The 56,597-nt window shown below is 64.5% G+C and carries 56 protein-coding genes (2 of these 56 running past the window's edge); 36 read left to right on the forward strand and 20 right to left on the reverse strand.

Annotated elements, in window-relative coordinates:
* From BLR13_RS12215 to BLR13_RS12225, 3 genes are all read left to right on the forward strand, one after another.
* Nucleotides 1–267, forward strand: the end of a protein-coding gene (locus BLR13_RS12215; RefSeq protein ID WP_074823873.1) for a ribonuclease T2 family protein. Its footprint begins 429 nt before the window's first position; 267 of the gene's 696 nt are visible here — the last part of the coding sequence; its start codon lies beyond the left edge, outside the window; the stop codon is at nt 265–267.
* Between the two features lie 142 nt (nt 268–409).
* Nucleotides 410–1,270, forward strand: coding sequence for a 23S rRNA (adenine(2030)-N(6))-methyltransferase RlmJ (locus tag BLR13_RS12220; RefSeq protein WP_074823872.1), 861 nt, complete (start codon nt 410–412; stop codon nt 1,268–1,270).
* Between the two features lie 261 nt (nt 1,271–1,531).
* Nucleotides 1,532–1,747 (forward strand): cold-shock protein, encoded by a 216-nt coding sequence (locus BLR13_RS12225; protein WP_074823868.1) that lies wholly within the window; start codon nt 1,532–1,534, stop codon nt 1,745–1,747.
* A 67-nt stretch (nt 1,748–1,814) separates the two neighbouring features.
* Here BLR13_RS12225 and BLR13_RS12230 read toward each other — a convergent pair whose 3' ends face one another.
* Together BLR13_RS12230 and BLR13_RS12235 are read right to left on the reverse strand one after the other, a co-directional pair.
* Nucleotides 1,815–2,588, reverse strand: a complete 774-nt coding sequence (locus BLR13_RS12230) for a class I SAM-dependent methyltransferase (protein WP_197679547.1) — start codon at nt 2,586–2,588, stop codon at nt 1,815–1,817.
* Between the two features lie 169 nt (nt 2,589–2,757).
* Nucleotides 2,758–3,384, reverse strand: coding sequence for an outer membrane protein (locus BLR13_RS12235; protein WP_074823865.1), 627 nt, complete (start codon nt 3,382–3,384; stop codon nt 2,758–2,760).
* 297 nt (nt 3,385–3,681) lie between these two features.
* Between BLR13_RS12235 and uvrC the strand changes: the two genes are divergently transcribed.
* From uvrC to BLR13_RS12270, 7 genes are all read left to right on the forward strand, one after another.
* Entirely contained in the window at nt 3,682–5,760 is a 2,079-nt protein-coding gene (uvrC, locus tag BLR13_RS12240; protein ID WP_074823862.1) for an excinuclease ABC subunit UvrC, read from the forward strand.
* 98 nt (nt 5,761–5,858) lie between these two features.
* Entirely contained in the window at nt 5,859–6,485 is a 627-nt protein-coding gene (pgsA, locus tag BLR13_RS12245) for a CDP-diacylglycerol--glycerol-3-phosphate 3-phosphatidyltransferase (protein WP_074823858.1), read from the forward strand.
* Nucleotides 6,482–6,733 carry a molybdopterin converting factor subunit 1 gene (gene moaD, locus BLR13_RS12250; protein ID WP_027536992.1) on the forward strand — a complete coding sequence of 84 codons (252 nt, stop codon included), beginning with the start codon at nt 6,482–6,484 and terminating at the stop codon, nt 6,731–6,733. Before pgsA ends, moaD begins: the two co-directional genes overlap by 4 nt.
* Nucleotides 6,734–6,740: 7 nt before the next feature.
* Nucleotides 6,741–7,205 (forward strand): molybdenum cofactor biosynthesis protein MoaE, encoded by a 465-nt coding sequence (locus BLR13_RS12255; protein WP_091976460.1) that lies wholly within the window; start codon nt 6,741–6,743, stop codon nt 7,203–7,205.
* Nucleotides 7,205–8,170 (forward strand): 50S ribosomal protein L3 N(5)-glutamine methyltransferase, encoded by a 966-nt coding sequence (gene prmB, locus BLR13_RS12260; RefSeq protein WP_074823854.1) that lies wholly within the window; start codon nt 7,205–7,207, stop codon nt 8,168–8,170. Before BLR13_RS12255 ends, prmB begins: the two co-directional genes overlap by 1 nt.
* A 229-nt stretch (nt 8,171–8,399) precedes the next feature.
* Nucleotides 8,400–9,917, forward strand: a complete 1,518-nt coding sequence (locus tag BLR13_RS12265; protein ID WP_074823853.1) for an EAL domain-containing protein — start codon at nt 8,400–8,402, stop codon at nt 9,915–9,917.
* Nucleotides 9,918–9,932: 15 nt separating this feature from the next.
* Nucleotides 9,933–10,787, forward strand: coding sequence for a TIGR01459 family HAD-type hydrolase (locus tag BLR13_RS12270; protein WP_074823851.1), 855 nt, complete (start codon nt 9,933–9,935; stop codon nt 10,785–10,787).
* A gap of 79 nt (nt 10,788–10,866) precedes the next feature.
* Here BLR13_RS12270 and BLR13_RS12275 read toward each other — a convergent pair whose 3' ends face one another.
* On the reverse strand, nt 10,867–11,262 hold the full coding sequence (locus BLR13_RS12275) for a response regulator (protein ID WP_027536997.1): 396 nt from the start codon (nt 11,260–11,262) through the stop codon (nt 10,867–10,869).
* 239 nt (nt 11,263–11,501) lie between these two features.
* Between BLR13_RS12275 and BLR13_RS12280 the strand changes: the two genes are divergently transcribed.
* From BLR13_RS12280 to arfB, 8 genes are all read left to right on the forward strand, one after another.
* Entirely contained in the window at nt 11,502–12,473 is a 972-nt protein-coding gene (locus BLR13_RS12280) for a bifunctional riboflavin kinase/FAD synthetase (RefSeq protein WP_074823849.1), read from the forward strand.
* Nucleotides 12,470–13,021 carry a sugar O-acetyltransferase gene (locus tag BLR13_RS12285; RefSeq protein ID WP_074831606.1) on the forward strand — a complete coding sequence of 184 codons (552 nt, stop codon included), beginning with the start codon at nt 12,470–12,472 and terminating at the stop codon, nt 13,019–13,021. Before BLR13_RS12280 ends, BLR13_RS12285 begins: the two co-directional genes overlap by 4 nt.
* Before the next feature lie 190 nt (nt 13,022–13,211).
* Entirely contained in the window at nt 13,212–16,241 is a 3,030-nt protein-coding gene (gene ileS / locus BLR13_RS12290) for an isoleucine--tRNA ligase (protein WP_074823847.1), read from the forward strand.
* Nucleotides 16,238–16,735 carry a signal peptidase II gene (lspA, locus tag BLR13_RS12295; protein ID WP_074823844.1) on the forward strand — a complete coding sequence of 166 codons (498 nt, stop codon included), beginning with the start codon at nt 16,238–16,240 and terminating at the stop codon, nt 16,733–16,735. Before ileS ends, lspA begins: the two co-directional genes overlap by 4 nt.
* Before the next feature lie 101 nt (nt 16,736–16,836).
* Nucleotides 16,837–17,547, forward strand: a complete 711-nt coding sequence (locus tag BLR13_RS12300) for a hypothetical protein (protein WP_074823841.1) — start codon at nt 16,837–16,839, stop codon at nt 17,545–17,547.
* A gap of 165 nt (nt 17,548–17,712) precedes the next feature.
* The gene (locus BLR13_RS12305; protein ID WP_074823839.1) at nt 17,713–19,107 is read left to right on the forward strand and encodes a M16 family metallopeptidase; all 1,395 of its coding nucleotides are present in this window, start codon (nt 17,713–17,715) and stop codon (nt 19,105–19,107) included.
* Entirely contained in the window at nt 19,104–20,474 is a 1,371-nt protein-coding gene (locus tag BLR13_RS12310) for a M16 family metallopeptidase (protein WP_433994267.1), read from the forward strand. Before BLR13_RS12305 ends, BLR13_RS12310 begins: the two co-directional genes overlap by 4 nt.
* 150 nt (nt 20,475–20,624) lie before the next feature.
* The gene (gene arfB, locus BLR13_RS12315) at nt 20,625–21,044 is read left to right on the forward strand and encodes an alternative ribosome rescue aminoacyl-tRNA hydrolase ArfB (RefSeq protein WP_074831603.1); all 420 of its coding nucleotides are present in this window, start codon (nt 20,625–20,627) and stop codon (nt 21,042–21,044) included.
* Nucleotides 21,045–21,063: 19 nt separating this feature from the next.
* Here the strand turns inward: arfB and BLR13_RS12320 are convergent, their stop codons facing one another.
* Together BLR13_RS12320 and BLR13_RS12325 are read right to left on the reverse strand one after the other, a co-directional pair.
* Entirely contained in the window at nt 21,064–21,591 is a 528-nt protein-coding gene (locus BLR13_RS12320; protein ID WP_074823837.1) for an RNA polymerase sigma factor, read from the reverse strand.
* Complete coding sequence (locus BLR13_RS12325; protein ID WP_074823834.1) at nt 21,588–21,794, reverse strand: YgaP family membrane protein; 207 nt, start codon at nt 21,792–21,794, stop codon at nt 21,588–21,590. The genes BLR13_RS12320 and BLR13_RS12325 overlap by 4 nt, the downstream gene beginning before the upstream one ends.
* Nucleotides 21,795–21,959: 165 nt before the next feature.
* Here BLR13_RS12325 and mutL point away from each other — a divergent pair, with 165 nt between their 5' ends.
* A complete protein-coding gene (gene mutL, locus BLR13_RS12330) occupies nt 21,960–23,783 on the forward strand; it encodes a DNA mismatch repair endonuclease MutL (RefSeq protein WP_074823832.1) in 1,824 nt (607 codons plus the stop codon).
* Nucleotides 23,784–23,864: 81 nt separating this feature from the next.
* Here mutL and rsmD read toward each other — a convergent pair whose 3' ends face one another.
* Together rsmD and BLR13_RS12340 are read right to left on the reverse strand one after the other, a co-directional pair.
* Entirely contained in the window at nt 23,865–24,422 is a 558-nt protein-coding gene (rsmD, locus tag BLR13_RS12335) for a 16S rRNA (guanine(966)-N(2))-methyltransferase RsmD (RefSeq protein ID WP_074823830.1), read from the reverse strand.
* A 7-nt stretch (nt 24,423–24,429) separates the two neighbouring features.
* Nucleotides 24,430–26,646 (reverse strand): pseudouridine synthase, encoded by a 2,217-nt coding sequence (locus tag BLR13_RS12340; RefSeq protein WP_074823827.1) that lies wholly within the window; start codon nt 26,644–26,646, stop codon nt 24,430–24,432.
* A gap of 159 nt (nt 26,647–26,805) precedes the next feature.
* Between BLR13_RS12340 and BLR13_RS12345 the strand changes: the two genes are divergently transcribed.
* The gene (locus tag BLR13_RS12345) at nt 26,806–27,252 is read left to right on the forward strand and encodes a nucleoside deaminase (RefSeq protein WP_244525162.1); all 447 of its coding nucleotides are present in this window, start codon (nt 26,806–26,808) and stop codon (nt 27,250–27,252) included.
* Between the two features lie 140 nt (nt 27,253–27,392).
* Here BLR13_RS12345 and BLR13_RS12350 read toward each other — a convergent pair whose 3' ends face one another.
* A complete protein-coding gene (locus BLR13_RS12350) occupies nt 27,393–28,298 on the reverse strand; it encodes an alpha/beta fold hydrolase (RefSeq protein ID WP_074823821.1) in 906 nt (301 codons plus the stop codon).
* Between the two features lie 134 nt (nt 28,299–28,432).
* On the opposite strand from BLR13_RS12350, the gene BLR13_RS12355 reads away from it, so the two are divergent.
* The gene (locus BLR13_RS12355; protein ID WP_074823818.1) at nt 28,433–29,665 is read left to right on the forward strand and encodes an acyl-CoA dehydrogenase family protein; all 1,233 of its coding nucleotides are present in this window, start codon (nt 28,433–28,435) and stop codon (nt 29,663–29,665) included.
* A 156-nt stretch (nt 29,666–29,821) separates the two neighbouring features.
* On the opposite strand, the gene purD is transcribed toward BLR13_RS12355, so the two are convergent.
* Nucleotides 29,822–31,096, reverse strand: coding sequence for a phosphoribosylamine--glycine ligase (gene purD / locus BLR13_RS12360; RefSeq protein ID WP_074823815.1), 1,275 nt, complete (start codon nt 31,094–31,096; stop codon nt 29,822–29,824).
* Between the two features lie 169 nt (nt 31,097–31,265).
* On the opposite strand from purD, the gene xseA reads away from it, so the two are divergent.
* Nucleotides 31,266–32,888, forward strand: a complete 1,623-nt coding sequence (gene xseA / locus BLR13_RS12365) for an exodeoxyribonuclease VII large subunit (RefSeq protein WP_079587905.1) — start codon at nt 31,266–31,268, stop codon at nt 32,886–32,888.
* Nucleotides 32,889–32,909: 21 nt separating this feature from the next.
* Here the strand turns inward: xseA and BLR13_RS12370 are convergent, their stop codons facing one another.
* Nucleotides 32,910–33,749 (reverse strand): dienelactone hydrolase family protein, encoded by an 840-nt coding sequence (locus BLR13_RS12370; RefSeq protein WP_074823809.1) that lies wholly within the window; start codon nt 33,747–33,749, stop codon nt 32,910–32,912.
* 196 nt (nt 33,750–33,945) lie between these two features.
* On the opposite strand from BLR13_RS12370, the gene BLR13_RS12375 reads away from it, so the two are divergent.
* The gene (locus tag BLR13_RS12375) at nt 33,946–34,173 is read left to right on the forward strand and encodes a DUF2093 domain-containing protein (RefSeq protein ID WP_074831601.1); all 228 of its coding nucleotides are present in this window, start codon (nt 33,946–33,948) and stop codon (nt 34,171–34,173) included.
* Here BLR13_RS12375 and lpxK read toward each other — a convergent pair.
* The 6 genes from lpxK to BLR13_RS12405 form a co-directional block, all read right to left on the reverse strand.
* Complete coding sequence (gene lpxK, locus BLR13_RS12380; RefSeq protein ID WP_074823807.1) at nt 34,170–35,198, reverse strand: tetraacyldisaccharide 4'-kinase; 1,029 nt, start codon at nt 35,196–35,198, stop codon at nt 34,170–34,172. The two genes, BLR13_RS12375 and lpxK, sit on opposite strands and share 4 nt — an antisense overlap.
* Entirely contained in the window at nt 35,191–36,525 is a 1,335-nt protein-coding gene (locus BLR13_RS12385) for a 3-deoxy-D-manno-octulosonic acid transferase (RefSeq protein ID WP_074823805.1), read from the reverse strand. Before BLR13_RS12385 ends, lpxK begins: the two co-directional genes overlap by 8 nt.
* Complete coding sequence (locus BLR13_RS12390; RefSeq protein WP_074823802.1) at nt 36,488–37,201, reverse strand: lysophospholipid acyltransferase family protein; 714 nt, start codon at nt 37,199–37,201, stop codon at nt 36,488–36,490. Before BLR13_RS12390 ends, BLR13_RS12385 begins: the two co-directional genes overlap by 38 nt.
* On the reverse strand, nt 37,198–37,446 hold the full coding sequence (locus tag BLR13_RS12395; RefSeq protein WP_074823798.1) for a DUF4170 domain-containing protein: 249 nt from the start codon (nt 37,444–37,446) through the stop codon (nt 37,198–37,200). The genes BLR13_RS12390 and BLR13_RS12395 overlap by 4 nt, the downstream gene beginning before the upstream one ends.
* 100 nt (nt 37,447–37,546) lie before the next feature.
* Nucleotides 37,547–38,356 carry an inositol monophosphatase family protein gene (locus BLR13_RS12400; RefSeq protein ID WP_074823794.1) on the reverse strand — a complete coding sequence of 270 codons (810 nt, stop codon included), beginning with the start codon at nt 38,354–38,356 and terminating at the stop codon, nt 37,547–37,549.
* Nucleotides 38,343–39,743: a TldD/PmbA family protein gene (locus tag BLR13_RS12405; RefSeq protein WP_074831600.1), complete on the reverse strand. Its 1,401-nt coding sequence runs from the start codon at nt 39,741–39,743 to the stop codon at nt 38,343–38,345. Before BLR13_RS12405 ends, BLR13_RS12400 begins: the two co-directional genes overlap by 14 nt.
* Before the next feature lie 284 nt (nt 39,744–40,027).
* Between BLR13_RS12405 and BLR13_RS12410 the strand changes: the two genes are divergently transcribed.
* From BLR13_RS12410 to BLR13_RS12425, 4 genes are all read left to right on the forward strand, one after another.
* Nucleotides 40,028–40,552, forward strand: a complete 525-nt coding sequence (locus BLR13_RS12410) for a DUF6101 family protein (RefSeq protein WP_074823791.1) — start codon at nt 40,028–40,030, stop codon at nt 40,550–40,552.
* Nucleotides 40,553–41,231: 679 nt separating this feature from the next.
* The gene (locus tag BLR13_RS12415) at nt 41,232–42,194 is read left to right on the forward strand and encodes an IS110 family transposase (protein WP_091976312.1); all 963 of its coding nucleotides are present in this window, start codon (nt 41,232–41,234) and stop codon (nt 42,192–42,194) included.
* Nucleotides 42,195–42,887: 693 nt separating this feature from the next.
* Complete coding sequence (locus BLR13_RS12420; RefSeq protein ID WP_244525163.1) at nt 42,888–43,199, forward strand: hypothetical protein; 312 nt, start codon at nt 42,888–42,890, stop codon at nt 43,197–43,199.
* Between the two features lie 30 nt (nt 43,200–43,229).
* Nucleotides 43,230–44,330 (forward strand): tetratricopeptide repeat protein, encoded by a 1,101-nt coding sequence (locus BLR13_RS12425; protein WP_079586386.1) that lies wholly within the window; start codon nt 43,230–43,232, stop codon nt 44,328–44,330.
* Nucleotides 44,331–44,863: 533 nt separating this feature from the next.
* Here BLR13_RS12425 and ubiA read toward each other — a convergent pair.
* Together ubiA and BLR13_RS12435 are read right to left on the reverse strand one after the other, a co-directional pair.
* Nucleotides 44,864–45,793, reverse strand: coding sequence for a 4-hydroxybenzoate octaprenyltransferase (ubiA, locus tag BLR13_RS12430; protein ID WP_074823785.1), 930 nt, complete (start codon nt 45,791–45,793; stop codon nt 44,864–44,866).
* Between the two features lie 55 nt (nt 45,794–45,848).
* Complete coding sequence (locus BLR13_RS12435; RefSeq protein WP_074823782.1) at nt 45,849–46,478, reverse strand: hypothetical protein; 630 nt, start codon at nt 46,476–46,478, stop codon at nt 45,849–45,851.
* Nucleotides 46,479–46,686: 208 nt separating this feature from the next.
* On the opposite strand from BLR13_RS12435, the gene BLR13_RS12440 reads away from it, so the two are divergent.
* The 6 genes from BLR13_RS12440 (at nt 46,687) to BLR13_RS12465 (ending at nt 52,719) form a co-directional block, all read left to right on the forward strand.
* Complete coding sequence (locus tag BLR13_RS12440; RefSeq protein WP_074823779.1) at nt 46,687–47,472, forward strand: 16S rRNA (uracil(1498)-N(3))-methyltransferase; 786 nt, start codon at nt 46,687–46,689, stop codon at nt 47,470–47,472.
* Nucleotides 47,473–47,610: 138 nt separating this feature from the next.
* Nucleotides 47,611–48,777 (forward strand): ATP phosphoribosyltransferase regulatory subunit, encoded by a 1,167-nt coding sequence (locus BLR13_RS12445; RefSeq protein WP_074831597.1) that lies wholly within the window; start codon nt 47,611–47,613, stop codon nt 48,775–48,777.
* A complete protein-coding gene (gene hisG, locus BLR13_RS12450; RefSeq protein WP_074823775.1) occupies nt 48,774–49,751 on the forward strand; it encodes an ATP phosphoribosyltransferase in 978 nt (325 codons plus the stop codon). Before BLR13_RS12445 ends, hisG begins: the two co-directional genes overlap by 4 nt.
* 90 nt (nt 49,752–49,841) lie before the next feature.
* On the forward strand, nt 49,842–50,888 hold the full coding sequence (locus tag BLR13_RS12455; protein ID WP_074823771.1) for a glycosyltransferase family 2 protein: 1,047 nt from the start codon (nt 49,842–49,844) through the stop codon (nt 50,886–50,888).
* Nucleotides 50,885–51,730 (forward strand): ChbG/HpnK family deacetylase, encoded by an 846-nt coding sequence (locus tag BLR13_RS12460; RefSeq protein ID WP_074823768.1) that lies wholly within the window; start codon nt 50,885–50,887, stop codon nt 51,728–51,730. Before BLR13_RS12455 ends, BLR13_RS12460 begins: the two co-directional genes overlap by 4 nt.
* Before the next feature lie 146 nt (nt 51,731–51,876).
* Nucleotides 51,877–52,719: a DUF2076 domain-containing protein gene (locus BLR13_RS12465; RefSeq protein ID WP_074823767.1), complete on the forward strand. Its 843-nt coding sequence runs from the start codon at nt 51,877–51,879 to the stop codon at nt 52,717–52,719.
* Between the two features lie 128 nt (nt 52,720–52,847).
* Here the strand turns inward: BLR13_RS12465 and BLR13_RS12470 are convergent, their stop codons facing one another.
* Nucleotides 52,848–53,651: a L,D-transpeptidase gene (locus BLR13_RS12470; protein ID WP_074823764.1), complete on the reverse strand. Its 804-nt coding sequence runs from the start codon at nt 53,649–53,651 to the stop codon at nt 52,848–52,850.
* 303 nt (nt 53,652–53,954) lie between these two features.
* Here BLR13_RS12470 and BLR13_RS12475 point away from each other — a divergent pair, with 303 nt between their 5' ends.
* A complete protein-coding gene (locus BLR13_RS12475; RefSeq protein ID WP_074823763.1) occupies nt 53,955–54,737 on the forward strand; it encodes a protein phosphatase CheZ in 783 nt (260 codons plus the stop codon).
* 109 nt (nt 54,738–54,846) lie between these two features.
* Here BLR13_RS12475 and BLR13_RS12480 read toward each other — a convergent pair whose 3' ends face one another.
* Nucleotides 54,847–55,365: a hypothetical protein gene (locus BLR13_RS12480; RefSeq protein WP_074823761.1), complete on the reverse strand. Its 519-nt coding sequence runs from the start codon at nt 55,363–55,365 to the stop codon at nt 54,847–54,849.
* A gap of 376 nt (nt 55,366–55,741) precedes the next feature.
* On the opposite strand from BLR13_RS12480, the gene BLR13_RS12485 reads away from it, so the two are divergent.
* On the forward strand, nt 55,742–56,038 hold the full coding sequence (locus BLR13_RS12485) for a co-chaperone GroES (RefSeq protein ID WP_074823760.1): 297 nt from the start codon (nt 55,742–55,744) through the stop codon (nt 56,036–56,038).
* A gap of 159 nt (nt 56,039–56,197) precedes the next feature.
* On the forward strand, nt 56,198–56,597 hold the beginning of the coding sequence (gene groL / locus BLR13_RS12490; RefSeq protein WP_074823758.1) for a chaperonin GroEL. Its footprint extends 1,250 nt past the window's final position; 400 of the gene's 1,650 nt are visible here — the first part of the coding sequence; its start codon is at nt 56,198–56,200; the stop codon falls past the right edge of the window.

Raw genomic sequence — 56,597 nt, forward strand, 5'->3', positions numbered from 1 at the left:
AAAGCCCGCGCGGCGGTGAAAATCCCCGAGGAATTCCTGCAATTGTCGGAGCCGAAATCGATCGCCCCCGACGAACTCGAGGCGGCGTTCATCAAGGTCAACCCCGGCATGAGCAGTTCGGCGGTTTCGGTGACCTGCGACTCCAGACGCCTCAGCGAAGTGCGGATCTGCCTCAGCAAGGACCTGCAGTTCCGCTCCTGCGAGGAGATCGACCGCCGCGCCTGCCGGCGCGACCAGGTGCTGATGCCGCCGATACGGGGCGGCTGACCCCCCTTGGTCGTTCGAGGAGCGCAAGCGACGACTTGTCCGCCGTAGCTCCGCGAGCGAAGGCGGAAGCAATCCATTCTTCCTTTGTCGCCGCCGTGTGGATTGCTTCGCTCCGCTCGCAATGACGTGCTAACCCCTCCCCATGAACTACCGACACGCCTTTCACGCCGGCGGCTTTGCCGACGTCATCAAGCACATCGTGCTGGTGCGAATGCTGACCTATCTGCAGGAAAAGCCGGCCGCGTTTCGCGTCATCGACACCCATGCCGGCGCCGGACGCTACGACCTTGCCGGCGACGAGGCGCGGCGCAGCGGCGAATGGCTGACCGGAATCGCGCGGGTGATGCAGGCGCGGTTCTCGGAGGCAGCCCAGCCGCTGATCGGGCCCTATCTCGACATCATCCGGGCGTTCAACCCGCCGGGCGAACTGAAGGCCTATCCGGGATCGCCGTTGATCGCCCGCGCGCTGCTGCGGCCGCAGGATCGCCTGACGGCGTGCGAAATCGAACCGAATGCCCACCGGCACTTGATCGACGCGATGCGCCGCGACACCCAGGCACGGATCGTCGACCTCGACGGCTGGACCGCACTGCCGGCCTTCGTGCCGCCGAACGAGCGGCGCGGCCTGGTGCTGATCGATCCGTCCTTCGAACAGAAGGACGAGTTCGAAACCCTGGCCGACGGCTTCACCGAGGCCTATGCGAAATGGCCGACCGGCAGCTATCTGATCTGGTACCCGGTGAAGAGCCGGCGCATCACCGACGGCCTCGCGCGCCATGTCGCTGCCGTGACGGCCGAAAGCAGACCGCCGGGAAAATGCCTGCGGCTCGAATTCAGCGTCGCGCCGCAGCAGGCCGGCGGTCCCCTCACCTCGACCGGTCTTCTGATCGTCAATCCGCCGTGGACGCTGGCGGGTGAACTGAAGACCGTTCTACCCGAGCTGGAAAAACCGCTCGGCCAGGGCGGCGCCGCCCGTTTCAGGCTCGAAACGCCAAAGCCCTGAGGCCTGCGCTTTCGGCGAAAAGTGCGTTTGAGCCGTAGGCAATTTGCACGGAACCGTATTATGCTCGGCCTGTTGGGACTGGCTTTACGTTCCGCTTCCGCGAATGGTTGCGGCGGAGTGATCAAGGCCTAAGAAAAATCCAGGCCGATCGGTGGCGTGATCCGATCGGCTCAGGTGGCCAAGCTTCCGGCAGCGAATGTCCGGTCGGCCGCTACGCAGATTGTGCGTACCGGCAGAGCAGTGCGGGGGAGGAGTTTCCCGATGGCCATGACTGGTACGGTCAAGTTCTTCAATGGAGAGCGCGGCTACGGCTTCATCAAGCCCGATGACGGTGGCCGCGATGTGTTTGTTCATATTACCGCCGTCGAGCGGGCCGGATTGAAAGATCTGACAGAGGGACAGCGCATTACGTTCGAGGTCGAACCGGACAAGAAGGGCAAGGGCCCCAAGGCGGTCAACCTGGTGATTTCAGCGTGAGCTGACGCTTACGCCGGGAAGCGGACCGAGTTCTTGCCTGCGAAAGTTCGACTGGGCGCGACGGCGCTCAGAACGTGGAGGCGTGCATGATGTGGCCGCCCCGCGTCGGTGCCGCCCGTTCGGTTTCCGGAAAGAAGCGCGCCGCAAGTTCGGCCGGGCCGATATCATCAACATGACGAAAACCGGCCGCGCTCATTTTTGCGCATAGCGAAGCGGCGTCGAGATAACTCTGAAACCGCTCGCCGACGGCCGCCACCCGTCCAGCCAGCGCCTGGTGCGCGGCACGGCCGGCGGCCGGAATCGAAGTCGCAGGATTGACATAGTCGAACACCACCTCGGCTCCGCCCGGCAACTGCGCGATAAAGCCCAGCGTCGAAAAGATCGCGTCCTCGGTCAAATAAGGTACGACGCCAAGCCAACTGAAAAAACTGCGCTCGTCGGATTTGAAGCCCGCGGCATCCAGCCGTTCGGACAGTTTCTCGCGCTCGAAATCCACCGGAACGAAGCTCAGCGTTTCCGGCTCGGCGATGGCCGCAGCCGCCAGCATTTCGCGCTTGCGCGCCTGCGTCGCCGGATGATCGACCTCGAAGATCCCCAAGCGGCCTGCAAGCGGCGTCCGGTAGGCCAGCGTATCGAGCCCGGCGCCAAGCACCACGAGCTGTGTCGTGCCCGCATCGACCGCCATGTTGAGAGCGTCTTCGGCGATGCGCGATCGCGACGCGAATGAACCATCGCATTCGCGGCCCGGACGTGTGGGTCTGCGCGTGGTCGAGCGATACTTCGATGTCGTCGCCGAGAATCCGTACCGCGAGGGGATCGGCCAGGATCGACGCTTGATCAAGCACCTGGTGCGCCGCGCGCAAGCGGGCGGCTCCCAACGCGGTCCGACTGGGCTGTCCGGTCTGCATGGTAAGGTTCTATCGCATCTTCAAACAAGATACCGGCCGCCGGCCAAAAAAATCCCGGCAGCTTGCGGCCGCCGGGAGGTTGTCACGAAGATTTTCTTGTTCTCAGAAGTGATAGTTCACGCCGGCTCGTACCAATCCGAACCGGTAGCCATTTGACGCGCCTGTAATGACGAAGTTGCTGTTGTTCAGATCGACATAGAGATATTCGATCTTGGCGCTCCAGTTCGGCGCAAAGCCCATTTCGGCGCCGACGCCGAGCGTCCAGCCCAGATTGGTATTGGATTCCGACAGGCCAAAGGTGGTGGCGCGCAGTTCGCCGAAAGCCAGACCCCCGGTGCCGTAGAACAGCACGTTGTTGAGGGCATAGCCGGCCCGGCCGCGCAGCGTACCGAACCAGGGGTTGGAGAATTTCCACGGCGCAAAGGTCTGTTCGGCGCCACTCGCCTGAATGTCGCCTTCGACGCCGAACACCCAGGGACCGTTCTGCTGCCAGTTGTAGCCGGCCTGAACGCCGCCCGCGAAACCCGACGGCTTGGTCGGATTGTTGTCGACCGAGCCCCAGCCATAGCCGAGATTGCCGCCGAGATAGGGACCGGCCCAGCTATAGGCATTGAGCGGCTGATTGACGGTATAGGGCGCGCGCGATCCGTAGTTGAGATCGGCCGCCTGCGCCGACATGGTCCAGGCGGCTGCGATCAACACCAGTGCCCGCAAAACAGACTTGCTCATCACGCAACTCCACGCAACTGCCGCGACCGCCGGTTCGACACGCCGGCTTGGTTACGGAATTCCACTTTTTTCCTGTAAGATTTATCGAGAGTTTTAAGTTAAAGGGTTGTTAAGCGGGGTTACCGCCCGCTCATCATTCTTAACAATGCGTTACCGGCGCCGTTGCCACAGGCCCAGCCGCGCGAACATGCTTCGTTGCCATGTTCTTGTTCGGGCATGATCTTTCCGGAAAACCGGCTTTCGCTTTTACGGACCATGGCGCTGGCGATGCGAGCGTCCAGCGCTTAATTTAGGTCCATGGATCACGATTCTGCCGACCATCCGAAAGCCCCGCGCAAGCCGCGCCGGGGTTCGCAACCGGATTTGCCGCCCGAGGGCCTTAGCTCCGCCGACGTCGATCCCGCGACGCCGGTCGCCGAGGACGACGACGAGTCGCGCCTGCCGGAAGCCGTGGAGGAAACCGCCGAGGCCGTCGCCGAAGGCACGCTCGCGGTCGGCCATGCCGCGATCGAAAACGCAGTGCGGCTGGCACCGACCTCGCCCGGCGTCTACCGCATGCTCAATGCCGGAAACGACGTGCTGTACGTCGGCAAGGCCAAGAACGTCCGCAAGCGGCTGTCGTCCTACGCCCGCGTCAACGCCCCGCTGCCGGCCCGTATCCTGCGGATGATCGCAGCTACCGTCACCGTCGAGATCATCTCCACCACCACCGAGACCGAAGCGCTGCTGCTCGAGGCCAACCTGATCAAGCAGTTGCGGCCGCGCTTCAACGTGCAACTGCGCGACGACAAGTCGTTTCCCTATATCCTGATCACCGGCGACCATTGGGCGCCGCAGATCCTCAAGCATCGCGGCGCGCAGTCGCGGCCGGGACGTTATTTCGGGCCGTTCGCCAACGCCGGCGCCGTCAACCGCACCATCACGGCGCTGCAGCGCGCGTTTTTGATCCGCTCCTGCACCGACGGCTTCTTTGAAAGCCGCACCCGGCCCTGCCTGCTTTATCAAATCCGCCGCTGCTCGGGCCCCTGTACCGGCGAGATCGATTTTCCCGGCTATGCCGAACTGGTGCGCGAGGCCGGCGACTTCCTGTCCGGCCGCAGCCACGACGTCAAGAAGCAGCTCGCCGGCGAGATGGAGAAGGCCTCGGGCGAACTCGAATTCGAGACCGCGGCACTGTATCGTGACCGCCTCGCCGCACTGTCGGCGATCCAGTCGCAACAGGGCATCAATCCGCGCACCGTCGAAGAGGCGGATGTTTTCGCCATCCATCAGGAGGGCGGCTATTCCTGCGTCGAGGTGTTCTTCTTCCGCACCGGTCAGAACTGGGGCAACCGCGCCTATTTTCCGCGCGCGGAGAAGTCGTTCACCCCGGAGGAAGTGCTGGCCTCGTTCCTGGCGCAATTCTACGACGACAAGCCGCCGCCGAAACTCATCCTGCTGTCGCACGAGATCGAGGAGAGCGACCTGCTGGCCGACGCGCTTGCGGTCAAGGCCGGCAAGAAGGTCGAAGTCTCGACGCCCAAGCGCGGCGAAAAGAAAGAGCTGATCGCGCATGCCCTGACCAACGCGCGCGAGGCACTCGGCCGCAAGCTGAGCGATACCGCAACCCAAGGCCGGCTGCTGCAGGGGATGGCGACCACGCTAGGGTTGACGCAGCCGCCGAAGCGCATCGAGGTCTACGACAACAGCCACATCCAGGGCACCAACGCGGTCGGCGCCATGATCGTGGCGGGACCGGACGGTTTCATCAAAAACCAGTACCGCAAGTTCAACATCAAGTCCGAAGGCCTGACGCCGGGCGACGACTACGCGATGATGCGCGAGGTGCTGGAACGGCGCTTCAAGCGGCTGCTGAAGCCGCCGGAGGGCGATGCCGCCAAAACCAAGGAAACATCCAAGGCCGACGACGACTCGTTTCCGCAATGGCCCGACCTCGTCATCATCGACGGCGGCCGTGGCCAGCTCAATGCTGTCAGGGAGATTTTTGAGGGCCTGGGACTGACCCAGGTGTCGCTGATGGCGGTGGCAAAAGGCCCCGACCGCGACGCCGGCCGCGAGACCCTGTTCATGCCTGGCCGCGAGGCGATCAAGCTCGAGCCCCGTGACCCCGTGCTGTATTTCATCCAGCGGCTGCGCGACGAGGCCCATCGTTTCGTGATCGGATCGCACCGCAAACTGCGCAAAAAGGACATCCGGGAGGCCGGCCTGCAGGAAATCCCGGGCATCGGCCCGTCACGCAAACGTGCCTTGCTGCATCACTTTGGAACGCTGAAGGAAATCGAGCGGGCCTCGATTACCGACCTTGGCAAGGTTCCAGGGGTCAGCGCCGAAAGTGCCCGCAAGATTTTCGAGTTTTTCCATGCCCAACCGGGTTAAACCGGGGGGCGGAGTCACATATGGGTCACTTGGGCGTCGCCCGCCGCAGCTTAGGTCTGCCGGTTGACCTTCACGCTTGAGCGGTATTGGTAAGACGGATGAACATTGCGACCACCACCAAGGGGCAGGCCAAACAGCCAAAAAGCCTGTCCCTGCCGAATATCCTGACCTACGCCCGCATCGCCGCGATCCCGGTGGTGGTCGGCTGCGTTTATGGCCAATCGATCATGGACGGCCCGCTGTGGCTGCGCTGGGTCGCGCTGGCAGTCTTCATCGCCGCCGGCGTAACCGACTATCTGGATGGCTACTATGCGCGAATCTGGGACCAGCAATCCGCCTTCGGCCGGATGCTCGATCCGATCGCCGACAAGCTGCTGGTGGCTTCCTGCCTGCTGATGCTGGCGGCGGACAACAGCATTCACGGCTGGACACTGTGGGCCGGTATCGTGATCCTGTGCCGCGAGATCCTGGTCTCGGGCCTGCGCGAATATCTCGCAGCCTTGCGGGTCAGCGTCCCCGTGACCAAGCTGGCGAAATGGAAGACCACGGTGCAGCTGGTCGCGATCGGCTTCCTGATCGCCGGCGAAGCCGGCGAGCAGATCCTGCCCTCGACCACCCTGATCGGCATTGTTCTGCTGTGGATGTCGGCGATTTTCACGATCTACACCGGCTGGGATTATTTCCGCGCCGGCATCCATCACCTCATCAAGGAGGATGAGGAATGAAGGTCAAATATTTCGCCTGGGTCCGCGAGCGGATCGGCGTTGCCGAGGAAACGGTCGAGCCGCCGGCCAGCGTGCGCACGGTGGGCGATCTGATCGGCTGGCTGTCCGCGCGCGGCGATACGTACGCCTATGCCTTTGAGACGCCGCGGGTAATCCGCGCCGCGATCGACCACGCCCACGTCAAGCCGGATGCGGCGATAGCGGGCGCCCGCGAGATTGCATTCTTCCCGCCGATGACCGGCGGCTAACCCCATCATGAGCGCCGTCACCATCCGCATCCAGGAAGCCGATTTCGACATCGGCCACGAGATCGCGGCGCTGACCAAAAGCCGGACCGACGTCGGCGCGGTGGTCTCCTTCAGCGGCATCTGCCGCGGCAGCGAGAATGGCGAACCGATCGCGGCGCTGACGCTCGAACATTACCCCGGCATGGCGGAGGCCGAGATCCGGCGGCATGCCGATGAGGCGATGACGCGCTGGCCGCTGACCGGGCTCACCGTCGTTCATCGCGTCGGCCGCATCACCCCCGGCGAGAATATCGTCGTGGTGCTGGCGGCGTCCCAGCACCGGCAGGCGGCATTCCAGGCCGCGGAGTTCTTGATGGATTATCTGAAAGCCAGCGCGCCGTTCTGGAAACGCGAGGAAAGTCAGAAAGGCGCGAGCTGGATTGAAGCGCGCGGCCATGATGAGACCGCCGCGGCGCGTTGGACCAAATCCTGATGGCGAAGCGCGCAAAACCGGCGGCCAGGCGCAGCCCCGCCGCAGCAAAATTCCCAAAAGTCGGTCCGGGCGAATTGCTGACGCTGCTCGATTTCGTCCGCTTTGCCGTGAGCCGCTTCATCGAGGCCAGGCTGGTGTTCGCGCACGGCACCACCGATCCCACGGCCGAGGCCGCCTTCCTGATCTGCGAGGCGCTGCATCTTCACCCCGACCAGTTCGAGACGTTCGCGACCGCGCGCGTCACGGTGGCCGAAGGCAAAAAGATCCTCGGCCTGATCGAACGCCGCGTCAGCACCCGAAAACCCGCCGCCTATCTCGTCAACAAGATCTACATGCGCGGGCTGCCGTTCTATGTCGACGAGCGCACCATCGTGCCGCGTTCCTTCATCGGCGAATTGCTGGAGTCCCATTTCGGCGGTGACGGTAACGAGGAGGGCGGCTCGCTGATCCCGGATCCCGCGGCGGTCGAAAGCGTGCTCGACCTCTGCACCGGCTCGGGCTGTCTTGCCGTTCTGGCGGCGCACCATTTTCCCAACGCCGAAATCGACGCGGTGGATATTTCAAAGGATGCGCTCGGGGTCGCTGCGCGCAATGTCGGGGATTATGGCCTCGCCGATCGCCTCACGCTTCACCGCGGTGATCTGTTTGGGCCGCTCGGCGGCAAACGCTATAATCTCATCATCTCCAATCCGCCCTATGTCGACGCCGACGGCATGGCGGACCTGCCGCGCGAATGCCGCGCCGAGCCGAAACTCGCCTTTGACGGCGGCGCCGACGGGCTCGATATCGTCAGGCGGATCCTCGACCAAGCGCGCGCGCATCTGACGCCGCAAGGCGGGCTGCTGTGCGAGATCGGCCGCTGCCGCCCGCAACTGGAAGACGCCTACCCGGAACTGCCGCTGCTCTGGCTCGATACCGAGGATTCCGAGGCCGAGGTATTCTGGATCGCGGCGGCCGATCTTTAGCGCTGCCGAACGTTACGGCATAACCGCCCCCTCTTCTCGCCGGCCTGCCCCTCGCCCCGCAGCGTGAGAAAGCCGGCCAGTTCCGGGCGTGTCGAAAGAACACTAGCCCCGCGAATCAACATTGATGCTAAGCTCGCAGCGCTTGGGAGAGCGCAGACTGGACCATGCCTGAAGACTTCCGTGTTTTCCCGGGTGGGGGCAGTTCGGACTTGAGGGCGTAGCGCGCGACATGATTCGCATTTCGACGATTTTCATCGCCATCTGCATGGTGCTGGTCGCAGCGTCGCTTGGCCTGGTCCTGCATTCCGTGGCCGGCATCAGCGGATCGGAATCCGCGATCGTGGCGCTCACCGCGCTGACCTTCCTGATCCTCTACAACGCCGTATCGATGCGGCTGCGCGACCGCTCGGATGTCGGCAGCCAGATCGCGGACCTGTCGCGCGGCACCGCCGACCTCGCCCGCCAGGTCGCCGAATTCGGCCGGCGCCTCGCCGCCGTCGAAGGCCGGGTGGTGTCGGCGAATTCGACCGGCGCCGACCGCATCCAGGCCGTGGTCGGCGAGATCAACGAACTCGGCGTGCTGGTCAAGCAGCTCGCGGCCTCCGTCGCCGGCCATGACGACTTGCTGGCCGCGGTACCCGCCGCGGCAGACAAGCCTGATTCCGGAGAGCAGGACGAACTGCCGCTGGTCGAAGCCAAAACACCGGAGGCAGCACCTGCGATCGCCAGACCGGCGCCGGTTGCTACCCCTGCTCCGGCCGCCACCAGGCCGGCCATCGCCACGCCGGCGTCGGAACCCGTCGCCACCCAGCCCGCAACGCCTGCACGCAACCAGCCGCAGCTCCTCGCCGCGGTCAGGAACGCGGTCGAGGAAAACCGGCTCGATATCTACCTGCAGCCGATGGTGACGCTGCCGCAGCGCAAGGTGCGTTTCTACGAGGCGGTGACGCGGCTGCGCAACGAAAAGGACGAGGTGCTGGCCGCCGACGATTTCATCGCCATCGCCGAAGCCGGCGGACTGATCGGACGCATCGATCACATGGTGATGCTGCGCTGTGTGCAGGTGCTGCGCCGCCTGATGGTGCGCAACAAGGAGGTCGGCATATTCTGCAATGTCTCGGCGGCCACGCTCGGTAACCCTGCGAATTTCGCGCAGTGCCTCGATTTCCTCGAGGCCAACCGCGCGCTGGCGCCGTCCTTCGTGCTGGAATTCAAGCAGGCGACATTCCGCAATCTCGGCCCGACCGAGACCGAACATCTCGCCGCGCTGTCGCAGCGCGGCTACCGTTTCTCGATCGACCATGTCAGCGATCTCCGGCTCGAGCCCCGGGAACTGGCCGACCGCGGCGTGCGTTTCATCAAGGTGCCGGCGGCGCTGCTGCTCGATCCCAGGCAGAGCACGGCCTCGGACATCCACCCCTCCGACCTGTCCGATCTGCTCGGCCGCTTTGGAATTGACTTGATCGCCGAAAAGATCGAGGGCGAACGCGCCGTGGTGGACCTGCTCGATTACGACGTCCGCTTCGGGCAGGGCTTCCTGTTTGCGCCGCCCCGGCCGTTGCGGCCCGAGGGGGCATCTGCTACCGGCGGGGCCACCATGAACAAGGCAGAACTCAACGGTTCCAATGGCTCCAATGCTCCCGATGGCCCCAGCCACCCCGCTCCCGTCGCCGGCCCGGCCTCCGAGCCTCCGCCGCGGACGACCGGCAATGCCGCTCTGGCGCGCCGCGCCGCCGGACCGGGCTAACCGGCGCGCGATATCATGACCACATTGCGGTTCGTCGAACGGCTGCGCGACCTCGTGGATGGCGTCGAGGTCGTCCTGTCAGATATCTGGGGCGTGGTGCATAACGGGCTGGAGGCCTTTCCGGAGGCCTGCGAGGCGCTGCATACCTATCGCCAGCGCGGCGGCACCGTCATCCTCATCACCAACGCGCCGCGGCCGGCCGATTCCGTGCAGCGGCAGTTGCGCAAGCTCGGCGTCGCCGACGAAACCTATGACGCGATCGTCTCTTCCGGTGACTTGGCCCGGCATTTCGTCGCCGACCACCCGGGCAAGAAGATGTTCTGGCTCGGTCCGGAGCGCGACAATTCGATCTATCGCGGGCTCGATCCCGTCATCGGGCCGCTGGAGCAGGCCGACTACATCGTCTGCACCGGACCGTTCGACGACGAAACCGAAACGCCGGAAGACTATCGTGCGATGCTGCTGCAGGCGCTCGAACGCAAGCTGCCGTTCGTCTGCGCCAATCCCGACATCGTGGTCGAACGCGGCGACCGCCTGATCTATTGCGCCGGCGCGATCGCCGAACTCTACCGCGAACTCGGCGGCGAGGTGATCTTCTACGGCAAGCCGCACCGGCCGATCTATGAGCGTGCGATGCAGCTTGCCGCCGAACGCCGCGGCCATCCGGCGCCGCTCGACCGCGTGCTGGCGATCGGGGATTCCGTGCGCACCGATCTCACCGGCGCGCTCGGCTTCGGGATCGATTGCCTGTTCGTGACCCGCGGCATTCATTCCGAGGAATTCGAGGGCATCGACCAGCTCGACCCGGCTTCAGTGAGAGAGCTGTTCGGCCATCCGCCCCGCGCGCTGATGCGGGAGCTGCGCTGGTAACGAAAATGCCCGGCGCATCTAGTGCGAAGACGCGCTTCGCGCTTTTGGCCGGGCATCGATAAGCTGAAATTCGGATGACTTACGCCGTTGCCATATCCGGGAAGACCGCTTCGATCTTGGTCTTCAGCGTCGCTGCGTTGAACGGCTTGACGATGTAATTGTTGACGCCGGCCTTCTTGGCCGCGATCACGTTCTCGGTCTTGGACTCGGCCGTGATCATGATGAACGGCGTGGTGGCCAGATTGGGATCGGCGCGGACTTCCTTGAGCAGGTCGTAACCGGTCATCGGCTCCATGTTCCAGTCGGAAATCACGAGCCCGTATTTCTTGCCGCGCATCTTGTCCAGCGCTGCTGAACCGTCGCTGGCATCATCGATATTCTCAAAGCCGAGCTGCTTCAAAAGATTTCGGATGATACGGATCATGGTGTTGTAGTCATCAACGACCAGAACCGACATCGACAAATCAACCGCCATCTTTTCCCCCACTCAACGCTCACGTCACAAACGATCGGCAGGCCTGCGCGACCCGCAGTCCTTCCCTGACCAGTAGCAGCAGGCGTTAAACAGCCCGTTAAAGCGAAACCGCCGGATTGCTGTCGTTTTGAGCCAATCCTGCCCGCTTGACTTCGAACCGGCCGCCGCGTCACGGTCCGGCCGCGAAAGACCCAATTCCCAGCGAATCCCAGCCAAGAAACCTGCCAAGAATCCCTGCAATGACCACTGGTTTTACCGTTATCCGAGACACCACCCCTGACGCCGCGATCCCGCGGGGGGCCGTCGTCGCCATGGGCAATTTCGATGGCGTCCATCTGGGCCACCGCGCAGTCATCGCAGCCGCCCTGCAGATGGGCCGCGCCCATGGAAAACCGGCTTTTGCCGTCACTTTCGAACCGCACCCGCGCAGTTTCTTCAGCCCGAACAGCCCGCAATTCCGTCTCTCCGACGAGGCCAGCAAGTTGCGGCTGCTGGCCGGGACTGGGCTCGACGGTGCCGTGGTGATGACGTTCGACAAGGGCCGCGCCGGGACATCAGCGCAAGATTTCATTCACCATGATCTGATCCAGCGGCTCGGCATCTCGGGAATTGCGGTCGGCTACGACTTCCATTTCGGCAAGGGGCGCGTCGGCTCACCCAGCCTGCTGGTCAGCGAGGCGCCGCGGCTCGGGATCGAGGTCGATGTCCAGGCCCATGTCGATATTGCGGAGCGGCCGGTTTCCTCCAGCGCGATCCGCATGGCGCTGGCGGAAGGCCAGATCGACGACGCCACCGAGATGCTGGGCGGGCCGTGGTTCGTGACCGGCGAGGTGATCCACGGCGAGAAACGCGGCCGCGACCTCGGCTATCCCACCGCCAACATCCGTCTCGACAAGACCTGCGGGCTCAAGCACGGCATCTATGCGGTCCGGGTCGGCCGCGGAGCCGAGCGCTTCGACGCCGTGGCGAGCTACGGCCGCCGCCCGACCTTCGACAACGGCGCGCCGCTGTTGGAAGTGTTCCTGTTCGACTTCAAGGGCGACCTCTATGGCTGCAAACTCGACGTCGCCTTTATCGGCTTCATCCGCGACGAGTTGAAATTCGACAGCATCGACACCCTGATCCGGCAAATGAACGAGGACAGCGCCCGGGCCCGCGCGGTCCTGGCTGCCGCGCCCGATGCGTTTCCAAAGCTCGGAGAAATCGGCTGAGCAAGACCGAAAAGCAGAAGATGCTGGCGGGCGAGCTGTACCGTCCAGACGCCGAACTCGGTGCCGATCAGGCGGCGACCAAAGCCTGGCTGGTCCGCTACAATGCGGCGCTGGCGCTGCCGGTATCGCAGCGCCACGCGCTTTTGCGCGAACGTCTCGCTCAAGTCGGCAACGAGGCCGTGATCCGACCGCCGTTCTTCTGCGACTACGGCTATAACATCCGTCTCGGCGACAACGTGTTCCTGAACTTCAACTGCGTCATCCTCGACGTCGTCGAGGTGACAATCGGCGACCGCACCCAGATCGGACCCGCGGTGCAGATCTATGCCGCCGACCATCCGCGCGACGCGGAAACGCGGCGCTCCGGCGTCGAATTCGGCCGCCCGGTCCGGATCGGCAGCGACGTCTGGATCGGCGGCGGCGCCATTATCCTGCCCGGCGTGACCATCGGCGACGGGGCGGTGATCGGGGCAGGCAGCGTGGTCACCAGGGACGTCGGCGCGGGCCAGACCGTTACCGGCAATCCGGCCCGGCCCCACCCGCGATAGGCCGACCCCTACGCGGCCGGCGGCCTTTGCGATTTCCCCGGCCGGCTGCTATGGAATGGCCCCATGTTCGCGCGGCGCACCATACGCATTAGCGGCCCGGCTTCCGCCTGAGCTTCGGCTCGGCGCAAGACCGGGATGTCCCTGCTTCATCCGCGTTTCAGCGCCGTTTACGAGCCAAATCAGAGCATTCATGTCCGAAAAACCGCAAAAGTCCGACGTCGCCGACTATTCCAAAACCTTGTTCCTGCCGCAGACGGATTTCCCGATGCGCGCCGGCCTGCCGAAGCTCGAGCCTGAAATCCTCAAGCACTGGAACGAGATCGACCTCTACGGCAAGCTGCGCGAGGGCGCCAAGGGCCGGGCCAAATTCGTGCTGCATGACGGCCCACCCTACGCCAACGGCAACATCCATATCGGCCACTCCCTGAACAAGATCCTCAAGGACGTGGTGACCAAGAGCCAGCAGATGCTCGGCTTCGATTCCAACTACGTGCCGGGCTGGGACTGTCACGGCCTGCCGATCGAATGGAAGATCGAGGAAGAGAACTACCGCTCCAAGGGCAAGCAGAAGCCTGACTTCCGCGACTCGGCGGCGATGGTGGCGTTCCGCAAGGAATGCCGCGCCTACGCGACGCACTGGCTCAACGTACAGCGCGAGGAATTCAAGCGGCTCGGCATCATCGGCGACTGGGATCATCCCTACGCCACCATGAGCTATCCCGCCGAAGCCCAGATCGCGCGCGAGCTGATGAAGTTCGCCGCCAACGGCACGCTCTATCGCGGCTCCAAGCCTGTCATGTGGAGCGTGGTGGAGAAGACCGCGCTGGCCGAAGCCGAGGTCGAATATGAGGACTACACCTCCGATACGGTGTGGGTGAAGTTTCCGGTCACCTCGCCGGCGCATGGCGCACTCGCCAACGCTTCCGTCGTGATCTGGACCACGACGCCGTGGACGCTGCCCGGCAACCGGGCGATCTCGTTCTCGCCGAAGATCGGCTATGGCCTCTTTGAGGTCACCGACGCACCATCAGACAATTGGGCGAAAAATGGCGACCTGCTGATCCTCGCCGATGCGCTCGCCGAAGGCGTATTCAAGCAGGCGCGCGTCACTGCCTACAAGAAGGTGCGCGACCTGCCGGCCGACACGCTGGACGCGGTGGAATGCGCCCATCCGCTGAAGGGCGTCGGCGGCGGCTACGAATTCACCGTGCCATTGCTGCCCGGAGACCACGTCACCGACGATACCGGCACCGGCTTCGTGCACACCGCGCCCGGTCACGGCCGCGAGGACTTCGATGTCTGGATGGCGAACGCGCGCGAGCTGGAAGCGCGCGGCATCAACACCACGATCCCCTACACCGTCGACGAGAACGGCGCCTTCACCGACCATGCGCCGGGCTTTACCGGCAAGCGCGTGATCAACGACAAAGGCGAAAAGGGCGACGCCAACGAGGCCGTGATCACGGCACTGATCGACGCCGGCAAGCTGTTGGCGCGCGGCCGGCTCAAGCACCAATACCCGCATTCCTGGCGCTCGAAGAAACCGGTGATCTTCCGCAACACGCCGCAATGGTTCATCGCGATGGACAAAGCGATTACTCCAAACAAGGTGGTTTGGGGCGGCGGTCCGAATACCTTGACACTGACCGGCGACGACACTCTGCGGAACCGGGCTCTGAAAGCGATCTCCGTAACGCAATGGGTGCCGCAGTCCGGCGAAAACCGCATCAACGGCATGATCAACAGCAAGCCCGACTGGGTGATCTCGCGCCAGCGCGCCTGGGGCGTGCCGATCGCGGTGTTCGTGCGCGAGAAGGGCGACGGCTCGGCCGAAATCCTGCAGGACGAAGCCGTCAACAAGCGCATCACGGAGGCCTTCGAAAAGGAAGGCGCCGACGCCTGGTACATGGAAGGTGCCCGCGAACGCTTCCTTGGGCCGCTCGGCAACGAGGAATGGAAGAAGGTCGACGACATCTGCGACGTCTGGTTCGATTCCGGCTCGACGCATGCGTTCGTGCTGGAAGACCCCGTGCACTTCCCGGGGCTCGCCGGCGTCAAGCGCAAGGTCGATGGCGGCCGGGATACCGTGATGTATCTGGAAGGCAGCGACCAGCATCGCGGCTGGTTCCAGTCGTCGCTGCTGGAAAGCTGCGGCACCCGCGGCCGCGCCCCGTTCGACATCGTGCTCACCCACGGCTTCACGCTCGACGAGAACGGCCGCAAGATGTCGAAGTCGGTCGGCAACACCGTCGAGCCGCAAAAGATCATGAAAGATTCCGGCGCGGATATTCTGCGGCTGTGGGTCTGCGCCACCGACTATGCCGACGACCAGCGCATCGGGCCGGAAATCCTCAAGAACACCATCGAGACCTATCGCAAATTGCGCAACTCGATCCGCTGGATGCTCGGCACACTGCATCACTTCAAGAAGAGCGATGCCGTCGCCTTTGCCGAGATGCCCGAACTCGAGCGGCTGATGCTGCACGAGCTTGCCGGCCGCGCCGCCATCGTGCGGCAGGCCTATGCCGAGTTCGACTACAAGACCGTGGTGGCCAGCCTGTCGGCGTTCATGAACACCGAATTGTCGGCGTTCTATTTCGACATCCGCAAGGACGCGCTGTATTGCGACGCGCCGTCCTCGTTGGCGCGCAAGGCCGCACTGACCACGATCGACATCATCTGCGACGCGATCCTGCGCTGGCTGGCGCCGGTCTTGAGCTTCACCTGCGACGAGGCCTGGCGGATGTACCGACCGAATGCCGAACCGTCGGTGCACCTGACGCTGTTCCCGGAAGGGTTCGATAAATTCCGCGATGACGCGCTGGCGGCCAAGTGGGAAACCATCCGCGACGTTAGGCGTGTGGTGACCGGCGCGCTCGAACTCGAACGCGCCGCCAAGAACATCGGCTCCTCGCTGGAGGCCTCGCCGCTGGTCTACGTCTCGGACAAGAATATCTTCAGCACGCTGTTCGACGTCGATCTCGCCGAAGTCTGCATCACCTCGAACGCGATGGTGACCAATGACGCAGCACCGGCCAATGCCTTTACGCTCGGCGACGTGCAGGGTGTCGCGGTGGTGGTCGAAAAGGCAGTCGGTACCAAATGCGCGCGGTCGTGGAAGATCCTGCCGACCGTCGGCGAGGATGCCGAATACCCTGATGTCTCGCCGCGCGACGCGCAGGCGTTGCGGGAGTGGAAGGCGCTGGGAGTGAGTGTGTGACCCCTCACCTCCGCGCCGGCGTCATCGCCGCGATTGCCGCCCTGGTCGCAGACCAGGCTTCAAAACTCTGGCTGCTCAACGTGCTCGACATCGCCCATCGCGGCGCGGTCAAGGTCGCGCCGTTTTTCGACCTGGAGCTGGCCTGGAATGTCGGAATCAGCTTCGGCTGGCTGCAGTCCGACAGCCCGATGGCGCAGGTGGGCCTGATGGCCGTCAAGGTGGTGGCCGTGGTCGTGCTGGCGGTCTGGATGGCGCGGTCCCGCACCTTGCTGGCGACCGTGGCGCTCGGCCTGATCATTGGCGGCGCTGTCGGCAACGGCATCGACCGCTTCCTGCATGGCGCGGTGGTCGATTTCGCCCATTTCCATCTCGAAATCAGTGGAATCAGGTACAGCTGGTACGTGTTTAACCTTGCGGATGTGGCCATTGTTGCCGGGGTAGCGGCCCTATTGTATGACTCCTTCCTGGGAGTCCCCGCCGCAAAAGCGCCCTGATCCCGGCCGATACGGACCCCCAGCGGTATGTTACCTGCATGCGCGGGATTACGCCCTAAAGCCGGCCCCGCCGTTTGCGGAACTTGAATGGGAACAGCGCGATGCGCCAAACCGAAGCCAGCTTCCGGATGTTGCAGACCCCCCCGTTGACGCGGGCGCTGCGGCTCGCCGCCATGGCGCTGGGCATCGGCCTCGTGATGGCCGCCGGCCCGGTCCGCGCCGGTGACGACGATGACGACGACAAGACCTTCGAGGAAAAGATCATCGAAGGCATCATGGCCGGCATCGGCGGCACCAACATGGAAAACAAAGGCATCGATTACCGCGAGCGTTCCCCGCTGGTGGTTCCGCCCAAGATCGACCTGCCGCCGCCGGCCGGCACTTCGGCCGAAGTGAAGGCGCCGAACTGGCCAAAGGATCCCGACGAGCAGCGCCGCAAGGCCGCCGCCGCGGCCCGCAAGAAGGAAAACAAGGATCCGGCGCTGCAGGCCCGCATCCTGACGCCGGCCGAACTCGCGGTCGGCAAGACCGCGGCGCCCTCGCGCACCAACAACGATCCAGTTCAGCCCGGCACGAACAACAACAATCCGATCCTGAGCCCCTCGCAGCTCGGCTATAGCGGCGGCTTCAGCGGCCTGTTCGGCGGCAGCAAGACCGAGACGGCTCCGTTCAAGGGCGAGCCGACGCGGGATACCCTGACCATGCCGCCGCCCGGTTACCAGACGCCGTCATCGAATTTTGCCTACGGCACCGGACCGAAGGAATCGCTCAATAAGGAATACAATCCGGCCGCCGGCAAGTATGGCGAATAGTTAAGCCGATCTCTCGCCTTCGTGACGATTCCGCAGCACCGGCGCGGTGTACGATATCGCGGCTTCATCCCGAACGATTGGTTCGGGTTCGCCCCCAACAATTGCGCGAATTCCCGTCGCAAAACCGGTAACCGCTTTTGCGGAATACGCGCCAGACAGGTCCTGATGACATCGCACCGCTTTGCCGTTTCGCTCGTTGCCGCAGCCCTCGTCTCCACATTCGCCTTTTCCGACGGCCCCGCCTTCGCCCAGACCACGGTGACGTCGGAGCGGCCTGCCAGCTTTACCCTTGGCAACGGCCTGCAGGTGGTGGTGATCCCCGATCACCGCACCCCGGTCGTGACGCAGATGATCTGGTACAAGGTCGGCTCCGCCGACGAGACGCCGGGCAAATCGGGGCTGGCGCATTTCCTCGAACACCTGATGTTCAAGGGCACCAGCAAGCATCCGGTCGGTGAGTTTTCCCAGACCGTGCTGCGGATCGGCGGCAACGAGAACGCCTTCACCTCGGTCGACTACACCGGCTATTTCCAGCGCGTGCCGCGCGAGCAACTCGCGAGCATGATGGAATTCGAGGCCGACCGCATGACCGGCCTCGTTCTCAAGGACGAGAACGTGCTGCCGGAGCGCGATGTCGTGCTGGAGGAATTCAACATGCGGGTCGCCAACAATCCGGATGCGCGGCTGACCGAGCAGATCATGGCGGCGCTGTATCTCAACCATCCCTATGGCCGTCCGGTGATCGGCTGGCATCAGGAGATCGAGAAGCTCGACCGCGAGGATGCGCTGGCGTTCTACAAGCGCTTCTACGCGCCGAACAATGCGATCCTGGTGATCGCGGGCGACGTCGACGCCAAGGATATCCGCCCGATGGTGGAAAATGCCTATGGCGCCATTCCCGCCCAGCCGGCCATCCCGGCGCAACGCGTCCGCCCGCAGGAGCCGGTGCCGGCGGCGCCGCGCACCGTGACGCTGTCCGATCCGCGCGTCGAACAGACCGGCCTGCGGCGCTATTACCTCGTCCCCTCGTCCGCGACCGCTGCCGCCGGCGAAGGCCCGGCGCTGGACGTGCTGGCGCAATTGATGGGCGGCGGCTCCAACTCCTACCTCTATCGCGCGCTGGTGATCGACAGTCCGCTCGCGATCAGTGCCGGCGCCGGCTATCAGGGCACCTCGCTCGATCCGTCGCAGTTCTCGATCTCGGTCTCGCCGAAATCCGGCGTCGAGTTCGCGCAGATCGAACAGGTGATCGACCGCGTGATCGCGGATGTGATCCAGAACCCCGCCCGTGCGGAAGACCTCGAGCGGGTCAAGACGCAACTGATCGCGGAGGCGATCTACGCCCAGGACAACCAGGCGACGCTGGCGCGCTGGTATGGCGGCGCGCTCACCACCGGACTTTCGATCGACGATATCAGAAGCTGGCCCGACCGGATTCGCGCGGTCACCGCCGCGCAGGTCCGCGACGCCGCGCAGAAATGGCTCGACAAGAAGCGTTCGGTGACCGGCTACCTGATCAAGGATACCACCGCGCCGAAGCGCGAGGAGAAACGCTCGTGATCCGTTTTCAGATTGGCGCGCAGCGCTTCGCTTCCATTCTTGCCGCCTGCGTTGCGCTGATCTCTCTCACAGCGACCCCGTCGCATGCCGCCGCAAAAATCCAGCGGCTGGTCTCGCCCGGCGGCATCGAGGCCTGGTTCGTGCAGGACGCGACCGTGCCCCTGATCGCGATGGAATATGCCTTCGGCGGCGGTGCCACCCAGGATCCGGCCGGCAAGTCCGGCGTCGGCAACATGGTTGCCAGCCTGCTCGATGAGGGCTCCGGCGATCTCGATTCCACGACCTTTCACGAGCGCCTCGACCGCCGCGCCATCGAATTGAGCTTCTCGTCGACGCGGGATTATTTCCGCGGCTCGTTGCGCATGCTCAAGGACAACAAGGACGAGGCCTACGACCTGTTGCGGCTGTCGCTGACCTCGCCGCATTTCGACAGCACCGACGTCGAGCGGATTCGCGCGCAGGTGATCTCGGGGTTGCGGCGCGACACGACCAATCCCTCCGCGCTGGCGAGCCGCAAGTTCCTCGAAATCACCTTCGGCGACCATCCCTATAGCCGGCAGGCCAGCGGCACGCTCGACAGCGTGCCGAAAATCGATGTCGCCGACCTGAAGGACTATGTCGGCCGCGTGATCGCAAAGGATACGCTGCGGATCGCCGTGGTCGGCGACGTTGACGCCGACACGCTCGGCAAGCTGCTGGACAAGACGTTCGGCGGATTGCCGGCCAAGTCCAACCTGACGCCAATCGCCGACGTGCAGGCCGCCAGGCCGCCGCAGCGCGCCTTCATCCCGCTCGACGTGCCGCAGACCGTGGTGACCTTCGGCGGCCCCGGCATCGGCCGCCACGATCCGAATTTCATGGCGGCTTACGTCGTCAACCACATTCTCGGCGGCGGCGGCCTGTCGTCGCGGCTCTACAAGGAAGTCCGCGAAAAGCGCGGCCTGGCCTATTCGGTCTACGAGTCGCTGCTCTGGATGGATCATTCCGCGGTTTTCGTCGGCAACACCGGCACCCGTGCCGATCGCGCCGGCGAGACCGTCGATGCGATCGAGAAGGAAATCCGCCGCATCGCCGAGGACGGCCCGACCCAGAAAGAGCTGGACGAAGCCAAGTCGTATCTGAAGGGCTCGCAGATGCTGGCGCTCGATACCTCCTCGAAGCTGGCGCAGGGGATGCTGCAGTACCAGCTCGACAAGCTGCCGATCGATTATATCGAGAAGCGCAATGCCATTGTCGACGCCGTGACGCTCGACGACGCCAGGAAGGCCGCCAGGTTCTTGTGGGGTCAGGGCCTCCTGACCGTCATCGTCGGCCGCGCCCCGCAGGCCGCCGCCCAGCCCGCCGCGGCGCCGCCGAAGGCGAATTAATTTCATCCGAGATCGACCGCACTCCCTCCGGCGAAACACACTCCATTCTCTCCCCCCTTGCGGGGGAGAGAATGGAAAAAGCGCGGCAAAGAAACTTCAACGCAAAACCGCTATTGTGCGCTCGCCGATTCTCATTTCCCGGTGAATGTCATGCTGCGGATCTCCCGCGACCTCACGATCGACGAGAACGACATCGTGATCGATTTCGTCCGCGCCTCCGGTCCGGGCGGTCAGAACGTCAACAAGCTCTCCACCGCGGCCCAGTTGCGCTTCGACACGCGCAAGGTCACGCTGCCGGAGGACGCTGCGCTGCGGCTCAATCGTCTGGCCGGCCAGCGCATGACCAAGGACGGCGTCATCGTGATCCACGCCCAGCGTTTCCGCACCCAGGAACGCAACCGGGCCGACGCCATCGACCGCCTGCTCGAACTGCTGCGCGAGGCCATGGTGCGACCGATCCCGCGGCGGGCGACCAAGCCGACCTTCGGATCGAAGCAGCGCCGGCTGGAAGGCAAGAAGCGCCGCAGCGACGTCAAGGCAGGGCGCGGCACGCGCGGCTACGACGATTGAGGTCTCCGCCGCCGTCATCTCAATCCTTGACCAGATATTCCCGGATCATGAGCCGCGCGCGGTGAATGCGCGCCTTGACGCTCTCGCGCGTCAGGGCGAGCACCGCGCCGATCTCGTCGATCGACAGTTCCTCGATATCGCGCAGCACCTCGCGATAATGATCCGGCAGCGACTGGATCGCGCGGGACAGATCGATGCGGATGTCTTCCGCCGGCAGATGCACCAGGCGCGCTTCGGCAACGTCGGCCGGCGTGGCGGCCATCCCCATCGAGCCGCGCAGCAGGCGAAGGCAGGCGCGCCGCGCCACCGCGAGCAGCCACGCCGAAAACGACGTCACTGCCCGCAAAGTTCCGACGCGCCGGTACAGCAGCAACAGCGTTTCCTGAACCGCGTCGTCGATGTCGGCCGCGCGGCAGTTGCGCGCGGCATAGCGGCGGATATCCGGCGGCGCTGCCGAGATCAGCAAGACCAGCGCGTTCTCGTCACCGCAGCGCGCGGCTTCGATCAGGCTCGGGTCAGCGCGCCCGGTTCGCGCCAGCGAGGTCATGACAAGGGCAGCCTCCGGCCCGCCATGGCGCACATCGGGCAGAATCCGAAGAATCCGGTCATCAGGGTCACCCCTCCGGCAGCGCCAATCAAATAGCCGATCGGCAGGCCCTGAAAACCCAGCAACCCACATGCGACCATGGCCGTGCCCCCGATAACCCGCGCAGCCCGCTCCCAGCCCGGCAAATTCTTGCGATAAAACATGATAGCTCCTCTGGTTTCACGAGAGAACTCATGCGCTCTCGTGTCATAGAGCCGTCCGGCCGGGCTTTCGGTTCGCCCGTCGCCAACTATATTTGGCCCCGGATTCACAGGGAAAACCGGCCGGTTTGAGTCCCGCCTCGGCCCCAAATCGGCTACCAACAGCCCATGCCCGTCCGCCAGCTCCCCGAACAGGTCGTCAACCGCATCGCCGCCGGCGAGGTGGTCGAACGTCCCGCGAGCGTGGTCAAGGAACTCGTGGAAAACGCCATCGACGCCGGCGCCAGCCGGGTCGATATCTTCACCGACGGTGGCGGCCGGCGACGGATCGGCATCACCGACGACGGCGGCGGCATGACCCATGGCGACCTCGCGCTCGCCGTCGATCGCCACGCCACCTCCAAGCTCGACGACGAGGACCTGCTGCAAATCCGCACGCTCGGGTTCCGCGGCGAGGCGCTCCCCTCGATCGGCGCGGTCGCCAAGCTCGGCATCACCACGCGCCATGCCAGCGAGCCGCATGCGTGGTCGCTGGCGGTCGAAGGCGGCGAGAAATCGGCGATCATGCCGGCCGCGCTGTCTCAAGGCACCCGCGTCGAGGTCAGCGATCTCTTCTACGCGACACCGGCACGGCTGAAATTCCTCAAGACCGACCGTACCGAGGCCGAGGCGATCCGCGAAGTCGTGCGCCGCCTTGCGATGGCGCGGCCCGACATTGCCTTCACGTTGGCCGGCGAGGAACGTGCACCGGTGACCTGGGCTGCGGCGCTGCCGGGCGCGGCCGGGCGGTTGACGCGACTCGGCGATATTCTTGGCGCGGACTTTCGCGGCAGCGCCATCGAAGTGCGCGCCGAGCGCGAGGGCGTGACGGTCGAAGGTTTTGCCGCAGCACCCTCGCTGACCCGCGCCAATGCGCTCGGGCAATATCTGTTCGTCAACGGCCGTCCGGTGCGCGACAAGCTCATCCTCGGCGCGGTGCGAGGCGCCTATGCCGATTACCTCCCGCGCGACCGGCATCCCGTCGTGGCGCTGTTCGTCACGACAGATCCGCAGGAGGTCGATGCCAATGTGCATCCGGCCAAGACCGAAGTCCGGTTCCGCAACGCCGGCCTCGTCCGCGCGCTGATTGTCCATGCGCTGAAGGACGGCCTCGCCCGCGAGGGCAAGCGCACCGCCGCCAACACCGACGGCTCGGCGCTGTCGGCGTTTCGTCCGTCGTTTGCGCCGTCGTTCACGCCACGTCCGGGCAACTGGGACTGGCGCGCCTCGCCGGCCTACCCGGCACGACCGATGCCGTCGTTCGACGGTGCAGCGGCGCAGGCCTTCGCCGAGCCGGGACAGGCCGCCTTCGATGTCGGCACGCCAACCGCCGACGTGCGCTTCGAAGTGCAACCTTCCGCCGACCTGCTCGACCGCCCGCTCGGCGCGGCACGTACCCAGATCCACGAAACCTATATCGTGTCGCAGACCCGCGACGGGCTCATTGTCGTGGATCAGCACGCCGCGCATGAGCGCATCGTCTATGAAAGACTGAAGGCGTCACTGGCGAAGAATGGCGTGCAGCGGCAGATCCTGCTGATCCCCGAGATCGTCGAATTCGACGAAGCCACCGTCGAAAAACTGCTCGATCGCGCCGAGGAACTGGCGACGTTCGGACTCGCGATCGATAGCTTCGGCCCCGGCGCGGTCGCGGTGCGCGAAACCCCGTCGCTGCTCGGCAAGGCCAATGCGGCAGGCCTGTTGCGCGACCTCGCCGAACACATGGCGGAATGGGATGAGGCGCTGCCGCTGGAGCGCCGGCTGATGCATGTCGCCGCCACCATGGCCTGCCACGGCTCGGTCCGCGCCGGCCGCCGCCTCAAGCCGGAAGAGATGAACGCGCTCTTGCGCGAGATGGAAGACACACCGAATTCCGGCCAGTGCAATCACGGCCGCCCGACCTATGTCGAACTGAAGCTGTCGGATATCGAGAAGCTGTTCGGGCGAAGGTGAAGCTACGTAGGGTGGATTAGCGAAGCGTAATCCACCGATTGCGCGCGGAGAGAACGGCGGATTACGCTTCGCTAATCCGCCCTACGAATTGGCTTTCAAAAACACAAATTCGGTGTCGTCATACGCCCGCCGCTCCAGCTCCTCGAAACCGTCAGGCGCGGTAAACGCGGCAGCCTTCGCTTCCTCGACCACGAGCAGCGCGCCCGGAATCAGCCAGCCGCCGTCGCGCAGCGAGACAAGCGCCTTTTCCGCCAGCCCCCTGCCGTAGGGCGGATCGAGAAACACCAGCGCGAACGGTTCGACCGGATGCGCCGGGCCGAGATCGGTGGCGTCGCGGCGATAGACTTTGGTGACGCCGCCGAGGCCGAGCGCCTCGACATTGTTGCGCAACAGGGCGCGCGCCTCGGCGCCGTTGTCGACGAACAGCGTGAATAGCGCGCCGCGCGACACCGCCTCGATGCCGAGCGCGCCGGTGCCGGCAAACAGATCGAGCACGCGCGCGCCCTCGATCGGATCGTCATAGGCATGGATGAGAATATTGAATACCGACTCGCGCAACCGATCCGCCGTTGGGCGGATATCGCTTGATGAGGGAGAAGCCAGGTTACGGCCCTTCAACCGCCCGCCGACGACACGCATAGCTCAACTACTCGTCGCGCGGCGTCAGGTCGCGCTTGCCGTGGTAGCCGCGTTGCGGGCGGCGTGGCGGGCCGTAGCCGCTGGCCTCTTCCTCGTTGCGCGCACGGGCTTCCTCGCTGCCGGTGCGCTGCACCAGCACGCGGCGGCCCTTGCGGTCGGCGATCACTTCCCTCTTGCTGACCGGCTTGGACGGCTTTGAACCGTGCGAAGCTTCGGACGATGCCTCCTGGGACTTATCAGCCGGCATCGGCCGGTTGAAATCGGCGCCGGCCAACGCTGCGATCTTCTCGCCGAGCTGCTCGCGCAACACCCGGGTCTTGACCTCCTCGACCTTGCCTTCTTCGAGTTCGCCGAGCTGGAACGGCCCGTAGGAGACGCGGATCAGCCGGTTCACCTCGAGGCCGAGATGCGCCATCACGTTGCGGACTTCGCGGTTCTTGCCTTCGCGGATCGCAAACACCAGCCACACATTGGCGCCCTGGTCGCGCTCCAGCGTCGCGTCGATCGAGCCGTATTTGACGCCGTCGACCTCAACGCCCTTCTTCAGCTCGTCGAGCTGGCCCTGCGTGACGTCGCCATGGGCGCGAACGCGGTAGCGCCGCAGCCAGCCGGTGTCGGGCAGTTCGAGCGCCCGCGCCAGTCCGCCGTCATTGGTCAGCAGCAGCAGGCCTTCGGTGTTGAAATCGAGCCGGCCGATCGAGATCAGCCGCGGCAAGCCTTCCGGCAGGTTGTCGAACACGGTCGGCCGTCCCTCGGGATCGGCGTGCGTGGTCATCAGGCCGCGCGGCTTGTGGAACATGAACAGCCGGGTGCGCTCGCGCGGCGGCAACGGCTTGCCATCGATCGCGATGACATCGTTGCCGGTGACGTCGAGCGCCGGCGAGTTGATGACGCGGCCATTGACGGTGACGCGGCCCTGCGTGATCCATTCCTCGGCATCGCGGCGCGAAGCCAGCCCTGCCCGCGCCATCACCTTGGCGATGCGCTCACTGGTCTTCTTCTTCGGCTCGGGACGCGGTGCCCGCTTGTCGAAGTCGGGCGCACGCTCGCGGTAAGCGCCGCGGCCGCCGAACGCCGGACGCTTGGCGAACACCTTGCTGTCGTCTTCATTGTCGCGGCGCGGCCGATCTTCACCGGCCTCGTTACGCGGATGTTCCTGCCAGTCGGTGCGGCCCTCCGGCCGCTGACGCGGCCGGTCGAATTTCGGACGGTCGCCGCGGTCTTCACGGGGCCGGTCGAATTTCGGCCGTTCACGAAACGGACGATCGCCAGAAGGACGATCGCCACGCGGACGGTCTCCTTGGGGACGATCTTCACGCTTCTGCCACGGCTTTGAATCACCACGGTCAGAACCAAAATCCTTGCGCGGACCGCGATCCCGATCGCCCCCGCTGCCACGATCCGGGCGGCTGCCAAAATCCTTGCGTGGGCCACGATCCGGCGCACCGCGTGATGAGAACTTCTTGTCGCCACCAAATTTTCGCTCGGGCCGATCTCCACGAGGCCGATCGCCATCGCGCGAAGGCCGCGCGCTGAACGGACGATCGCCACGGGGCCGGTCGCCGTCTTTGCGAAAACCCTCGCCACGCGGGGTGTAAGGCCGCTTCTCGCCGCCACCTTCCCGCGGCGTATAGGGTTTCTTGTCGCCGAACTTCTTGTCCTGGAAACGTCCGGCCGGACGCGTATCGTCGCGATCGCGTCGCGGCGGCCGGTCGTCGCGGTTGAAGTTGGGACGGTCGCCGCGCGGCGTGTAGGGACGCTTTTCGCCGCCACGATCATCGCGGCTGAAATTCGGGCGGTCGCCACGCGGCTTGAACGGGCGCTTCTCGCCGTCACGGTCCGGACGTGAGCCAAAATCCTTGCGCGGTCCGCGGTCGGGACGATCACCAGCGGGACGATCCTCGCGGTTAAATCTAGGGCGCGGCGAGTCGCCAAAGTCCCGGCGCGGCGGACGATCGTCGCCATCGCGTTTGCCGGCATAGGGTTTGCCTGCGCCCGCATAGGGCTTCTTGCCGAACGATTTCGCGCCATCCGACTTACCGGCATAGGGACGCCGCTCGCCGTCCCCCTCGCTCTTGCCGGCAAAGCCGCGCTTGGCGAATTTCTTGTCCGGTCCCCGCGCTGCCCCGGAACGGCCCTTGCCGCCGCCGGCGCGGCCCTTGCCGTCGCCTTGGCGGTCACGCCGGCCGCGGGAATCGTTGTTTTTGTCGTTATCGCGGGGCATGAAGGGGCTCTCGGGTACGTATGAAATGGCTATCAGGCGGATGGGCTGTCATAGCGATAACGCGCGCGCACTCTGATCAAGGCGCATTCTCACGCAAAACCGGCATCCACGTTTGCTGAAGGTGCTCCTAGTAGCAGGTTTCTTTCGATGATACGAGGCATGACTGCCCCTTCTTTCATGGATTTGGCCCTCAAAACGGCCGAAAACGCCGGAAAAGCCGGCGAAGTTCCGATCGGATGCGTGATCGTCAGGGGTTATGAGGTCATCGCCGCCGCCGGCAACCGGACGCTGACCGACCGCGACCCGACCGCACATGCCGAAATCCTGGCGATCCGGCAGGCCGCCGAGGCTGTTGGCACCGAACGGCTGGTCGATTGCGACCTCTATGTCACGCTGGAGCCCTGCACCATGTGCGCCGGCGCGATTTCGTTCGCGCGGATCCGCCGGCTCTATTACGGCGCCGCCGACCCAAAGGGGGGTGCCGTGGATTCCGGCGTGCGGTTCTTCGCGCAGCCGACCTGTCACCATGTGCCGGAGGTCTATTCGGCGGTGGGCGAGACCGAGGCAGCGACGCTGCTGCGGGATTTCTTCAAGGTGAGGCGCTAGAGCCCTAAACCGTCATTGCGAGCGCAGCGACTTGTCCGCCGTAGCTCACCGAGCGTAGGCGGAAGCAATCCATCTTTCCTACGGAACGAAGCATGGATTGCTTCGTCGCTGGCGCTCCTCGCAATGACGACAGAGATAGCTCACGCCGCCAGAAAAAACTCCCGCAACAGCCTCGCCGTCACGTCCGGATTTTCTTCCGTCAGGAAATGCCCGCTATCGACCGGCGCGCCGGACACGTTGGGTGCCCATTTCTTCCAGGTGTCGAGCGGCGTCGCCGCGGCCTTTGCGATGCCGACGTCGCCCCACAGCGCAAGCATCGGGATCGTGATCTTCTTGCCCGCATCGAAGTCCGCCTTGTCGATATCGTAGTCGGCATAGGCGCCGGCGCGGTAATCCTCGCACATCGCGTGAATCCGCGATGGGTCGAGGAACGGCGCGATGTAATGCTGCAGCGCGCGCGGATCCATTGCAGCCAGCGTCTTCGACTTGGTCTGGCTCGCCATCTTCTGCCGGAGAAAGAACTCGCCGTTGCCGCTGATCAGGGTTTCCGGCAGCGGATACGGCTGCGCCAGGAACGTCCAGTGATAGATGTTCAGCGCATACAGCCGGTTCATCTTCTCCCAGTAATCATAGGTCGGCAGGATATCGAGCACCGCCAGTTTCGACAGCCGGCCGGGATGATCGAGCGCCAGCCGGTACGACACACGCCCGCCGCGATCGTGACCCGCCAGCGCGAAATGCACATGGCCGAGCTGCTCCATCGCTTCCACCATCGTCTTCGCCATCGCGCGCTTGGTGTAGGGCGTGTGGTCCTTGTCGCTGTCGGGCATGTCCGACCAGCCATAGCCCGGCAGGTCGGCGATGATCAGGGTGAATTTGTCGGCCAGCTTCGGCGCGACCGTGTGCCACATCACATGGGTCGATGAAAAGCCGTGCAGCAGCAACAGCGGCGGCCCCTTACCGCCGACACGGGCGAAGATGCGACCCGCGCTGGTATTGATCCATTCGGAGGCATATCCGGGAAACAGATCGGCAAGATCGGGCATGGCTCACTCTCTCGTCATCGTCCGCCACCGGGTCAGTGCGTGCTTTAAACATTGTTTGGCGTTGCCGCTGGCACGTCCCAGCGTTATGCCATCCGGCAAGCCCGGCCAACAAGAACCAAAAGCGAGGAAGTGCCATGTCGATCGATTTCGAAATTCCGGCGGAAGCCAAGGCGATCCGCGAGAAGGTTCGCCAATGGGTGCACGATCACTGCATCCCCGCGGAGAAGGAACTCGACACCAAGCCGCTCGCCGAGGTGCTGGGCCCGCTGCGGGCCAAGGCCCGCGCGCAGGGCCTGTGGTGCCCGTTCGTGCCGAAGCAATATGGCGGCATGGGCCTCGGCCCGCTCGCCAACGCGCTGGTGCAGATGGAGCTCGGCGAGAGTATGCTCGGCGCGCTTTCAATGAACACGCAGGGTCCCGACGACGCCTCGATGATGACCATTCTCGAGCACGGCACGGAATATCAGAAGGAAAAGTTCCTAAAACCCCTGCTGAACGGCGAGAAGCGCATCTGCTTTTCGATGACCGAGAAGGCCGCCGGCGCCGACGCCACCGGCATGCAGACCACCGCCGTCAAGGACGGCAACGAGAATTACGTTCTCAACGGCGAAAAATGGTTCTCGTCCTCCGCCAGCGTTGCCGACATGGCGCTTGTCATGGCCAAGACCGATCCGAACGCACCGCGCCATCAGCAGTATTCCACCTTCATCGTCGAGCTGCCGAACCCCGGCTACAAGATCAAGCGCAATGTCGCGAACATGGCGATCGAGGGGCCGCATGACGACGTGCTGCACGGCGGCCATTCCGAGATCGAGATCAAGGATCTGAAAGTATCGGCCGACAACCTGCTCGGTGGCGAAGGCAACGGCTTCAACATGGGCCAGCACCGCCTCGCTTACGGCCGCTTGCGCCACGGCATGCACAACGTCGCCAAGGCGCAGCGCGCCCTCGACATGGCGGTCGCCCACATCACCAAGCGTTCGACCTTCGGCGTGCTGCTCGCCGATCGCCAGGGCGTCCAGTTCATGCTCGCCGATTGCGCCGAACAGCTCTATATCGGCCGCCTGATGCTGCTGCACATCGCCTACAAGGCGGAAAAGGGCATGGACATCCGGCAGGAGAACTCGATCGCCAAGATCTTCCATGCCCATATGGTGCACAAGGTGATCGATACCGCGATCCAGCTCCACGGCGCCCTCGGCTTTTCCCAGGATACGCCGCTCGCCAAATGGTACACCCAGGTACGTGCGCAGCGGCTGGTCGACGGTCCGGACGAAGTGCACCGATGGAAGATCGGCAAGAACGTCATCAAGGCGTTCCGCGAGCACGGCACCACCGCGAGCGCGGTGGGCGGGGATTTGCTGTAGTCGTCGCATCGAGCGACGAGCAAATCTCAAGGTGTCATTGCCGGGCTTGACCCGGCAATCCATCCCCTAAAAGAGTCTTCACGAAGCTGATGGATGCCCGGGTCACCTAGCGCGAAGACGCGCTTCGCGCTTCTGCCCGGGCATGACGAGCAGGAATTACTTCTCTCGCTCGACTGCCCGCCAGCCGATATCGCGGCGGCAAAAACCTTCCGGCCATTTGATCCGGTCGACGGCCTGATACGCGCGCTGCCGCGCCTCGCTGACGGTCTTCCCGGACGCGCAGACGTTCAGCACGCGGCCGCCATTGGCGAGCAGCTTGCCGTCTTTCGCGACTGTGCCGGCGTGGAAGATCTCGACGCCGTCGATCCTGCTGGCTTCGTCGAGACCCGTGATCACCGAGCCCTTGCCGTAGTCGCCGGGATAACCCTTGGTCGCCATGATCACGGTCAGTGCGACATCGTCGAACCAGCGCAGGCTGAAATTCTTCAACTGACCGTCGGCGCAGGCGATCAACGCCGGCAGCACATCGGACATCATCCGCAGCATCAGCACCTGGGTTTCCGGATCGCCGAAGCGGGCGTTGTATTCGACGAGCTTCGGGCCGTCTTTGGTGACCATGATGCCCGCAAAGAGCACGCCCTTGTAAGGCGCCCCCATCGCCTTCATCGCGCGCAGCGTCGGCACGATCATTTCATCCATCACCCGCGTGTTCATGGCGTCGGTCATGACGGGCGCCGGCGAATAGGCGCCCATGCCGCCCGTGTTCGGCCCGGTATCACCGTCGAAGGCACGCTTGTGGTCCTGGGCGGTGGCGAGCGGCAGCGCGTGTTCGCCGTCGCAGAGCGCGAAGAACGAGGCTTCTTCACCTTCCATGAATTCCTCAATCACCACTTCCGCGCCGGCGCCGCCAAAGCCGCCACCGAACATCATGTCGACCGCAGCCAGCGCCTCCGCCTCCGTCATCGCGACGACGACGCCCTTCCCGGCAGCAAGCCCGTCCGCCTTGACGACGATCGGCGCCCCCTGCCTGCGGATATAGGCCTTCGCCGCTTCGGCATCGGTGAAGTGCTCATAGGCAGCGGTCGGAATGTGGTTGGCGCGGCAGAGCGCCTTGGTGAAATTCTTCGAACTCTCAAGCTGCCCGGCGGCTTTGGTCGGACCGAAGGCCTTGAAACCGGCGGCGTTGAGATCGTCGACCATGCCTGCGGCGATCGGCGCGTCCGGGCCGACCACGACGAAATCAACCGCGTTGCGTTTGCAGAAATCGATCACGGCGGGGTGGTCGGTGATATCGAGCGGGACGCATTCGGCCTCATTGGCGATGCCGGCATTGCCGGGCGCGCACCACAGCTTGGTCAGCAGCGGGGAAGCGGCGATCTTCCACGCCAGGGCGTGTTCGCGGCCGCCGGAACCGAGCAAAAGGATGTTCATGAGGTGGACCGGATGCGGGGTTTCGAAGCGCAGTCGGTCGCACGAGTCTGCCTTAGCCTGCAAGGGGTTCCTTGCGAACGGCGGGCGAAGATCGCCGAAAACGTCCCTATCCGGAACGGCCAAAAATCCCTACTTTACGCGGGCCTCCTCCATGCCCGAATCGATGACCATGCCCGCTGCGGAAAAACTGACCAACACGCCTGAATTGACCGTTTCGGAGCTGTCCTCGGCGCTGAAACGGACGGTGGAGGATACCTACGGGCATGTCCGGGTGCGTGGCGAAATCTCCGGCTTTCGCGGGCCGCATTCCTCCGGCCACTGCTATTTCGCGCTCAAGGACGAGACCGCCAAGATCGAGGCCGTGATCTGGAAGGGCGTGCATTCGCGCATGCGCTTCAAGCCGCAGGAAGGCCTCGAGGTCATCGCCACCGGCAAGCTCACGACCTATCCGGGCTCGTCGAAATACCAGATCGTGATCGAAGCGATCGAGCCCGCCGGCGTCGGCGCGCTGATGGCGCTGATGGAAGAGCGCAAGCGCAAGCTCGGCGCCGAGGGCCTGTTCGACGAGGCCCGCAAGCAGTTGCTGCCCTGGCTGCCGGAGGTGATCGGCGTCGTCACCTCGCCGACCGGGGCCGTCATTCGCGACATCCTGCACCGGCTGCAGGACCGGTTTCCACGCCGGGTGCTGGTGTGGCCGGTCAAGGTTCAGGGCGAAGGTTCGGCCGAACAGGTCGCCGCCGCCATCCGCGGCTTCAACGCGCTGCCCGAGGGCGGCAGCATCCCACGGCCGGATCTGTTGATCGTCGCGCGCGGCGGCGGCTCGCTGGAGGACCTGTGGTCATTCAACGAGGAGATTGTGGTGCGCGCCGCGGCCGAGAGCATGATCCCGCTGATCTCGGCGGTGGGTCACGAGACCGATATCACGCTGATCGATTTTGCCGCCGACAAGCGCGCGCCGACACCGACCGCGGCCGCCGAAATGGCCGTCCCCGTACGCAGCGAATTATTCGTCGAGGTGACGGCGCTGGCGCGTCGCACGATGATCTGCTGGCAGCGCAGCCAGGAAGGCCGCCGCAATGAATTGCGCGCCGCCGCCCGCGCTTTGCCCGGCGCCGCCGAACTGCTGGCGATCCCGAGGCAGCGGCTCGACAGCGCAACTGGAGCCCTGCCCCGCGGGCTGAAAGCCAATACCAACGCGCATCATCGCCGCTTCTCGCAGGCCAGCGCAGGGCTGACGTTGAAGGTGCTGCGTGGACAGGTCGCACAGGCGAGGCAGCGCCTCACGGTGTCCGGCGAGCGCATCAGGCTTTCCACCCGCGCGCTGCTGCGGCATCGCCGCGATCGCTTTGCCGGGCTGGAGGTCAGGCTCAAGACCTCGAAACTTGCCAACGCGCAGGCCCAGCGCAACGCCATCGCGCGCGACCGCGAACGCGCCCAGCGCCTCGCCGAGCGCGCCCGCCGCGCGCTGCTGACGGCGATGCAGCGGTTGGAAGCCCGCGTCGCGCATAGCGGCCAGTTGTTGTCGGCGCTGTCCTATCGTGGCGTGCTGGCGCGCGGCTTTGCTTTGGTGCGCGACGCGCACGGCCAGCCCTTGCACGCCGCGGCCTCGGTCGGGCCCAACGCGCATCTGACGATCGAATTCGCCGACGGTCGTGTCGGCGCCACCGCGGATTCGGATCGTCCGCCGGCGTCGTCCGCGCCCGACAGCGCGCCCAAGCCCGCGCCGCGCGAGGCGAAGACGATGGCGGCCAAGCGCGTCGTCAAGCCAATCGATCAGGGCAGCCTGTTTTAGAGTCTTTTTGTTTTGCTATCGCTACCGCGCCAGCCACTCGGCGACGCGCGCCTGCGAGTCCGAGCGCGCCTCCGCGTCGGTGCCGATATGGCCGCGCTCCGGCAACGCCGCGTCGGCGCCACCGCTGCCGATCGCATGCAGCGGCAGATCGGGACGATCGAAGTCGTGCGATGCGCCGGGATAGATTTCGATCCGGGTCAGCGCGCTGCGCCCGCGCGCGCCGTCGATCATCGCACGGCAGGCGGACGGCGAACTGATGTCGTCCTTGGCGCCGATCAGCAGCAGTGTCGGCACCCGCGCGCTCCAGCCGAGGCCGGAAGAGACGCGGCAGTCCGGATAGAACGCAATCGCGGAACGGAAATCCGGCGCGGCATTGCGCGACGACAGTTGCGGCCGTATCGCCCACAACAACGCACTGCCGCCATTCCCCCATCCGATCAGGCTGACGCGGTCATGTGCCGCCCAGACCTGTTGCGAGAGCCATTGTCGCGCCGCGGTGATATCGGCCACCCGCTCCCGGCGGGCGAGCACGTGTCGCTCCTTGACGCGGCATTGCGCCCCGAGTTCGCGCGAGCCGTAACTGTCCGGCAGCAGCACCGCATGGCCGGCCTTCAGCAGCTGTTCGGCCCAGTCGCGGTAGCGCGGCAGCACCGGTTCCGAATGTCCGCCCAGTCCGCCGCAGCCGTGCAGCGCGATCACGGTGGGGAACGGTCCGTCGCCCTCCGGCTTGTAGAGCTGCGCGTGCAGGGTCAGGTTGGCAGCGGGAATATCGACCTGATGCGGGGCCGGCAGCGGAGCTGCGGTCGCAGCGAAGCTCACGGCGAAGAGCGTCAGGAATAGTATTGCTGACAGAGGGCGCATCGGTCCCGGTCGGATCATGATGGCGCTACAGATGCAGCGAGCCATGAATGCAAGGCTATCATGCAGATCGGGCCAAAATTCATCACAAGTAGGTGGGTTTCGGGAGCGGACAGTACGACCTATTTATGATAGACTCCTCTCGGAAAATACACTTGGCCGCCCCCTGTGATGGGGCGGCCCATCGGAGAGTTTGACGGTGCTGAATAAATTTGGTCCCTCGGGGAATGGCGAAGCGCAGGTGCAATATCTGGATGGCGATTTCCGCGTGGTCTCGCCCGGAACCTATGTGCGCTGCGCCATCACCGACGTGCGGATCCCGCTCGACGAGTTGAAGTACTGGAGCGTCGATCTGCAGGAGGCCTATTCAGTTCCGACCGCCGTGCTGGAACGGCACTTTCCCGGCGCCTTGAAAGGCCAGAGCTAGTCGCCTCCGCTGAGCTTTCTCTCGCGCGCCTTGAACAGACGCGCGGTCACGAACCAGCGCAACAGCGCCGCGTCGTCGAATTCAAGCGTCACCGTGAACGCCGTAATCTGCTGCGCCCAATCCGGCACGCCGCCGGCCCGCCGCAGCCGCGCCAGATCCTTTTCCGTCGTCACCAGCGTCAGCGCATCGCGCGCAGCTTCCGCGACAAGGCCTTCGATCTCGGCTTGCGTGAACGGATGATGATCGGCGAAGGCACGCCGCTGTGCCACCTCGATGCCGCTGGCCTCGAGTGTTGCGAAGAATCGCGCGGGATCGCCGATGCCGGCGAAGGCCAGCACGCGCCCGCCGCGCAGCGACGCCACTTGCGCCGCATCCGGCTGCAGATGCGCGCGCAGCACCGGCTTGCCCTGCGCGGCAATCTCCACCGCCACCGCCTCTGCGGCGGCGCCGTTGCCGACAATCACCAGCGCGTCGGTGCGCGCCAGTTGCGGCTTCAAGGGCGCGCGCAAAGGACCGGCAGGAAACACCTGTCCGTTGCCGAGACCGCGGTTGCCGTCGATCACGATCAGCGACGCATCCTTGGCCACGGCCGGACTCTGAAAACCGTCGTCCATCAGGATCACGGTCGCGCCTTGCGACCGCGCCAGCGGGACGCCGTCCGCACGCTGGCGCGCGACCACCACCGGCAATTGAACCGCCATCATCAGCGGCTCGTCGCCGACATCGGATGCCGCATGCCTGGCGGGATCGACCCGGACCGGTCCGCGCAATCTTCCGCCATAGCCGCGGCTCAGCACCACCGGCGTCTCGCCGAGGTCGCGCAACAGTTTGGCCAGCGCCAGCACCGTCGGCGTCTTGCCGGCGCCGCCAACGTGATAGTTGCCGACGCAGAGCACCGGAATGCCGGCATCCAGACCGTTGTGCTGCAGCCGGTTGGCGGCGATGGCGCCATAGAGCGCGCCGAGCGGCCTCAACAGATGCGATTTCCACGAAGACGGGCTGTGCCAGAAGCCCGGCTCACGCATTGGCGGCTCCCATCTCGAGCCGCAACTGCAGCAGATACGGCTCGAGCGCCGCAAGCGTCCGTTCCAGCGCGCCGCCGAGCTGCGCGACCACGGCGTCGGATGCCACAAGTGCGGCGTCGCGCGCCTTGGGATCGGCGAGCAACTGACCGAGCTGCTTGATCAGCGCTTCCTTGGTGTCGGCGCGGCGCGCGCCGCCGGCGGAATCCAGTGCCTCGTAGACATCGGTGAAATTGAAGACGTGGGGCCCATGGACGACGGACGCGCCGAGCTTGACCGCTTCGATCGGATTCTGTCCGCCATGCTCGACCAGCGATCCGCCCATGAACACGATCGGCGCCAGCCGGTAGAACAGGCCCATCTCGCCCATGGTATCGCCGACATAGATGTCAGTTGAAGCGGTCGGCAATTCCTCGCGCGAGCGCAAGGCCGGCTTCAGCCCGGCCGCAGTGATCATGCCTGCGATTGCCGCGCCGCGGTCGGCATGCCGTGGCACGATCACGGTCAATAGCCCGGGAAAGAATCCGGCCAGCGTCTTGTGGGTCTCGACCAGGATCTCTTCTTCGCCGGGATGGGTCGAGGCGGCGACCACGATCGGCCGCCCCCGCGTCATCGACATCAGCCGCTCGAGCTTGCCGGTATCGGCCGGGGGCGCCGGAACGTCGAGCTTGAGATTTCCGGTGACCGTGACGTTACGGCTGCCGAGCGCGGCGAAACGCTCGCCGTCGAGCTGGGATTGCGCGAGGCAGACGTCGAACCGGCCGAGCAGCGCCGAGATGGTGCCGGAGACCCGGCGCCAGCGCGGAAACGAGCGATGCGACATCCGTCCGTTGATCAGCACCATCGGCAGCCGTCGCGCCGCGCTGGACAGGATCAGGTTCGGCCACAGGTCGGATTCGATGAACAGCGCCAGCGAGGGCCGCCAGTGGTCGAGAAACCGCGCGACATAACGCGGCGAGTCGTACGGCACATATTGATGGATCACGTCGGCAGGGAACCGCTTGGCGACGATCGCCGCCGACGTCACCGTGCCCGAGGTCAGCAGGATGCGCAGGTTAAGCGCCCGCAACTTCTCGATCAGGGCCGCGGCCGCCAGCACCTCGCCGACGCTGGCGCCGTGAATCCACACCAGCGGTCCCGCGGGGCGGACATCGGCGCTGACGCCGCGGCGCTCGCCGACGCGCGCCGGATCTTCCTTGCCGAGTTTCAACCGCCGGTTGATCAACGCAGGCGACAACGGCACCATCGCGGCCGACAGTCTCCGGTAGACGCGCAACGTCATCGGCAGCGGATCAGCCAAGGGCGGCCTCCGGACGCCCGACCGCTGCATAGGCGAGCCGGGTCGCTTCGTTCAGAAGAGTCTCTACCTGCAGCCGCAATTTTTCCATAGTCTCGGCATTGGCGTCCGGCGGCACGTAAACCGGCTCAATGCCTACCACGGCACCGCGCCCGAAGGGTAAATTGATGGTGGTGGAGTCCCAGTTCTTCAACCGGATGAACCGGCTGGTGACCATCGCAAACGGCATGATCGGCCGCCCGGACTCCCGCGCCAGCATGATGACGCCGAGGCCCACGACCCGTGCCCGCTTCGGCACGTCGGCGGTGGTCGCGACGTTCCAGTTCTCCCCCAGCGCCAGCAGCATCTCCCGGAACGCGCCGACACCGCCCTTGCGGTGAAACGCGCCGCCGTGATCGCCGGAGCCGCGGATGGTGCCGATGCCGAGCCGCTCCGCGGCGATGGCATTGAATTCGCCGTCGCGATGCCGCGAGATCAGCACCTTGGCGCGGTAGCTCTTCTTGTTCTTGATGAACGGCGTCATCAAATGCTGGCCATGCCAGAACGCAAAGATCGCCGGCATCTGCGGCTCGACCTGTTGATAGATGTCGGCCGGCAGGTAGCTGAACCGGTTGGTCAGCCAGACCAGCCGCAGGTATTCGGCCGCAAGCACGCCCAGCGCACGCTGAACCCAGCTGCTGCGCAGCAAATCGCGAAAGAATCGTTTCAATGGGAGTGCTTCGCGTCTTGACCCGGATCGAGCAGCCGATGGAGGTGAACCACGAAGTAACGCATGTGGGCATTGTCCACGGTCTGCTGCGCCTTCGCCTTCCAGGCCGCGTGAGCGGTGGCGTAATTGGGGTACACGCCGACGATCTCGACCTGATCGAGGTCCTTGAACGTCGTGTGTTCGAGATCGGTCAACTCGCCGCCAATGACGAGATGAAGCAGTTGCGGCTGGGCACTATCTGGCATGATGATTTTTCCTAACGAGGTGCCCGGCAAGCAAGCTGACTATATAGCGCAAGATGCGTCACGTGTAGCGAAGGATTTTGCGGCGCGTAGCTTTACGGGTTCAGGGCAGTGGACGGTTTCGAAAATGCTCGACAATGCGTGCATGACGATCGCGTCCGGCTGCCACCAGCACCCCATGCGTCACCTCCCGGCGATTGTACTCAATCGCATCCCCCGAGAGCGCGGTCATTCTACCATTCGCTTCCTGCACGATCAAATTGGCCGCGGCAAGGTCCCAGTCGCGGCTCTGACCGCCCGCAAAAGCGGCATCGAGGCTGCCGTCGGCGACCCGGCACAGCCGCAGCGCCAGCGATCCGATTCGCGGGAACAGCGTGATTTCGTCGGACGACGGACTGAGCCGCTGCACCAGCGGCTTCGGACCGGCCATCCGGGAAAAATCGAGGTCGGTCCCGGTCGAGGCTGAGACCTGCCGCCGGTTCAGGGTCGCGCCCTGCCCGCGCACCGCGAAGAAGAATTCGTCCGTGACCGGCGCAAACACCGCCGCCAGCACCGGAGTGGCACCGGCGACCAGCGCCACGCTGACGCACCAGTCCTCGCGGCCGGCCAGATAGGCCCGGGTGCCGTCGATCGGATCGACGATCCAGACCAGCGGCTTGCCAAGGCGCGTGTCGTCGTCGGCGCTTTCTTCCGACAGCCAGCCATAATCCGGCGTCGCCGAACGCAGCCTCTGCTCGACGAGATCGTTGACGGCGATATCGGCTTCCGAAACCGGCGACGAGGCGCCCTTGGTCCAGTTCTTCAGTTCGGTGCGAAACATCGCCTTTGCCAGCGCGCCCGCTTCCCGCACCGTCTCCGCCAGCAGAGCGGCGTCGCGCGCCGTGGTGTTTTCGACCGTGTCAGCGTCCGCCAAGCGTCAAGCCCTCGATGCGCAGCGTCGGCGCATTGACGCCGTAGCGGAATTCCAGGTCGCTGGCTGCGACCAGTGATTTGAACATCGGCAGCAGATGGCCCGCGATCGTCACCTCGCTGACGGCATAGGTGATCTCGCCGTTCTCGATCCAGAACCCGGATGCGCCGCGGCTGTAATCGCCGGTCACGCCATTGACGCCGGAACCGATCAGGTCGGTGACGTAAAAGCCCTGCTTGATGTCCGAGATCAATTCCCCAGGCGTCACGTGGCCTGCCTCGAGGTGCAGGTTGTACGAGCCCGGCGACGGTGAGGACGAGACGCCGCGATGGGCGTGTCCGGTCGTGACCATGCCGAGTTCTCGCGCGGTCGCAGAATCCAGGAGCCACGTCGTCAGCACGCCCTCGTCGATCAGCGCATGCCGCTTTACCTTGACGCCCTCGGCGTCGAAGGTCTGCGAACGCAATCCGCGCACCCGCAACGGATCGTCGATGATGCGGATGTCCCTGGAGAACAGCTGTTCGCCGAGCCGGTCCTTCAGGAAGCTGGTCTTGCGCGCGATCGAGGCGCCGTTGATGGCGCCGACGAGATGGCCGACCAGCGATCCCGACACCCGCGGGTCGAACACGACAGGCACCTTGCAGGTCTCGACCTTGCGCGGATTGGCGCGCGCCACCGTGCGCTCGCCGGCCTTGCGGCCGACGCTTTCGGGCGAGGCGAGGTCGGATGCATGCGGCGCCGACGTAAAATCGTAGTCGCGCTCCATGCCGGTGCCCTCACCGGAGATCGCGGTCATCGAGATGCCCTGGCTCGAACGCAGGTAGGAGCCATGGAAACCGGTCGAGGTCACCAGCACCATGCCGCCGATGCCGCTCGAGGCCGAGGCGCCACCGGACTTCGATACGCCCTTGACCGCGAGGCCAGCCGCTTCGGCTTCGCAGGCCCGGCGCTCCAGTTCGGCCGTGGTCGGAACCTTGCGGTCGAGCAGATCGAGATCGGCGAACTCGCGCGCCAGCAGCGAGGGGTCGGCGAGGCCGACAAATTTATCGTCGGGCGCCACGCGCGCCATCGCGACCGCGCGCTCGGCGAGTTTTGCGATACCATCGCCGGAAACGTCATTGGTCGAAACCACCGCCTGGCGCTGCCCGACCAGCACGCGCAATCCGACATCGTCGCCTTCCGAGCGCTCGGATTCCTCGACGCGCCCGTCACGCACCTCGACGCCCTGCGATACGCCGCGCACCGCGACCGCGTCCGCGGCATCCGCGCCGGCGCGCTTTGCCGCCTCGACCAGGCGCTGCGCCAGCGTCGAAAGCGCGGATTGATCGAACAGGTCCGAGGTCGCGGCGGGACGGGAAAGCGGCTGATCCGTGGATGGTGAAGAGTTCACAAACAGAATTCCTGACAATGAAGGGGCTTCGGCGCAAATCAGCGAACCCATCAGATGTGCCTGATTCACAGCGATTTCAAGCATTTTGCGACGCCAAATGCCAAACATTTTCGGCATTAAAGCAAGGTCTCGTCAATCATGTCGGCCAAGGTCTTGTCAATCATGCGGGCAGAAGCGCGGCAGGTGACCATGGGTTAACCAGCCTTTTTAAGCCGAAACGGAAACGCATCCGCTAAGGTCTCACGTATCGACCGGGAACATAATCCCGGCGGGGAGATAAAGCCGTGAGGCGTCAAACAGCAACAAGCGGGACCAATCCCGCCGGGTCGAGCCGTGCACTGCGGCTCGACCCTCTTTCCCTTCCGCTCTCGTTCGATGCGCATGATACCCGCGCAGACGGCGGCGTGAGGAAGATCGAACTTCACCGCGAACGCGTCGTGCTGCGCCGTGCCGTCCACGGCATGCGGATGTCGGTCAATATCAACGTCCGCGATTTTCTTGGCGTCGCCTTGCGTGGCCTCGACGACGCACAGATGCTGGTGCTGGTGCACCGGGATCCGTCGCTTTCGATTCCGCTTCTTGTCAGTTCCGACACCGACGAGATCGCATCCGCCTGGCAGACCTGGAGCGAGATCTTCGCGCTTCCGCAATTGCCGGAAGACAAGGTGCGCGAACCCGCCGCCCGCCGCCGCCGTCACAACGCCATCCGCACCCGCCGCCCGAAATTCCTGGTCCGCCGCCGCGCCGGCGATCTGCTCAACGCCGCCAACCTTCACGACGGCGAGCGCGAGATCATCGCGCGGGATTGAGTTTGATCCCGTAGGGTGGGTGGAGCGAAGCGATACCCACCGCTTCACGGACAGTGTTGATGGGTATCGCTTCGCTCCATCCATCCTACGAATCTCGAATACGACTTCGCATTCTCGCGGCGCATTGCGCCCGGAGTTTTGCTGGAAACCTTGCCCTCTCGAAATCAGAGGGCGCAGGGAAGACCGGGTGCGCGCTGCACCCGCGGTCTCGCGTGCGATGTGGATTAGAAAATGCTGCACACGAGCATACAGGTTCAGCGGAGAACACCCGGCCTTCCCTGCGCAATGGCTTTACGGCTTATACGATTTCGTCCTGGTGACCGGCTTTCTTGCCACCATCATCATTGGAAGCTTTCGCTTCCGCCAACTTGACGCCAGCACCGGGGCGTCGGACCCAAACGATTTCGCTGTACGCAACAGCAGCGCTCGTCAGTCGCAGCCTTCGCGTCCATCGCTCCCTGCCCCTCGTTCGCGACGATGGCCAACGCCCCTTGTGTCGGCAAAAACTGGCAGAATGTGCGAACGGGCGGTTGAAGCAGAACCGCCCGTTGCTGGAACTGAGCCCGTAACGCCCCAAAGCGGCAGAGCCTGTATGAGAGCGAGGGACAGCTCCGGTGTCTTCCTCAACCCGAACAGTTGCAAGGGCCGTTGAGCCCGTACCGAGCAAGGAAGGGAGTGGATGATGGCACAAAATGGTCTCGTTGTCGTCGGCATCGATGTAGCAAAGGACAAGGTCGATGCGTGCATTCGCGAGTTGGCGCTGCGGCAGACGTATCCGAGCACTGCCCAGGGTCATCGCAAGCTGGTTGCCTGGCTTCGCAAGCACAAGGTGAACAGGGCGGTGATGGAGGCCAGCGGCGGCTATGAGCGCGATTGGGGGAAGGTGCTCCGTCTGGCCGGCATCGCCGTACGGATCGTCGACCCCAAGCGAGTCCGCAGCTTTGCGCAGTCGGCCGGACGCCTGGCCAAGAACGATACGATTGATGCAGAGATGATCGCTTGGTTCGCAGAGACGTTCAGCGAGGCGCCGGGCCAAGTGCACGATGCCGCGCGCGAAGAGCTGCAGGCGCTGGTGAAAGCTCGTCTCAATCTGGTCGATCTCAAGATACGACTGGAAGCTCAAAACGAGCATGCTGCACCAGGACAGGCTCGGAAAGCGCGGACCCGTATCTTGAAGAGCTTGCTCGAGGAAATTGCCAAGCTCGAAGTCGCGATCTCGGCCCAGGTCAGGGCCACACCTCATCTTGCCGAACGCGCCGAGATCGTCGAGAGCGTGCCGGGCTTTGCCGAAACGAGCTCAGCGAACCTCATTGCTGGAATGCCGGAGCTTGGCCAAGTGAGCGACGAGATCGCCGCGGCGTTGTTAGGCGTTGCCCCTTATGACGATGATAGCGGAAAGCGCCGCGGCGAACGCCACATCAAGGGCGGCCGCCGTTGGGTCCGAAACGCCCTCTACATGCCGTGCCTCGGCGCGGCCACACAGAACAATCCTGTCTTCAAGGCCTACTATCAACGGCTACTTGCCAAGGGGAAGGAGCCGAAGGTTGCGCTCGTCGCCTGCATGCGAAAGCTGATCATCATCCTCAACACAATGATCGCACGCCGGCAGAAATGGGATCCCAGCCGTTACGCACTGAATTGAGCGAGCGCACTTCACCGCGCTCGGTCCTCGACCGAGCGCATGCCTAGCCAACAGACCGGGGAGCGGACGGCGTCAAGGCCGTAAGCCGCCGAAGGCGGGGGCGCGCCTCGCGCCAGCCTTGAGGCCAGCCGATCACCGGTCTACTTCAGCACAGTTGCTCTGATGGGACAGGATGGCGGGAGTCGTAAATCTGATTTGCCCGACGGAGGAAGCGGAATATTTTTATCCGAAGGGCTGGACAGACTTTTGGTGATTTGCCCGTCGCGTTGTTTTGTCGCACGCATTTGTCGTTGCGCGCGAAGGCGAAGCAGTGCATGGCGCGGAAGACAAAGTAGGTCGCTGGATTAGGCCTTGAACCCATCATAAATTCGTCGCGCTGACGGCGCGCCGGAGTCCGTTATGCCCCGATAGCGGACCAAGTTCCGCAACGCAGCGAAACGACGCTATGTGCCAAAACCGGACTTGCACCAAACTGCGCACGATCTGGCGGAGCGGTCGAAGCCTCTGCAGGCTGAGCTCTATGGCACTGTCACTTTCATCATGACGGCGAGCTTTTCACGGTGGCCAGGGTATCTCGCAAAGAAACGGCTAACCACGTTGCGACGACTGCATGCGCGAGGGCATGGGAAGGCCAATCAACCAATGATAGCATATGCTTCCTTAGACCAACCAAAGGGAACTACCGTGACTGGAATGACCAAGCCTCGCTTTCGGTTTCTGTTAGTTGCTTTGTGGATCAGTCTCGTCGGTGCTCTCGTGGTTTGGTTTACGTTCATCAACGCGCCAAGCGGTGGTTCGCCGCCCTGGGTGGTTAGCGTGATTGTGTCCTGGTTGCCGTTCTTGGTGCTGGTGGGCGTCTGGCTGTGGTACTCGCGCACGAGTCGGCGCTCATCATCCGGGACTAGTTGGGTCGATCTCTACGAGCAGCAGGTCGCCGAATCCCGGCGCACCAATGCATTGCTGGAGAGGATCGCCGCGGCTCTGGAAAAACCGTCTCCAGGTTAGCTCGAACACTGGCGTCGCGGGGAGGCGGGTATGCGTTCAGGGATTTCCGCGCACGTCTGGCTGGTGGCTTTGGCATTCGCAACGGCCGCTGCTGTCAGCCGGCCAGCGGCAGCCGACGATCGACAGGAGTGCTCGAGGGGATCGAAGGAAGCCGTTGCCGCGACCATCGTCGCCTGTACACGCGCGATCGAAAGTGGAAACTACAATGACCGAGACCTGTCCAACTTGTATCATCAGCGCGGCTACTCTTGGTCATGGACAAGCCTCGCCGATCGCGTCGACCGCGCCTTCAAAGACTACACCGAAGCGATCCGGATTGACCCAAAAGCTGGCGGCTCACTGCTCAACCGGTCGCGCATCTACAACCAACGGCGCGACTACGACCGGGCGATAGCGGACGCCAACCAGGCATTCGCAGGCGGGCTGTCGGATTATGGCAAGCGGGTCGGATACGGCGAGCGCGGCTATGCCTATCAAGCCAAAGGTGACAACGACCGCGCCATCGCTGACTATACCGACAGTATCCAGCTGGATGCGAACAACATTGTCGTCCTCACCGCCCGAGGCAACGCCTACTTGACCAAAGGCGATCTTGATCACGCCATCGCCGACTACGATCAGGTGATCGCACTCGATCCGAAATATGCGATCGCCTACTACAACCGCTCCCTTGTGTACAGGGCGAAGGTTGATCTCGACCGTGTCATCGCCGACTGTAGTCAGGCGATCGCGCTCTATCCGAAATACCGGGACGCCTACTTCAACCGCGGCTACGCGTATCAAGCCAAGGGCGACTTCGACCGCGCCATCGCCGACTACGGTCAGATGATCGCGCTCGATCCGAAAGACAGCGACGCATACAGCCGTCGCGCCATTGCGTATCTGTCCAAGGGCGATTTCCGCCGCTCCATCGCGGACTTCAGTCAGGGGCCGGCGTTATCATGGCTCGCTATTGTTGTCTTTTTGGCCGTGGTGCTCTGGCTTTGTTGCCGAACAGGCACGCATGCGCGCGGACGATGGTCCGGGCGAACATTGATTGAGATTTGCGAGCAAGAGGTCGTCGAAATGCAGCACAGGAACGCCGCCCTGGAGAGGATCGCGGCGGCTTTGGAGAAGCATTCGTCGGGTTAGCTAGGGGTTCTAACTTCCGGAATGACCGTCAGAGCCGCCCGTCCAACCGTCATTGTTGCTAGGACCAAAGTTGGTATTGTTTCGATCCGGCGAGACCCTTGTTCCCTGATAAAAGGCATAGCCAATGAACCCTAGCAGCGCGATCAGGCAAGCCGGTGCGAGAAGCCAGTGTGGCATGTGCTCTTTCTCCTCAGTGAGCAGCCCTACCATCGGGGCGTTGCCGTGCAATTAAGAACAAGGCTCAATGTTGATCAAGTCCGGTTGGGGTCATTCGCTACACGGGCGCCCCAGCAGCAAATCCGGCCATGTCCGCTCTGCCGCCAACAGCGGAAGCAGATTCAGAACATTGGCGGATTGCGCGCTAATGAGTCCACGCCCGGCCAGGCACCGGCTGCGCATACGCGCACCCGATGACAGACTTCGCGAGGCAACCCATCGCGCGGGGAGACATGGATTGCTTCCGCCTTCGCTCTTTGAGCTACGGCGGACAAGTCGTCGCTATCGCTCCTCGCAATGACGGGAGCATGCGGCTATCACGCCCGCATCACCGCATCCACCAGCAAGCCTGCGAACAGCAGCAGCCCGGCATCGCGGTTGGACTTGAAGACGCGCAGGCACAAAGCGGGATCGCCGATATCAAGCCTTCGGATCTGCCAGACCAGATGAACCGCGAACGCAGCCAATCCGACCCATGCCGGCCATCGCGCGCCGGCCAGCCATAGCGCCACGCCGATCAGCAGCACCGCGAGCGCGTAGAACACGACCAGCGCGCGGTGGGTGCGGGCGCCGAACAGACGCGCGGTGGACTTGATGCCGATCAGCGCGTCGTCCTCGGCGTCCTGATGCGCATAGATGGTGTCGTAGCCGATCACCCAGGCGATCGAGCCCGCGTAAAGCACGACCGCGGTGAGATCAATCCGCCCGAGCGTGACCGCAAATCCCATCAGCGCGCCCCAGGAGAACGCCAGGCCGAGCACGACCTGCGGCCACCAGGTGATGCGCTTCATGAACGGATAGACCGCGACGATGACCAGCGACGCGATCCCGGTCATGATCGCGAAGCGGTTGAACTGCAGCAGCACCGCGAGCCCGATCAGGGCCTGCAGCACCAGAAAGGCCAGGGCCTGCGGCACGCTCACCTGGCCTGCCGGGATCGGCCGCGACCGCGTCCGCTCGACCTTGCCGTCGAGATCGCGATCGGTGATGTCGTTCCAGGTGCACCCGGCGCCGCGCATCACGAAGGCGCCGATGAAGAACAGCACGACCACGGACGCCAACTGGCTGATGTCCCGCGCGACGCCCGCGGCGAGCGCTGCCGACCACCAGCACGGCATCAGCAGCAGCCAGGATCCGATCGGGCGGTCGAAACGGGAGAGCCGCAAATAAGGCCGCGACCAGGACGGCGCGCGCGTATCGACCCAGTTGCCGGTCGCATCGGCAACGCGGGTGGTGGCGTCGCTCATCGGACCAAGGTTTTTGGAGCCAAAGTTTTTGGGGCCAAGATTTTTGAGGTACGGGTCATCGCGTCAGAACGTTGCCGTTCAACGTATCGAAGGTGCTGCCGCCCTTCTTCACGCTTTGCGCCTCGGGCAGCGCCGCCGACGTGCCGAGCACGTCGCTGAGGCTGGGACCGGCCGGCCGCTGGGTTGCCGCCTGCTGCGCGACGTTGCAGACTTGGTTCTGCATCTTCTCGGTGTTCGCGTGACCGGTCTTGAGCTGGTCGGCGATCTGCGGCGGAATTCCGCACTTCGCCGAGTTGCCCTCGACATATTTGATCATCTTGACTTCGGCCGCGGCGAAATTGCGGATCAGCTTGCAGGCCTCATCCGGAGGTGCATGGCGATCACTCGCGGCCTTGATCAGCTTGCCGCGTTTCTCCGCCTCTTCGCGCAAGGGAACAAAACCCTTCATGCAGACATCGGCGCTCGCGGGCCCGGAGGGCGGCTGCGGCCCGGCGCCACCGAAGCCTGGGCCGGCGACCGGTGCGGCGCCTCTGGTGAAGGCTGCGTCATTCGCCGGCGCCGAAGCGGCAGGCGGTGCCATCTGGCCGTTGGGCAGCGGAGCCGGAAATGCACCCTGCGCGAAGGCTTGACCGGCGTAGATGGTCACGGCGGCCACGGTCAACGGCACAATGAGGCGGCGGATCATCAAAAATGTTTCTCCGGCAAGATCCAGCGGGGGTCTTTCGTGTTCCGATCGAAGCACGATTTCCGATAACTGCATTTTACGATTGCTGGATGCCCTTAACAACCCGTCGAATAGGGCAACAGCGCGGCGTAGGGCCACATCGGAGGCCACTATTTGCTCCTGATTCGGGTCGTTTCGGTTAAAAGACGCTCCGATTGGATGATCACAAATGCCTGAATTCGATTTTAGCGCCCCTCGCCTGTTCGTCGATGCCCCCCTCCAGGCGGGGCAAACGGTGGCGCTGGAGCGCAACCAGAGCAATTACCTCGGCAATGTGCTGCGGCTTGCCACCGGCGATAACATCCTGGTCTTCAACGGCCGCGACGGCGAATGGCGGGCGCAGATTGCCGGGCGCAAGCGGCCCGATGCGCTGGTCATCGTGACGCCGACGCGGCCGCAGGACCGCCTGCCCGACATCGCCTATGTGTTCGCGCCGCTCAAGCATGCCCGGCTCGACTACATGGTGCAGAAGGCGGTCGAAATGGGAGCCTCAGCCCTGCAGCCGGTGCTGACCCGCCACACCCAGGTCTCCCGGGTCAACAGCGAGCGGATGCGCGCCAATGTGATCGAGGCGGCCGAACAATGCGGCATCCTGAGCCTCGCTGAAGTGGCCGAGCCGGTGCCGCTCGACCGCTATCTCGGCCAGCGCGGGCCTTCGCGTCTTCTGGTGTTCTGCGACGAGGCCGCCGAAACGGCCAATCCGGTGCAGGCGCTGCAACAGGCGGCAGCGGCTGACGGCATCGACATCCCTGAAGGCATCGACATCCTGATCGGGCCCGAGGGCGGGTTTGCCGAGGAAGAGCGGGCGTTGCTGCTGCGGCAGCCCAAAACCCTGCGGCTCTCGCTGGGGCCCCGGATCCTGCGCGCCGATACCGCAGGGGTCGCCGCCCTGGCGCTGGTGCAGGCTGCGCTGGGCGACTGGGCCGGGATCGCCGGTTCCGGCCTAACCCGTTAAGGCACCTGTCATTAAGCGACTTGTCATTAAGCGACTTGCCCAATCCCTGTCGAAACCCCGCGCGGGCCATGCTAAGGCCTGCGCCAACAAATCCATTCCGCACTTAAAACCCGGTTTTCCGGGTATTTGGACGCCAAAATGACCGTAACCGCCGCTGCCCGAGGGGTTGCCGGGTCCGCCGCCTGGGCGGACGCGCTGCTGTTGTCGTTTGCGCAGGCCGGCTACGTCCAGGCCGAGCCTGCGATCCTGCAGCCGGCCGAGCCGTTCCTCGACCTTTCCGGCGAGGACATCCGCAAGAGCCTTTACCTGACCACCGATCCCAGCGGCGAGGAACTCTGCCTGCGGCCCGACCTCACCATTCCGGTGGCGCGCGACTATCTCGCCTCCGGCCGCGCCGGCGAACCCATGGGCTTCAGCTATCTCGGGCCGGTGTTTCGCTATCGCGGCGGCCGGCCGAGCGAGTTCCTGCAGGCCGGGATCGAATCCTTCGGCCGGCAGGACCGCGCCGCCGCCGACGCCGAAATGCTGGCGCTGGCGCTGGAAGCCACCGCCGCCTTCGGATTGAAGGATGTCGAAGTGCGTACCGGCGATGTCGCCATGTTCATCGCGCTGATCGATGCGCTCAACCTCTACCCGGTCTGGCGACGACGGCTGATGAAGGACTTCAACCGCAAGCTCAGCCTGACCGAGGACATCGAGCGGCTGACGCTCTCGACAGCACCGGGCCGCAACGAATATGAGGGCGTGCTGGCGGCGCTGGCCGGTTCCGACCGCAAGGCGGCGCTGGCGCTGGTGACCGACCTGATGTCGATCGCCGGCACCACCAATGTCGGCGGCCGCACGGTTTCCGAAATCGCCGACCGCTTCCTCGAACAGTCGACGCTAAAGGGCGGCGCCCTGCCGCGCGACGCGCTCGGCATCATCAAGCGCTTCCTTGCGATATCAGGCGATCCGGACGAAGCGGTCGCCCAACTGCGCGCGCTGGCCGCCGACGCCAAACTCGATCTGACGGCGGCGATCGATCAGCTCGAAAGCCGCGTCGGCTTCATGGCCGCGCGCGGCATCGACACATCAATGACCCGCTTCTCGACCTCGTTCGGACGCGGCCTCGACTACTACACCGGCTTCGAATTCGAACTGCACGCCAAAGGGGGCGGCATCGAGCCGCTGGTAGCCGGCGGGCGCTATGACGGGTTGATGACCCAGCTCGGCGCCGCGACGCCGATACCCGCGGTCGGATTTTCGGTCTGGATCGAGGCCCTGACGCAACTCGGCAAACCTCGCGTGCAAGGGAGCGTCGCATGACCGCGCCGTTCGTTCTCGCGGTCCCTTCGAAAGGCCGCCTGCAGGAAAACGCCGAAGCCTTCTTCGCCCGCGCAGGACTTGTCCTCGCCAAACCCGGCGGCGCGCGCGACTATCGCGGCACCATCGCGGGCCTCGACAATGTCGAGATCGCCTACCTGTCGGCCAGCGAGATCGCCTCGCAACTGGCGCGCGGCATGGTGCATCTCGGCGTCACCGGCGAAGACCTGCTGCGCGAGAGCATTGCCGACGCCGACAAGCGCGTGCTGCTGATCGACGGCCTCGGTTTCGGCAGCGCCAATGTCGTGGTCGCGGTGCCGCAGGCCTGGATCGACGTCCGCACCATGGCCGACCTCGACGACGTCACCACCGGCTTTCGCGCCCAGCATAACCGGCGGATGCGGGTCGCGACCAAGTACATCAACCTGACCCGCAACTTCTTCGCCGCCCATGGCGTGGTCGATTACCGCATCATCGAGAGCGCCGGCGCCACTGAAGGCGCGCCGGCCGTCGGCACCGCCGAGATGATCGTCGACATCACCACCACCGGCGCGACGCTGGCCGCCAACGGGCTCAAGGTGCTCGACGACGGCGTGATCCTGCGCAGCCAGGCCAACCTGGTCGCCTCCAGGGACGCCGACTGGTCGAAGGCTGCCAGGGAGACCGCGCGGGTGATCCTCGATCACATCGCCGCCCGCGCCCGCGCCAGCAAATACCGCGAAGTGCGCACCCGTTTCGCGGGCTGCAACGATACGCTGCTGGCCGAAGCCCATAACCGCTTCGGCGTGGTGGCGCCGTTCGGCGGACCGACCTCGTCGGGCATGCTGACGCTGCACTGCCCGCCGATGCAGATCTACGCGCTCGGCAGTTTCCTGCGCGAGCACGGCGCCGACACGGTGTCGGTGGCCTCGCTCGATTATGTGCTCGACCGCGAGAACCCGCTATTCGCCCGGCTCGAGGCGTTCCTGCGGCAATAAGCCGGGCCGGCCTCTCGTTTCGTTCATCGTTGCGACAGCCGCCGGCGAGTAACATATGCTGTTACGATGATGGAATTTGGAACCTGATCGATGATGCTGGGCTCTGACGTTTCCGGCCTGTCCGCCACCTCGGCCGCCGCTGCGGCGCAGGGACTGTCGATCGTCGTGCCCCTCTATAACGAGGCCGCAGGCCTTGCTGCACTGCACGAGCGGCTGATCGGGCTCGCCAGGACGCTGCACGGCCGTTACCGGCTCGGCTGCGAGGTCGTCTATGTCGACGACGGCAGCGCCGACGCGACGCTGTCGATCGCGCGCGGGCTCAAGGCCGAGGCGCTCGACGTCCAGGTGGTGTCGCTGTCGCGCAATTTCGGCAAGGAAGCCGCCCTGATGGCCGGACTGGACCATGTCCGCCGCGGCGCGGTGCTGTTCATGGACGGCGACGGCCAGCATTCGCCGGACCTGGTCGAGAAACTCGTCGCGCACTGGATCGATGACGGCTACGACGTGGTCTATACCGCGAAGGCGAATCGCGACAATGAATCGTTCCTGCGCCGCCAGGCGGTGCACGGCTTCTACGCGCTGATCAACTGGGGCGCACGGCAGAAGATCCCCGAGGACGCCGGCGACTTCCGTCTGCTGTCGCCGCGCGCCGCGGCGGCGCTGAAGCAGCTTCCCGAGCGCAACCGTTTCTTCAAGGGTCTGGCCAGCTGGATCGGCTTCCGCCAGATCCGCGTCGACTACGAACCGGCGCCGCGCGCGCATGGCGTCACCACCTTCAGCCCGGGCCGGCTGATCGGCCTGTCGATCGAAGGCCTGACCTCGTTCTCGGTGGCGCCGCTGCGGTTCGCCAGCCTCGCCGGCGTGGTGCTGGCGACGGTGGCGTTCCTGTTCGGGCTCTCGATCCTCTGGGAAACCTGGACCACCGGCAAATCGGTTCCCGGCTATCCCTCGCTGGTGGTCGGCCTGATGACGATCGGCGGCGTGCAGCTCATCATGATCGGCATCGTCGGCGAGTATATCGGCAAGATCCTGTCGGAACTGAAAGCGCGACCGATCTACTTCGTCGCCGAACATTCCGAGAAGCGTGCTGAAAGCGAGACGGCAACCAGCACTGCTGAGCGGACCGCGGCCGAATGAACGACGCCGCGACGCCGCGCCGGATCTGGCTGTGCGCCGACGATTACGGCCTCGCCGAGGGCGTTAACCGCGCCATTCGCGACCTGATCGAACGCGGCCGTCTCAATGCGACATCGGTGATGGTGGTCGGCGCCGCCATCGGCCGCGACGAGGTCACAGCCTTGCAGCAGGTCGCCGCCAAAAGCCCGCGCTGCGCGATCGGCCTGCATGCGACGCTGACCGCACCGTTCCGGCCGCTGACGATGCATTTCCGCCCGACCGACGGCGGCATGTTCCTGGCCTTTCCGAAGCTGTTGCGCGCCGGCCTGTTGCGGCGGCTCGATGTCGAGATGATTTACGGTGAGCTGATGGTGCAGCTCACGGCCTTCAAGGATCTGTTCGGCCGCGCGCCTGACTTCGTCGACGGCCATCAGCATGCGCAGTTGTTTCCGCAAGCGCGCGACGCGTTTCTGCGCGCGGTCAAGGAAGCGGCCCCCGGCGCCTGGGTGCGCCAGGGCGGTCGCATGCAGCCGCTGGCGCAACGGCTGGCGACGCCGAAGGCGCTGGTGCTCGACGTCCTGAGTTCGCAGTTTCGCAAGCGGGCGGCCCGCGCCGGGCTGCCGTTCAACCCGGCCTTTGCCGGCGCCTATGATTTTTCGACACAACCTGATTTCGGCGCGCTGATGCGGCAGTTCCTTGACGGGCTGCCGGAGGGTGGCCTGGTGATGTGTCATCCCGGTTTTGTCGACGAGACGCTGCAAAGCCTCGATCCGCTGACCAGCCAGCGCGAAGCCGAACACGCGTATCTGGCCGGCGACCAATTCCCGCCGCTGCTGGCCGCGAACAATGTAACACTCGCCTGATAAGTACTTGCCTGAAAAGGTTCACGAAAACCGGCCGGTCGAGATGTCGCATACCAAAATTTAATTCGGCCACCCACTATTTGCGACGCAAACCCCGCCTACATCATCCCCGTGCTTCGATCCCCATTCGGCGCGAGGAGAAGGCCATGACACCGCAAGAACGCCAACTGATTGACGATCTTTTCGACCGGCTCGCCAAACTCGAAACCGCGCCGCGCGACCCCGAGGCCATGTCCGCGATCATGCAGGGCCTGCGCACCGCGCCCAATGCGGTCTATGCGCTGGTGCAAACCACCCTCGTGCAGGACGAGGCGCTGAGGCGCGCCCATGACCGCATCCAGGAACTGGAAGCCACGCAAACCGGTCAGCCCACCCCGTCCGGCGGTTTCCTCGATTCGATGCGCGACGCGATCTTCGGACAGGGCCAGCCGCAAGGTTCCGGCTCGGTGCCGCATGTCCGCGCGCCCGATATCGGCGGCGGCCGCCCGGTATGGAACAGCGGTCAGGTGATGCAGCAGAGCCAGGCGCCGGGACAACAATACGGACAGCAATACGGCCAGCCTCAAGGCTACGGCCAACCCTATGGCGCACAGCAGCCGGCGATCGGCGGCGGTGGCGGCTCGTTTCTCGGAACCGCGGCGGCAGCCGCAGCCGGCGTGGTCGGCGGATCGCTGCTGCTCGGCAGCATCCGCTCGATGATGGGCGGCGGCGGCCACCAGCAGTCGTTCGCCGATTCGTCCGGGCTCGGCAGCGGCGGCGGCAACCAGAAGCCGTGGAGCGATCAGTCGAGCAGCGACCTGGCGCGTGACGCCGGGATCAATGACATCAACTCATCGGGCTCGTCCGGCCAGCGTGCCGCCGACGACAGCTACGGTTCGCGCGCCGGGCTGTTCGACCAGGCCTCGAACGACGACACCGATCACGACGCCGACGGCTTCGATGACGACGACGGTGGCGACGGCGGCGACGGTGACAGCGATTTCGCCTGAGTCACCTCAGGCCTGACACGAAAAAACGGCCGCCCGATCGGGCGGCCGTTTTGATTCTTGACAGTGGATTTCTATTTTGACGCGTTTTCTTGACGCGAACCGGGATCCACTTCGCTTGAAACTCTATGTTAGATCACGATGACCTTGGCGCCGACGCCGACGCGGCCGTACAGATCGATCACGTCCTCGTTGCGCATCCGGATGCAGCCGGAAGAGACGTTGGTGCCGATGGTCCAGGGCTCGTTGGAGCCGTGGATGCGATACAGTGTCGACCCCAGATACATCGCGCGCGCGCCGAGCGGATTTGCCGGGCCGCCTTCCATGTGCCGCGGCAGGTCCGGGCGGCGCGCCAACATTTCCGAAGGCGGTGTCCAGGCCGGCCATTCCTTCTTCGCCGAGATGGTCTTGACGCCCGACCAGGTGAAGCCGGGACGGCCGACCCCGATGCCGTAGCGCAGCGCCTTGCCGTCGCCCTGCACCAGGAACAGGAATTTGTTCGGCGTATCGACGACGATGGTGCCGGCGCCTTCCTTGCCGTGATACTCGACCACCTGCTTTTCGTATTTCGGATCGAACGAACGCTGCCTGTCGTCGACCGCCTCTTCCTGCTGCTGCGGGCGCATCGACTGCTGCGGATCCATCGGCGGCAGCAGCGAACGGCGGCCATAGCCGTTGTCCGGCTGCTGTTGATACATCGGCTGCTGTTGCTGGTAACGCCCGCCCTGCGGCGCATCGCCGAACAGGAACTGAATGAAGCCGCCGCCCATATTCGAATTTTCGGCAGAGGCCATTCGAACCGGCGCGGCCGGCGCGGGCTCGCGGGCGTAGATGACGGAGGGTTCAGCAAGCGGCGAAGCGTCAATCGCCTGGGCCTGATCGGCAAAGCAAAGGCAAGACACGCTCGCGAGGAGCGCAAGGGAGATTTTTGACATCGACGTACTCGTTACTGTTTCGTCACTGTGGTTCACTTCGGCGTCTGCACGGCGCCGTCGCACGCAATCAATACAAACGAAAACCTAATCGGTTTGGTAAACGGCTACGGCGTTTCGATTCACCACGTCGCCAACCGGGCGCTGATTTGTCCGATAGCGTTTATTTTGGGTGAACGCGGACCCTCCATGGTTAATCACTGGTTTGCGCCTTCGCAAAACGCATCCCGGCGTGTGTTCCCGCGTGAACCTGACGTTAAATCGCATCGGTCTAAAACACGGGAATTGAAGGGGTGGGAAAAACTCATGTCGGTTAGTCGCAAACGTTTTCGTATCGAAGAAGCCATTCTGGGCAACGCGCCCATGACCGCAGCTGCCGAAGGCGGCGACATCGGCCCGATGCATCGCGAGATCATGTCCGAGTTGCGCTCGATCCGCGCCCAGATGGCCGCCGGCGGCGGTCACCATCGCTCGGCCGTCACCGAAACCGCGGAAGCCAGCGTCGCGCGCGAAGTGGCCGAGGCGCATTCGCTTCTGGAAACCTATCGCGCCCAGATCGAGCAGTGCGAGAAGCTCAAGGTCGAGCTCGACCTTATCCACGACGCCATCAACCGCACCAAGCGCGAAATTGCCACGCTGCATGGCCGCAGCTTCGACGGCGAGGAAATGGCCAAGGTCAACGGTGAGCTCGGCGCCGTCGTCGGCGGCACCGAAGAAGCCACCCAGCAGATTCTCGAGGCCACCGAGGCGATCGACCAGGCCGCCAGCGCGCTGTCGAAGAACATCTCGCCGGACCAGCAGAAGCTGCTGGCCGAGGAAATCCAGGAACGCGTGATCTCGATCTTCGAGGCCTGCAACTTCCAGGATCTCACCGGCCAGCGCATCAGCAAGGTGATGACGACGATGAAGTTCATCGAAAATCACATCAATGCGATGATGGAGATCTGGGGCGGCGTCGACGCGATCAAGGCCCACGCCACGCCGATCGTCGACACCCGCGAAGGCGACGCCAAGCTGCTCAACGGCCCGAAGCTGGAAGGCGACGTCGGCCACGCCTCGCAGGACGACATCGACGCCTTGTTCGATTGAGATTTTGCTCCGCCGGGTGGCGACACCCGGCGACGGCATCCGAAACGAAAAACGCCGGCAGCGATGCCGGCGTTTTTTGTTGCAGCGAGGTTTAAGTTTTCTTAAGCGCTCACGCCCGCGGCGCGCAGCGCACATAGACCATGTTGCCGTAACGGACCGCGGCGTCCTTGTCGATGAAGCGGGTGACCAGCACGCGGCCGTCGAACGACACGATCTCGCGGTCCTGCTCGCCGGGGGTCGGTCCGGGCGGGCCGATATAGTTCTTACCGCTCGGACTGCCCTTGAGGCGAAGTTCCTGCGGTGTCGCCTGGTCGGCCAGATGCATCACCACGCCGCCGGATTGCCCGGCGCCGATCACGTAAGGCTGCTTGCACTGTCCCCTCGCCGCGGCTTCGGTCCTGGCGCGATCGGCGGGATTCTGGAACGAGGCGAGACCCCAGCGGCCGACGATCTCGTCGGCGCGGATCGAGGCCGGCATTTCGGGGGCTACCCCGGGCTCCGACGGCTCGGGCGATGAATTCGACGACAGCGACGGCAGGCTCATGCTGCCGCACCCCGCGAGGAAAACCGTCAGCGCCGAGGCAATCGCCAGATTGGCAACCGTACGCGCATTACCTGACCTGATCATTGCATTCCCCCGACCAATCCTGAGCCGCCCATCCCGCGCAGCCAACCGTAAAACGCCTGCCGGAGCAATGACGTCTCTTTAACTACGCCACCATTCCGATTTGGTTTCTCAGGGAGCATCCTATATTGGCCTCACCAAGGCCTTAACCGTTTTCGGAACTTGGCTCCCTTGGCTCCCCCGGCCTCGCCGTGGCTCCCTTGCTTGACAGGAACCCCGCCAAGCCATATTCCCCGGGCCACAATTAGCACTCAAATGCAACGATTGCTAAGGGGACCCGCCGTCCCGCCCGGGATGGGTTCGAACAGCCGGCATTCCCGGCCATTTCGATGGCAACCAGATCTAACCGAGCCTCCCAGAGGAATGAAGAGGAAACCTCATGTCGAAGTCCAAATTCCGTCCGCTGCATGACCGCGTCGTGGTCAAGCGTATCGATGCCGAAGAGAAGACCAAGGGCGGCATCATCATTCCCGACAGCGCCAAGGAAAAGCCCTCGCAGGGCGAAGTCACGGCGGTCGGTCCCGGCGGTCGCGACGAGGCCGGCAAGCTGATCCCGATCGACCTCAAGGTCGGCGACCGCGTGCTGTTCGGCAAATGGTCGGGCACCGAGGTCAAGCTCGATGGCGAAGAACTCCTGATCATGAAGGAGTCGGACATCATGGGCGTGCTGAACTGACGCACGCTGCCCTCACCCTGAGGAGGCAGCGAAGCTGCCGTCTCGAAGGGTGAACGTCACACCAGCTCATCCTTCGAGACGCGGGCCAAGGCCCGCTCCTCAGGCAACAACGGCGGAGCCGTTGTGCCGGGATGAGGTTCATTCCAAGGAGCAATTCAAATGGCTGCCAAAGACGTTAAATTTTCCGGAGACGCCCGTGATCGCATGCTGCGCGGCGTCGATATCCTCGCCAACGCGGTCAAGGTGACGCTCGGCCCGAAGGGCCGCAATGTCGTGATCGAAAAGAGCTTCGGTGCCCCGCGCATCACCAAGGACGGCGTCACCGTCGCCAAGGAAATCGAGCTCGAAGACAAGTTCGAGAACATGGGCGCGCAGATGCTGCGCGAAGTCGCCTCCAAGACCAACGACACCGCCGGCGACGGCACCACGACGGCCACCGTACTGGCGCAGGCGATCGTGCGCGAAGGTGCCAAGTCGGTCGCGGCCGGCATGAACCCGATGGACCTCAAGCGCGGCATCGACATCGCGGTGTCAGCCGTCATCAAGGACATCGAGAAGC

This window comes from Bradyrhizobium ottawaense (assembly GCF_900099825.1).
GTDB lineage: Bacteria > Pseudomonadota > Alphaproteobacteria > Rhizobiales > Xanthobacteraceae > Bradyrhizobium > Bradyrhizobium ottawaense_A.

Coding starts and splice junctions, on each gene's coding strand:
- BLR13_RS12255 (WP_091976460.1), top strand. CDS start 6,741: ATGAGCGCCGTCACCATCCGCATCCAGGAAGCCGATTTCGACATCGGC.
- BLR13_RS12340 (WP_074823827.1), bottom strand. CDS start 26,646: ATGCCCCGCGATAACGACAAAAACAACGATTCCCGCGGCCGGCGTGAC.
- BLR13_RS12325 (WP_074823834.1), bottom strand. CDS start 21,794: ATGTTTTATCGCAAGAATTTGCCGGGCTGGGAGCGGGCTGCGCGGGTT.
- BLR13_RS12485 (WP_074823760.1), top strand. CDS start 55,742: ATGTCGAAGTCCAAATTCCGTCCGCTGCATGACCGCGTCGTGGTCAAG.
- BLR13_RS12385 (WP_074823805.1), bottom strand. CDS start 36,525: ATGCAGCGGTCGGGCGTCCGGAGGCCGCCCTTGGCTGATCCGCTGCCG.
- prmB (WP_074823854.1), top strand. CDS start 7,205: ATGGCGAAGCGCGCAAAACCGGCGGCCAGGCGCAGCCCCGCCGCAGCA.
- BLR13_RS12370 (WP_074823809.1), bottom strand. CDS start 33,749: ATGCGCCCTCTGTCAGCAATACTATTCCTGACGCTCTTCGCCGTGAGC.
- BLR13_RS12465 (WP_074823767.1), top strand. CDS start 51,877: ATGACACCGCAAGAACGCCAACTGATTGACGATCTTTTCGACCGGCTC.
- mutL (WP_074823832.1), top strand. CDS start 21,960: ATGCCCGTCCGCCAGCTCCCCGAACAGGTCGTCAACCGCATCGCCGCC.
- BLR13_RS12440 (WP_074823779.1), top strand. CDS start 46,687: ATGCCTGAATTCGATTTTAGCGCCCCTCGCCTGTTCGTCGATGCCCCC.
- BLR13_RS12415 (WP_091976312.1), top strand. CDS start 41,232: ATGATGGCACAAAATGGTCTCGTTGTCGTCGGCATCGATGTAGCAAAG.
- xseA (WP_079587905.1), top strand. CDS start 31,266: ATGCCCGCTGCGGAAAAACTGACCAACACGCCTGAATTGACCGTTTCG.
- BLR13_RS12275 (WP_027536997.1), bottom strand. CDS start 11,262: ATGGCGGTTGATTTGTCGATGTCGGTTCTGGTCGTTGATGACTACAAC.
- ileS (WP_074823847.1), top strand. CDS start 13,212: ATGTCCGAAAAACCGCAAAAGTCCGACGTCGCCGACTATTCCAAAACC.
- BLR13_RS12300 (WP_074823841.1), top strand. CDS start 16,837: ATGCGCCAAACCGAAGCCAGCTTCCGGATGTTGCAGACCCCCCCGTTG.
- BLR13_RS12420 (WP_244525163.1), top strand. CDS start 42,888: ATGACCAAGCCTCGCTTTCGGTTTCTGTTAGTTGCTTTGTGGATCAGT.
- rsmD (WP_074823830.1), bottom strand. CDS start 24,422: ATGCGTGTCGTCGGCGGGCGGTTGAAGGGCCGTAACCTGGCTTCTCCC.
- BLR13_RS12280 (WP_074823849.1), top strand. CDS start 11,502: ATGACCACTGGTTTTACCGTTATCCGAGACACCACCCCTGACGCCGCG.
- BLR13_RS12345 (WP_244525162.1), top strand. CDS start 26,806: ATGACTGCCCCTTCTTTCATGGATTTGGCCCTCAAAACGGCCGAAAAC.
- BLR13_RS12475 (WP_074823763.1), top strand. CDS start 53,955: ATGTCGGTTAGTCGCAAACGTTTTCGTATCGAAGAAGCCATTCTGGGC.
- BLR13_RS12445 (WP_074831597.1), top strand. CDS start 47,611: ATGACCGTAACCGCCGCTGCCCGAGGGGTTGCCGGGTCCGCCGCCTGG.
- BLR13_RS12455 (WP_074823771.1), top strand. CDS start 49,842: ATGATGCTGGGCTCTGACGTTTCCGGCCTGTCCGCCACCTCGGCCGCC.
- BLR13_RS12350 (WP_074823821.1), bottom strand. CDS start 28,298: ATGCCCGATCTTGCCGATCTGTTTCCCGGATATGCCTCCGAATGGATC.
- BLR13_RS12305 (WP_074823839.1), top strand. CDS start 17,713: ATGACATCGCACCGCTTTGCCGTTTCGCTCGTTGCCGCAGCCCTCGTC.
- moaD (WP_027536992.1), top strand. CDS start 6,482: ATGAAGGTCAAATATTTCGCCTGGGTCCGCGAGCGGATCGGCGTTGCC.
- purD (WP_074823815.1), bottom strand. CDS start 31,096: ATGAACATCCTTTTGCTCGGTTCCGGCGGCCGCGAACACGCCCTGGCG.
- BLR13_RS12225 (WP_074823868.1), top strand. CDS start 1,532: ATGGCCATGACTGGTACGGTCAAGTTCTTCAATGGAGAGCGCGGCTAC.
- BLR13_RS12435 (WP_074823782.1), bottom strand. CDS start 46,478: ATGATCCGCCGCCTCATTGTGCCGTTGACCGTGGCCGCCGTGACCATC.
- BLR13_RS12320 (WP_074823837.1), bottom strand. CDS start 21,591: ATGACCTCGCTGGCGCGAACCGGGCGCGCTGACCCGAGCCTGATCGAA.
- BLR13_RS12220 (WP_074823872.1), top strand. CDS start 410: ATGAACTACCGACACGCCTTTCACGCCGGCGGCTTTGCCGACGTCATC.
- BLR13_RS12235 (WP_074823865.1), bottom strand. CDS start 3,384: ATGAGCAAGTCTGTTTTGCGGGCACTGGTGTTGATCGCAGCCGCCTGG.
- arfB (WP_074831603.1), top strand. CDS start 20,625: ATGCTGCGGATCTCCCGCGACCTCACGATCGACGAGAACGACATCGTG.
- hisG (WP_074823775.1), top strand. CDS start 48,774: ATGACCGCGCCGTTCGTTCTCGCGGTCCCTTCGAAAGGCCGCCTGCAG.
- uvrC (WP_074823862.1), top strand. CDS start 3,682: ATGGATCACGATTCTGCCGACCATCCGAAAGCCCCGCGCAAGCCGCGC.
- BLR13_RS12460 (WP_074823768.1), top strand. CDS start 50,885: ATGAACGACGCCGCGACGCCGCGCCGGATCTGGCTGTGCGCCGACGAT.
- BLR13_RS12470 (WP_074823764.1), bottom strand. CDS start 53,651: ATGTCAAAAATCTCCCTTGCGCTCCTCGCGAGCGTGTCTTGCCTTTGC.
- BLR13_RS12395 (WP_074823798.1), bottom strand. CDS start 37,446: ATGCCAGATAGTGCCCAGCCGCAACTGCTTCATCTCGTCATTGGCGGC.
- ubiA (WP_074823785.1), bottom strand. CDS start 45,793: ATGAGCGACGCCACCACCCGCGTTGCCGATGCGACCGGCAACTGGGTC.
- BLR13_RS12480 (WP_074823761.1), bottom strand. CDS start 55,365: ATGATCAGGTCAGGTAATGCGCGTACGGTTGCCAATCTGGCGATTGCC.
- BLR13_RS12355 (WP_074823818.1), top strand. CDS start 28,433: ATGTCGATCGATTTCGAAATTCCGGCGGAAGCCAAGGCGATCCGCGAG.
- BLR13_RS12270 (WP_074823851.1), top strand. CDS start 9,933: ATGACCACATTGCGGTTCGTCGAACGGCTGCGCGACCTCGTGGATGGC.
- pgsA (WP_074823858.1), top strand. CDS start 5,859: ATGAACATTGCGACCACCACCAAGGGGCAGGCCAAACAGCCAAAAAGC.
- BLR13_RS12425 (WP_079586386.1), top strand. CDS start 43,230: ATGCGTTCAGGGATTTCCGCGCACGTCTGGCTGGTGGCTTTGGCATTC.
- lpxK (WP_074823807.1), bottom strand. CDS start 35,198: ATGCGTGAGCCGGGCTTCTGGCACAGCCCGTCTTCGTGGAAATCGCAT.
- BLR13_RS12265 (WP_074823853.1), top strand. CDS start 8,400: ATGATTCGCATTTCGACGATTTTCATCGCCATCTGCATGGTGCTGGTC.